Below are 56,753 nucleotides of genomic sequence, written 5' to 3'. Positions count from 1 at the left end.
TATCCCCAGGAAATGCCCGCGCCCGCCGGTGATGAGTCCGCCGCCCAGCACGATGACGGCGATGGACGGCAGCAGATAGTCGTCTCCCATGCCCAGGCTGGCCTGCCCCGAGAAACCGCTCAATAAAATACCGGCAACGGCCGCGCAAGCCCCGGACAGCACATAGACCAGAACCAGGACGCGGCGGGTACTCACCCCCGACAGAAAGGCCGCATGCGCATTGCTGCCGGTGGCGTAGACGCTGCGGCCAAAAGCTGTCTTGGTCAGCAGCACCGTCGCCAGAATGACAAACACCAGCAGCAACGGGATCACGGGCGTCATGCCCAGGAAACGGCCCGTCATGACCCAGCTGATGAACGGAGGCGGGAAAGCACTGGGCGTGCCCTGCGAATACAACAACGCAATGCCCTGCAGAATCCCGTTCATGGCCAGCGTCGCAACGATGGGCGAAAACCCCATGAACGCCACCATGATCCCGTTGCCCAGGCCGATCAGGACGCCCGCGAGAATGGCCAGCATGGCGACGCCCAAAAGCCCTTCGTTCGAGCCCTGCGCCATCCCGGTAAAAAGAAAAGCACACAGAGAGATGGCCCAGGGTAAGGACAAGTCCAGCCCCCCGGTAAAGATGACCGCCCCCTGGCCCAACGCCAGCACGATCAGGAAGGTCGACAGAACGATGAGCGAATTCCAGTAAGACCACTGGCTGATGTCACGGCCCAGGAATATCGCCGTCGCGGCGGCCACCAGCACGAACACCACCCAGGCGGGCAGCGAAATCCGGAGATCCTTGCCATAGCGCTGACGCAGCGTGACCCGAACGGGGCCCGACTGCGCGATATCGGCGCAGACATCGATGCCGGGCTGCGGGGCGGCCTTGCGCGACGGCCTGCCCCGCCCAAGGCGCGTGGCGCGGGCAAGCAGCTGCTCCAGGCTGGCGCGCAGCGGCGAACCCGCCCCAAGAGAGCCCAGCATGATGGCGAGAATCAGCACCATACCCTGGACAATGGTCGAATAGTAGGCCGCGACATTGAAGACCAGCAGCAGATTGACGATGATCATCAGCACGTAGGCGCCGATGACCGACCCGGTCGGGCCGCCCCGCCCACCCCCCAGGCGGGTGCCGCCGATGACCACGGCGGCGAACACCGACAACAGCAGGGAATTGCCGACGAGCGGATCGCCAGAGCCCGTCTGGGCGCTGAGGAACAGGCCCGCCAAACCGTACAGCGCCCCGGCGCCGACATAGGTCAGCAGCAAGGTGCGCCTGACCGGCACCCCGGTCGCCCGTGCGGCGGCGGGATGCCCGCCCACCGCATAAAGATGCAGGCCGTAGGGGGTGCGCTTGCACCACGCCCACAGCGCCATGACGATCAGGATCAAGCTGGCCGCCGACGGCAGCACATCCGTCCAGGTATCGCCCATCAGCACATCGCTGACGACAGGGGGCACCTGCCCGCCCGGCGCATCCATGACGAGCAGCGTCACCCCCTGAATAATGAACATGGTGGACAGGGTCACCACGATGGACTGCAGGCGGCCAAAGGCGATCAACAGCCCGTTGACCAGACCGCACGCGCTGCCCACCGCCACGGAAATCAGCACGCTCAGCCAGAACGCCCACACGCCATCCATACCGGGCAGCGCGATGGCGCCGACAACATTGGTCAAAGAAATCACGGCCCCGACGGACAAATCGAACCCGCCGCTCAGGATCACCAGCGTCGCGCCGATGGCGGCCAGGGCCAGCGTGACGCCGCCTTGCACGAGGAGCTTGGCATCGAAATAATCCAGGCCGCCCCGACTGTAGGCGGCGACCAGCCCCAGCAGGATGACCAGGACGAAGGAAACAGCGACAACGCTGCCGTAGCGATCCAGGAAAAGCGCGGTTTTAGTCATCGTCGCCCTCTGCCGCGCCATCCGCCTGCCCCATGACGTGCCGCATGACCCGCGCTTCGCTGATGTCGTCCTCCTCGATGAGTGCGTTGATCCTGCCCTTGTAAACCGTCAAAACCCGGTGGCTCATGTGGATCACTTCGGGAATCTCCGTGGAGTAGAACAAAATGGCACCCCCCAGCTGCGCATAATCCGCCATGAGTTGGTAGATTTCTTGCTTGGTGCCGACATCGATGCCGCGCGTCGGATCGAACAGCAGCAAGATCCGGCTACGGGCCATCAACCACTTGGCCAGTACGATCTTCTGTTGATTGCCGCCCGAGAAAGCGCCGGCATCCGTCCACAAGGCCCGACGATCCAGCTGCAGACGTTCAAAAGCACGCGCGCCAGCGGAAAGTTCTCTCGCACGACGGAGAATGCCCCACTTCGTCATGGCGTTCAGAACGGGCAGCGCAGCATTCTGGAGGCCTGTCTGGTTGAGCAACAAGCCGCCGTGCTTGCGGTCTTCGGGCACGAAGCCGATCCCCCGCCGAATGGCATCGCGCGGGCCGAGCAGGCGCTGTGGCCACGCATCCAGTTCGAGATGACCCGCGCGCGGCTGCACGAGCCCGAAGCACAGCCGGAACAGATCGAGCTGGCCCATGCCCTGCAAGGCGGCCACCCCCAGAATTTCCCCCTGGTTCAGGGTAAAGCTTGCATCGTGAATGACACTGGTGGACGCCGCCTTCAGCGCCAGGACAGGCTTTGCCTGGGCAGGACGCTTGCGCTCTGGGAAGACCTTGGACAGAGACCTGCCCACGATCAGCTCGACTACTTCATCCCGGGTGAAATCCCGCGCCGGACGGGAAGCCACATGACGGCCATTGCGCAAAACCGTCAAGTCGTCACAAAACGCCTCGACCTCTTCCATGCGATGGGAAATGAAGATGATCGTGACCTGCTGCCGACGCAGTCGGGCGATGAGATGCCCCAGCCATTGCACGTCCGTGGGCGGCAGCGCAGACGTGGGCTCATCGAGCAACAAGATGCGCGGCTGGTGATAGATGGCGCGCGCAATCTCGATCTTCTGCTGCTGCGCAAGATTGAATTCCCGCACGGGTACGTCCAGATCGATGCCAAGCTCGAGTTCGTCGAAATGCCGACCGATGGCGCGCCGCTGTTCACGCCGCCTGATCAGGCCCGAGACATGAATGGGGGGTCGGGGCATCAGCATGTTGTCGAACACCGAGAGATCGGGCAGCAAGGTGAGCTCTTGAAAGGCGGTCTGGATACCCTGGGCCCGCGCCTGCAACGGCGAGCGCAACACCACCGCCCGCCCATCGACTTCGATGCGCCCGTGCGTCGGGCGCATGACGCCCGACAGCAGCTTCACCGTGGTCGATTTGCCCGCCCCGTTTTCCCCCAGCAAGGCATGCACGCTGCCACGCCGAACCTCCAGCGAGACGCCCGACAAGGCCTTGACCGGGCCAAAGTCCATGGACAGGTCAAGGAGTCGCAGCGCGGGCACCGACGGGCCTGGCACGTGCGCTGGCGCAGTAGCGTAAGTCTGGTTCATGGTGTTGGCAGATCAAGGTTTCCAAGAGCATCCGGAACGCGGGATTCAAGCCTTATTGCGGGTCTGGCTCGCCATTGAGCGCCGCGTCCAGGCCAAGCCCCTCTGTCTGGTCGGAATAGATGGATGCAAACCAGCCCGGATTCTTGACGATGGCGGGCACGAACACGTTGCAGCCCTCGTGCATTTCCTTCCATGTGCCGCCCTTGCACAGCTTGACCGTCTCGTTGGTGATCTTGGGCAGCGGCAGTACCGTCAGCTTGGGCACGTCCTTGCCGTCCAGCGCTTCGACGGCCAGCTTGAGGGCCAACGCACCGGAATACGGCGGCGAGGCATAAGAAAACCTCGGGGCGTTCATGGGCGCGTAGGTGCCGCTGGCCCCATCAACCTGCGTTGCGGCCGGAAGCATCTGGATCCGCCCACCGTTCGAGCCCTCGCCTGCGCAAGGCAGCAGCCGGGCGGCATCGTGTCCCGCCTCGATCTGCATGGAATCCGCGGTGTAGCAGCCCACCTGCATCCACAGGCCGTCGATCTTGTCCCAGCCATGTACCGCGACCAGCTTGGACAGCTCTGTGCGCGCAACGGCCTGGCTCCACATGCCCGGCGCCTCGCCGATGATCTTGATGCCCGGGTATTTTGCGAACACGGCCTTGGCGCCTTCAGTGCGCAGCTTGTCCACGGACGTTCCGGGCACCCCCGTAATCATCACGACATTGCCCTTGCCGTCCAGTTTCCTGGCCAGCCATTCACCCATGGCAGTACCCGCTTCGGTCTGATCCATATGCACGTTGTAGGCGCAGGGCTCGGTCACCTCGGCGTCATAGGCAAACACCTTGATGTTCTTGGAACAAGCACGCTTGATCACTTGGTTCAAGGCCGTTGGCGAAATCGGGTACACCACGATGGCGTCCGCCCCGGCCTGGATCATGGCATTGATCTGCTGAATCTGTTTCTGGGCATTGGTGCCCGCAACCTGTATTTCCAGATTGACCCGATCCTTCAACGCCGGTGTCTTGGCCATGGCCTTGACCATATTGGTCGCTTCCGCCTGCCAATCGTTGCCGATATAGCTCATGCTCAGGTAGATTTTGTACTTTTCCCCCTGGGCCTTGTGCGCCTGCTGCGCCATGGCGGGCACCGTCACGGCCAGCATCGGCAGCGCAAGCGCGCCCGCCAGCAACGATCTGCGTATCTGAGTAAGGTTCATGTCAATCTCCGTAACCAACAGTGGGTGAGATCACGTCAAAACTCGACCTTGTCCGCGCCCTTGAGTTGCAGGATTTCGCGGGTTTCATCGGGTGTTGCGATATCGATGTTCAAAGCCTCCAGCACGGTGCGGATGCGCGTCACCTGCTCGGCATTGGACGCTGCGAGCTGGCCCGGGCCGATCCACAGCGAGTCTTCCAGGCCCACACGCACGTTGGAGCCCATGGCCGCGCCGATCGTCGCCAAGGGAATTTGATTACGCCCGGCCCCCAGGATCGACCACCGATATTGATCGCCGAACAGCCGTTCGGCCGTGCGCCGCATGTGCATCAGATCCTCGGGATCGGGCCCGATGCCGCCGAGGATGCCAAAGACGGACTGGACGAACAGAGGCGCCTTGGCCAGGCCCTGATCGAAGAAATATTTCAGGTTATACAGGTGGCTGATGTCGTAGCACTCGAATTCGAAGCGGGTGCCGTTTTTCGTGCCCTGCGTCAGGATGGATTCGATGTCGTTGTACGTGTTCTTGAAAATGAGGTCGCGGCTGTTTTCCAGGTGCTCGCGCTCCCAGTCGTACTTGAACTCTTTGAACCGCTGCAGCATCGGAAACAGGCCGAAATTCATCGAGCCCATGTTCAGCGACGCAAGTTCGGGCTTGAACGTCATGGCCGGACGCATGCGTTCTTGCACCGTCATGTGGGGGCTGCCACCCGTCGTGATGTTGATGATGGCATCCGTGCTCTTGCGGATTTTCTCCAGGAACGGCCGAAAGGCTTCGGGATCCTGCGTAGGACGGCCGTCCTTGGGGTCACGCGCATGCAGGTGCAGCACTGCGGCGCCGGCCTTGGCCGCCGCAATGCCGGCCTCGGCGATCTCGTCGGCCGTCACCGGCAGGTATCTTGACATGCTGGGCGTATGAATGGCGCCCGTCACGGCGCACGTAATGATGGCCTTGCGTTTTTTTGCCATGATTCAACTCCTGAAATAATGATTACGATTGCTGGTGCCGCTGATGCTGCCGCTTTCGACGAGCCGGAAGGCCTCGCGCGACAAGGCACCCTGCCGACGATTGCAATAGCCATGCGACCTCTCAGATCAATGCCTGCGTGTGGCCATCGACAGCCAGGGCCTGCCCATGGACACTCGCCGCCGCACCGCTGGCCAGGAACAAAGCCATGTTTGCGATGTCGCGCGCATGCACCATGCGCCCCAGGGAAGCCTGGTTTTCGTATTCCGCGGCGACCTCCTCGACCGTCCGATGCAGCGTGTCGGCCTTGGCGGCGATCACCGCCCGGATGCGCGGGCCTTCGACCGCCCCCGGCAGGATGGCGTTGACGCGGATGCCGAAATGCCCGAGTTCAATCGCCAGCGTCTTGGTAAAGCCCACCACGGCCCACTTGGATGCGGAATACGGCGCGCGGCCCGCAAACCCGAGATGGCCTGCCGCCGAAGACAGATTGGTCATGACGCCGCCCGCGGATTGCTTGAGCAAAGGGATGGCGCGGCGCGCGCACAGGAACTGGCCGGTGATGTTCACGGCCAGCGTGCGATCCCACTCTTTTTTATCGAGCGTCTCGACGTATCCGGTGGGCCCGGCGACCCCCGCGTTATTGATCAGCACATCCAGGCCCCCAAGGCGTTCCTGCAGCTGATCGAACAGACGTGCCACGCTGTCTTCGTCGGACACGTCAGCCTGTGTCGTCACCAGCCCCGGCATTTCCGTCCCGGCCGCTTTCAACGCCGCATCATCGACGTCGCAGATCATCACCTGGGCGCCTTCGGCCACGAAAACGCGGGCCATCTCAAGCCCCAGCCCGCTGCCCCCCGCCGTGATCAAAACCTTTTTGCCAGCCACTCCACCATCTTTGAACATTGTGTTCTCCTGTACCGGTTGCCTGCGTGCATACGACCGAGAACGGCGACATGTTTGTGCCCAGAGCCCCATCCTGCTAGCCTGTCATTCACTACAACCGCCACATCAAGTGCACTCTGGCTACTATACTAATCCACTGTGATCACAGATCACTAATAGCGTTTTCCCTAAGAAGAACACCATGAATGCTGCCCTTTCACCGCTATCACGTCCCGAAACGCTCAGCGCCGACGCTCTCGCCAAACTGAAAGAGCTATTGATTACCGGGCAAGTCATGCCGGGCGAGACCCTGCCCATCCGCGGCACGGCAGAAGCGCTGGGCGTCAGCATGATGCCGGTACGCCAGGCCATCTATCAGCTGGTTGCGGATCGCGCGCTGGAAATCGGCCCGAGCCGCTCGGTGCACGTGCCCGTCATGACCCAGGAAGAATTCGCGGAAGTCACGAAAATACGGCTCTGCGTCGAAGGGTTCGCCGTCGAGATGGCAGCGCAGTCCGCCACCGCCCAGCTGGTCAGCGAGCTGCGCGAGGTCAACGCCGCGCTGTCCCAGAGGATGGACGAGGGCCTGGACGGCGCAGCGCACGTGATCGTGCTGAACAAGCAACTGCATTTTTCGCTTTATGCCGCAGCGAACATGCCGCTCTTGACCAAGATCATCGAGGCCCTGTGGCTGCGCATCGGCCCGGTGCTGAACTACGACTTGCGCACAGGCTCAGAGCGCACGCGCCACAAGACCGCCGTGACCTATCACGCCCAGCTGCTGGACGCTGTCGCCGCACGCGACGGCACGGCCGCGCGGGCGGCATTGGGCCGAGACATCGAAAGCGCCTTTCAATACATCTGCAGCCGCGTGTATGGTGCGGGCGACACTGGCAAGAAACAGGCGCAGCCAGACGCTCCCGCATGACTGCGGGGGCACCTGGCAAGGCGACGGATACCGAGGGCTGACGCCAACATCGGTCAAGCCCACGAAAACCTGGACGGGCGCTTCCGACGCCACCCGTCCAGCAGCGGGGGCAGCTATTTCGCGGCGCGCTGCGCAGCCACTTGATCAGCCACGACGAGCTTGCCCTGGTTGCCCCAGGACGTGCGCTCGTGATTGACGATGTCGGCAATGTCGGCGTCACTCAGCTGCGTACCGAAGGCCGGCATGGGGCTGGGATACGCCACGCCATCGATGGCCTCGCCCTGCAGGCCGTGCAGCACCACCTGGATATGCTTGGTGGCATCGGCGTCGAGCACGGCGGCATTGCCCTTGAGCGGCGGGAAAGCCCCCGGCAAGCCAGCGCCCGTGGCCTGGTGGCAGGCCGCGCAATTGGCCATGTACAGGGCGTCGCCATGCTTGGCATCGAACACGTAGGGGCCCGCGGGCCGGGCAGGCTGCGCCGCAGCCGCCTGCACCGGGGCTTTCTCTACGGGTGGCGCGGCCAGGGCGGCGCCAGCAGGGCCTTGCACGTCGAGAATGCCTTGCGCGCCGATGATCTCGTGCGCCATGTCGTGATCCACGAACGCGTACTTGCCCGCATTGGGGATGACCAGATCAAACACGGCCCCCGCCCCCGGCCCGACGGTGTAGGTGGACACGCCGCTCAGCGCATGCGCGGCGTCAGCATCGGGATAGACCTTGTCGAAGACCGCGCCGATGACGTGAAATGAGCTCCAGAGGCTGGGGCCGGCGTTGACCATGTACAGCCGCACGCGTTCGTCGACCTTGGCGGGCAGCGGGTGGTCGCGATACTGGAAGGCCGCGCCGTTGAAGACGACCTCGTCGGGCTGTTCTTTGGTCATCTTGGTGAAGTCGCCCGTCATGGTGTTGCCCGAGAGCTGCTGCGTATACCACTCGCCCTGCACCAGCACGTAGCTCTTGTCGGCCGGTGGCAGCGGCGTGGCCGGATCGACGATGATGGCGCCGTACATGCCGTTGCCGATATGCAGCAGCACGGGGGGCGTGCCGCAGTGATACACGAAGGCCCCCGGCACCTTGGCCTCGAACGAGAACTTGATGCTCTCGCCCGGCTGGATATCAACGAAATGCAGGCTGGGCGGCGTCATCGCCGCGTGAAAATCGATGGAGTGGTGCATGGTGCCGCGGTTGGTGAAGACCACGTTGATGGTCTGCCCCTGACGCACGTGGATGACCGGCCCTGGCACGGTGCCGCCAAACGTCCAGGCCTGGTACTGCACGCCGCTGGCGATCTCGACCGAGTGATCGGTGGCGTCGATATTGATGGTGGCCTCGGGGCCCTCTTGCACGGGCGGCAAGGTGGCATCACGCGCCTGGGCCAGCGGCTTGCCCGCCGCCAGCGACAGCGGAGAAACGGCTGCCGCCGCTGCCGCGGGCGATGGGGCCTGCACATTGAGACTACTGTGCAGCCCCGCAATCAGGAAAAACAGCAGCAAGGCAATACCAAACAGCACGGAGCCCTGCACCCGCCAGGACACAGGCTGGGCCACGGCACTGACCTGGGTATCGCTCCATTCGGAGACACACCGCCAGCCGCCCCAGCGGCGCTGCAGGTAGTAATCCAGGCTGTAGGGGCTGGGGCCAAAGCGGTAGTTGATGACGATGAGCGCGATGAAGATGAGCACGTAGCCAATGCCGATACCCATGTTGGTGGCCCCGACGGCATAGGGGCCGCCAAAGCCCTCGGCGGTGCTCCAGACCAACAGGCTGAAGAGGGCGCCCAGTACGTAGACCGTCTTGCGTGCGAGTCCCAGCACCAGGGCCAAAGCCAGGGCGGTCTCGACCAGGCGCGTGAGCCAGACGAAGAGCCCCGCATTGGGCGTGACCAGCGCGATCCAGGCATTGAACCAGAAGGCTGACCAGGCGGGCTGCCCCTGAGCGGCATTGTGCAGGTAGCCGACGTAATGGACGGCGAACTGATTCGTCCAGGTAAAGGCGGCGTTGACCACCCAGACGATGCCAAAAGCCACGCGCAAGGCCGCGCTGGCCATTGCAGGCCAGGCCCGCGCGGCGGAATCGCTGTGCTGAGTATTCGACATATGCTTCCTTTCAACAAAGGTTGTCCCTTTGTCAGGTCGCCGGGTGTCGGCCATGCATGCGTCGGCAGGGCGGCTTGACAAATTTACGATCAGTGACTGATCTTTCTTATCGCACCAAGACGCGCCCAAACAAAGTTTGAGGCTGCGTCTGTGTATGCTTAAACTACCACAAGTCCATCGAACCAAGAGCACCGCTGAAGTCTTTTCATATGCGACGATAGTGCCGCGCATCACCATGAATGCCCCACGTTCTTCGATCCGGACGCTGGCCGCCGGCCTCATCGCGGCACTGCTGACGACGCTGGCCCCCATGTCGTCCATGGGTGCGGGGGGATCGATTGCGTCTCGCAACGCAGGCGCCCTGCCCGACGACGGCAGCCGCCCTTTCGCGATCCAGCGCATCGCCACCTTTGACCATCCCTGGGCGATCGGCTTCCTGCCGGATGGGCGTTTGCTCATCACGGAAAAGTCGGGACGCATCTTCATCACCACGCCAAGCGGCGCCAAGACCCCGGTGCAGGGGGTTCCCCAGGTGTACTACCATGGGCAGAACGGCTTGCTGGACATCGCCGCGTCACCCGGCTTCGGGCAGGACGCGACGGTCTTCTTCACCTACGTCGCGCCCGAGGACGGCGGGGGCGCCCTGACGCTGGCCAGCGCGCAGCTACGCGAATCCGGCCAGCACGCCGCGCTGCGCGATCTGCGCATCCTGTGGCGCCAGCAGCCAGCCAGCCGGGGCGGCCAGCCCGGCGGCATCATCGCCTTCTCGCCGGACGGCCGACATCTTTTCCTGACCGTCGGCGACCGGATGGAGCCCGACCTGGTTCAGGATCCCGACAGCACCCGGGGCAAGATTTTGCGGCTGAACCTGGACGGCACCGCCCCGGCGAACAATCCGATGGCCGGGCAGGCGGGCATCCGCGCGCTGACCTGGACGACGGGCCACCGCAACCCCTATGGCCTGGCCTTCGCGCCAGACGGGCAGTTATGGGAAGACGAGATGGGCCCCAAGGGGGGCGACGAACTGAACCAGATCATCCGCGGCAAGAACTACGGCTGGCCCATTGTGTCCAACGGTGATCAATACAACGGCACCCCGATCCCCAGGCACAACACGCATCCGGAATTCGAGGCGCCCCGCGTCTACTGGACGCCCGTCATTGCCCCCGCCGGGCTGGCGTTCTATCACGGGCAGCAGTTTCCCGCATGGCAGGGCTCGGCGCTGATTGGCGGCCTGGTCTCGCATGGCCTGGTTCGCATCACCTTCGATCCCGACGGCAATGCCCGACAAGCCGATCGCTGGTCTCTGGGGGCCCGCATCCGCGACGTGGCTGTTGCGCCCGATGGGACGGTGTGGGTGATCGAGGATGGCGCCGACGCGGCGCTGCTGCGCCTGGCCGCGCACGGCGAACCGACCAAGTAAGAGTCAAGGGAGGCCGTCGACCAATCTTGTGGCTCGCTTGTTCGAGATTCGCGAACACCTGGCACCCCGTTAATGGGGTAGAGCCCGGCAGCATCGGACGTGTCGCTCTGCCCTGAGTTTTGCCAGCTTTTTGCCAAATGACAAGCTCAAAACTTGGTAAATGAGCCTGTTTTTGCCAGAAAAAGGAAAAGCCCCATTGCTGGAGCTTCTCTTAACTTCTTGACTTAGAAGGGAATTCTTGGTCGGGGTGACATGATTCGAACATGCGACTCCTACGTCCCGAACGTAGTACTCTACCAGGCTGAGCTACACCCCGACGGTGGTGCTTGCCAGATGATGGCGGCTATTTTGAACCTGCCAGACAGATGCCGGATAACGATACCAGGCAGCTATCAGGTAAGCCCAACGCCATGATCAGGCACGGGATACTTTTCAACGATCACGCTCGACCGCGAAAGCACAGAATTTTAGCAGAGTTTCGCGATAAACGGAATCCGGGAAGGCAGACAGGGCTTCGCGGGCCAGATCGGCCTCGTGCAAGGCGGCCTGGCGGGTGTAGTCGAGCGCGTCGGTGGCGTGGATGGCGCGAGCCACGGCCTCGAAGTCGGCGTGGCCGGTTTCGATGGCCTGGCGGATGAGGTGGCGCTGTTCGGGCGTGCCGGTTTCGAGCACGCGGATGAGCGGCAGCGTGGGCTTGCCTTCGCGCAGGTCGTCGCCCACGTTCTTGCCCAGCGCCTGGACGTCACCGCTGTAGTCGAGCACGTCGTCGATCAGCTGGAAAGCCGTGCCGATATGACGCCCGTACGCCGCCGCCGCGGCTTCTTGCGCGGGGCTGGCGCCCGAGATGATGGCGCCCACCTGGGCGGCGGCCTCGAACAGCTTGGCCGTCTTGTAGCGCACCACCTGCAGGTAACGGTCGAGCGAGACGTCGGGGTCGTGCACGTTGAGCAGCTGCAACACCTCGCCTTCGGCGATGATGGTGGTGGCCGACGACAGCACGGCCATGGCGGCCATGGAATCGCTTTCGACCATCATCTCGAACGAACGGGAATACAGGTAGTCGCCCACCAGCACGCTGGCCGCGTTGCCGAACACGGCGTTGGCGGTTTCGCGCCCCCGGCGCATGTCAGATTCGTCCACCACGTCGTCGTGCAGCAGGGTGGCCGTGTGGATGAATTCGACCACGGCGGCCAGACGATGGTGGTTGTCGCCCCGATAGCCCAGGGCCCCGGCCACCAGCAGCACCATGGCCGGGCGCATGCGCTTGCCCCCGGCCCCAACGATGTAATCGCCAATGGTGCGGATGAGGACGACCTCGGAATCAAGACGGGCCCGGATGACGGCGTCGACCGCCTGCATGTCGGACACTATGGGGGCAAACAGTTCGGAGAAGTTCAAGACACACCCGGATGCTGGTGGCGGCGCCGAATACGGCCGCAAAGACCCAGATTATACTTTCCCGATCATATTCAGGAGAATCCAGTGATCGATCCCCAACTGCAGGCACTCGTGGGCCGGGCCATGGGCGTGCTGGCCCAGCTCGAAGCCTGGCTGCCGCCCGCCCCGCCCGCCATCGACTGGGCCGCGCACGCCTACCGCTGGCAGCGCCGGGGGGCGCGCGGCTGGCTCGATGCCGTACGCCAGACGGCGCCCATCCATCTGGGCGACCTGCAGCACGTCGATCGGCAAAAGGCCATCCTCGAACGCAACACGCTGGCGTTCCTGCGCGGCAAGCCCGCCAACAACGTACTCATGACGGGCGCGCGCGGCACGGGGAAAAGCTCGCTGGTGCGCGCCCTGCTCGACGCCCACGCGGGCGAGGGCCTGCGCCTCATCGAGATCGACAAGTCCGACCTCGGCGATCTGGGCCAGATCGTCGAACTGATCCGCGGGCGCGCTGAGCGCTACATCGTCTTTTGCGACGACCTGTCGTTTGAAGAAGGCGAAGCCAGCTACAAGGCACTGAAGTCGGCACTGGATGGCTCGGTTTCGTCGCCGGGCGACAATCTGCTCATCTACGCCACCTCGAACCGGCGCCATCTGATGCCGGAATACATGCACGAAAACCTGGACGCCCAGCACCAGCCCGACGGCGAAATCCACCCAGGCGAAACCGTCGAAGAAAAAATCTCCCTCTCCGAACGCTTTGGCCTGTGGCTTTCGTTCTACCCCTTTGCGCAAGACGACTACCTGGACATCGTGCGCCACTGGCTGGCCTTCCACGGCTGCAATACCGATCAAATCCACGACGCGCGCACCGAGGCCCTGCAATGGGCGCTCGAGCGCGGCTCGCGCTCGGGCCGCGTGGCCCGGCAGTTCGCACGCGACTGGGCGGCCCGCCATGTCTAAGCCTTATGTACGGGTGGCCGCCGGCCTCATCCTGGATAGCCGTGGCCGACTGCTGCTGGGCCAGCGCCCCGACGGCAAAGCCTGGGCCGGCTGGTGGGAATTTCCCGGCGGCAAGATCGAGGTCGGCGAAACCGTCGAACAGGCCCTCATCCGCGAGCTGGACGAAGAACTCGGCATTCAGGCCACCCAGGTCTACCCCTGGGTCGTGTACGTGCACGAATACCCCAAGTCCATCGTCGAGCTGGCGTTTTGCCAGGTAACGGCCTGGCAAGGCGAACCCCATGGGCGCGAAAACCAGGCGCTCGACTGGGTCGATCCCTGGGACATCCGGCTGGACGAATCCGAACACCCCATCGCGCCGGGCGGCGGCTCGCTGCTGCCTGCGGCGGCGCCGCCCCTGCGCTGGCTGCGGCTGCCCACCCGCTACCGCATCAGCAACATCCGCCACCCCGACCACCTCGACGGCTGGCTGGCGCAACTGCGCCACGAACTGCTCTACGGCCTGAAGCTGGTGCAGTTTCGCGAGCCCGCCTGGGCCGGGTCGCTCGACGCGCTACACGCCGCTTTGCAAGACACGCTGGCGCTGTGCCGCCAGCACGGGGCGCGCTGCCTCATCAACAGCTGCCATCCGCACAACTGGTGGTCGCAGGCCGACGGCGTGCAGCTGCGCGCCGCCGACGCCGCGCGCGTGCTGCAGCAAGACACCCGTCCGCCCGGCTGGCTGGGGGTGTCGGCCCATACAGAACACGACATCGACTGCGCGCGCGAACTGCAGGCCGATTTCGTCGTGCTGGGCCACGTGTCCCCCACCGACAGCCACCTGGGCAGCCCGGCGCTGGGCTGGGACGCATTCCGCCAGCTGGCCGTCACGGCGGGGCGCCCGGTGTTCGCCATTGGCGGGCAGTCCAACGACACGCTCGATATGGCGCGCCTGCATGGCGCCCACGGCGTGGCCGCCATGCGCGGCCCGCTGATCGAAACCTGATCCCTTACGGCCTGGTCGCGGCGGCTGCCGCGGCCAGCGGTGCACCGTCCGCCGACGGCTGGACGTACCCGCCGCCCAGGGCCACCACCAGTTGCACGCTGGCGGTCAGCCGCTGCGACTGCAGATCAAGATCGTTCTGCTCGGCGCTCAGGGCGCTGGTCTGCGCCTGCACGACGCTGAGGTAATCCACCAGGCCGGCCTGGTACTGGTTGCTCACCTGCCGCAAGGTCTCGCGGGCCGCCGCCAGGGCGCGGTCTTGCGCCGCCTGCTCGTTGACCAGCGACTGCGACTGCACGAGCGCGTCTTCCACTTCGCGCAGGGCATCGAGCACCGTCTTGCGATAGGCGGCGGCCTGTTCGTCATAGGCCGCCTGTGCCGATTCGACCGCCGCGCTGCGCGCGCCTCCGTCGAACAGCGTCAGCGCCAGCGCGGGCCCCAGCGTCCAGAAGCGCGCTGGCGCCATGATCCACGAGGCGAACTCGCCCGCGCGATAGCCGCCGTCGGCGCTCAGGGTGAGGTCGGGAAACCAGGCGGCCTGGGCGCTGCCGATCTTGGCATTGGCCTGCGCCACCTGCCGCTCGGCAGCCGCCACGTCGGGGCGGTGCTGCAGCAGGGCCGAGGGCACGCCCACCGGCACTGCGGGCACTGCGGGCAGGCCCGCCCCCGCCGGCAGCTGGAAGGCCGCCGGCGGCAGCCCCAGCAACACGGCCAGCGCATGCACCTGCTGCTCGCGCTGCCACTGCAGGCGGATGCGCTGCACGCGCGCCTGATCCAGCTGCGCCGACGCGGCGGCCACGTCCGCCGAAGACGCGATCCCCGCGTCATAGCGGTGCCGCGTCATGTCCAGCGCCCGCTGGTATTCGGCCAGCGTGCGCGCCAGCAGCTCGTCCTGGCGCTGGCTGGCACGGATGCCGAAGTAGGTCTGGGCCAGCGTCGATTGCAGGCTCAGGCGCATGGCGGCCAGCTGCGCGGCGCCAGCCTGGGCCCCGGCCCGGGCGGATTCGACATCGCGGCGCACACGCCCCCAGAGATCGGCCTCCCAGCTGACCGACCCCGACAGGGAATACGTATTGGCCGGGTTGCCGATCCCGGACACCCCCTGCCCGCCCCGGCTGACGGAAGACGACACGCCAAGCGTCGGAAACAGGCCGGATCGGGCGCCATCCAGCGCTGCCCGGGCCTGGCGGTACTGGGCCTCGGCCTGGGCAATATCCAGGTTGCCCGCCGGCAGGCGCGCCATCAACCCGTTCAGGCCCTCATCATCGAAGGCGCGCCACCAGTCCGCCGCCAGGGTGGACGCGGGCTGCGCCCGCTGCCACTGACCCGCGGGCGCATGCGCGTAGGCTGCGCCAACGTCCTGCACGGGCCGGTGGTAATCGGGCCCCACGGCACAGGCGCTCAGGGCGGCGCTCAAGGCCAGCGCCAGTGCCAGGCGCCCCGGCCCCAGCCAGGCGGCGCGCGGCGTTCCTGGCCGGGGGACGCGGCGCGTCTCGATGCCCGCGGGGGGCACGCACCCCGCGTCCGCCACATCCACCACGCCGGTCACATCGTTCAACAAGGCTTCAAGTTCAGGCATCAGGCACCACCATCCGCGTCCGGTCAGACGAGCCATGCCGCTGACGCAGGCGATCAAGGCTGAGATACACCACGGGGGTCGTATACAAGGTCAATAACTGGCTCACCAGCAAGCCGCCAAAAATCGTCAGGCCCAGCGGCTGGCGCATCTCTACCCCCGCCCCCGTGGCCAGCAGCAGAGGCAGCGCCCCCAGCATGGCCGACAAGGTGGTCATCAGGATGGGACGCAGGCGCGCCAGGCACGCCTGATAGATGGCTTCGCGCGGCTCCAGCCCCTCGCGACGCTGCGCCTGCAGGGCAAAGTCCACCATCATGATGGCGTTCTTCTTGACGATGCCGATGAGCAGAAACACCCCGATGAGCGCGATCAGGGTGAATTCCATGTTCACCAGCCGCAGGGCGAGTATGGCGCCCACGCCCGCGGACGGCAGGGTGGACAGAATCGTAATGGGGTGGATGGTGCTTTCATAGAGCATGCCCAGCACCAGGTACATGGCCACCAGCGCGGCCACCAGCATCAGCGGCTGCTGCGCCACGGCATCGCGCATCATGCTTGAACTGTCGTCCAGCCCGGCCTGCAGTTCTTGCGTGGGCAGGCTGATGCGCGCCACGGCCTGGTCGATGGCCGTCAGCGCCTGCGCCAGCGACACCCCGGGGGCCAGACCGAACGACACGGAATCTGCCGCCAGCAGGCCGTCGTGATTCACCGAGCGCGGGGCCGTGCCCTCGGTGATCTGGGTAAAGGCGGTCAGCGGCACGCGCTCACCCTGCGTATTGATGACGTGCAGCGCCTGCAGCGAATGAAGGTCTTGCGCATAGCGCGCCTGTACGCCCATCACCACGTGATATTGGTTCAGGGTGCCGTAGAGCACGGCCACCTGCCGCTGGCTGAAGGCATTGTTGAGCACACCCGCCAGGTCGGCCATCTGCACGCCCAGCCGCTGGGCCGCATCCCGATCGACCACCAGCTCGACCCGCCGCCCCTTGTCATCGACGTCATCGTCCACGTCCACCAATTCGGGCAAGGCAGCCAGCACATTGCGCACTTTGGGCAGCCATTGAGTCAGCAGCGTCAGGTCGCTGCCCATGAGTTCGTAAGAATACGAGCCCTGGCGCGAGGAATGGCCGACGAAAATGTCTTGCTGGGGCACCAGGAACATGCGCGCGCCCGGCGTGTGCTCGAACTTGGAACGCAGGCGATCGACCACCTGGTTTGCGCTGACCGAACGCTCGCTCAGCGGCTTGAGCTGGATCTGGATGAAGCTCGAATTGCTGCCGCCGCGCCCGCCGGCGTAGGCCGTGACGGTATCCACGGCGGGGTCGGCCAGCAGCACCTGGCGAAAGGCGTCCAGGCGCTTTTGCGTCTCGTCGAAAGAGGTGCCGGTATCCACCCGGAAAAACCCCATCAGCTGTCCGGTGTCCTGCTGCGGAAAAAAGCCCTTGGGCACGCTGATGTACAGGTAGACGTTGAGCCCGATGGTGGCCAGCAACAGCAGCAGCACCAGCCGGGAATGATCCAGCGCCCAGCGCAGCGAGACCTGATAGCCGTGCAGGCAGGCTTCTCCCAGGCGGTTCAGGCTGCGCGACAGCATATTGTGACGCACGGGCTGGTCTTCAGGCACCACGCGCAGCAGGCGCGAGGCCATGACCGGCGTGAGCGTGATGGAAATCAGCAGGGACACGCCGATCGCCGCCGACAGCGTCACGGCAAATTCCTTGAAAAGGCGCCCCACCAGCCCGCCCACCAGCCACAAGGGGATGAAGACGGCAATCAGCGAGATGCTCATGGCGAGCACGGTGAAGCCCACTTCGGTCACGCCGCGCAGCGCCGCCCGGGCGGGGCGCATGCCGCGTTCGATGTGGCGCATGATGTTTTCCAGCACCACGATGGCATCGTCCACCACGAAGCCCGTGGCGACGATGAGCGCCATGAGCGAGATGGTGTTGAGGCTGAAGCCGAACCACCACATGAGGCTGGCGGTGCTGATGAGCGAGGCGGGCACCGCGATGGCCGGAATCAGGGCGGCGCGCCAGTTGCCCAGGAAAGCGAACACCACGGCCACCACCAGCACGACCGACAGCACCAGGGTCAGCTCGGCCTCGCTCAGCGAGGCGCGGATGCTGGGCGTGCGGTCCTGGGCGATCGTCAGGCGCACCGGCTCGGGCAGCAGCGACTGAAACATGGGCAGCAGCTGGCGGATTTCATCGACGGTGTCGATGATGTTGGCGTCGGTCTGGCGCCGGATGATGAGCAGCACGGCGGGCTTTTCGTTGAAATAGCCAACCTGGTTGGTGTCCTCGACCGAATCTTCCACCCGCGCCACGTCGCGCAGGTGCACGGGCCGCCCGTCTTTCCAGGCCACGACCAGCGGGGCGTAATCCGCCGCCGCGCGCAGCTGCGCGCCCGATTGAATCTGCCATTGCGTCTGGCTGCGCTGCACCAGGCCGCCCGGGCGCAGCGAGTTGACGTCCTGCAGCACCTCGCGCACACGATCCATGGAGACCCCCATGGATTCCAATGCCCGCGGATCGAGCGACACGCGCACGGCGGGCAGCGCGCTGCCGCCCACGGTGACCTGCCCCACACCGCTCACTTGCGAGAGCTTTTGCGCGAGCACCGTGGAGGCCAGGTCGTAGAGCTCGCCCTGGGTGGCCGTGTCGGACGTCAACGCCAGCGTCATGATGGGCGAGGACGACGAATTGACCTTGCGGTAGACCGGCATGCTGCGCATGCCCGAGGGCAGCATGGGACGCGCCACGTTGATGGCCGCCTGCACGTCGCGCGCCGCGCTGTTGATGTCACGATCCAGCTCGAACATCAGCGAAATATCGGTCTGGCCCTCGCTGTTGCGCGAACTCATGCTGCTCACCCCGGCGATGGCGCCCAGGGATTGTTCGAGCGGCATGGCCACGCTCGAAGCCATGGTCTCGGGACTGGCCCCTGGCAGCGAGGCCGAGACCGAAATCATGGGGAAATCCACCTGCGGCAAGGGGGCCACCGGCAAGAACCGCAAGGCCAGCGCCCCGGCGAGCACCAGGGCCAGGCACAGCAGGCAAGTGCCCACGGGTCGGCGCAAGAACAGGGCAAAGAACCTCATGGCGCGGGCGGCGCGGCGCGGCCATGCGCCAGCCGTTCAAACATCAGGTAGATGACCGGCGTGGTAAAGAGCGTGAGCAGCTGGCTGCACAGCAGCCCGCCCACCATGGCCAGGCCCAGGGGCTGGCGCAGTTCGGCCCCCGAGCCACTGGCCAGCATGAGCGGGATGGCGCTGAAAAAGGCGGCCAGCGTGGTCATCAGAATGGGGCGAAAACGCAGCAGGGCGGCCTCGTGGATGGCCGCCTGCGGCCCCAGGCCGCGTTCGCGCTGCGCATCCAGGGCGAAATCGATCATCAGAATGGCGTTTTTCTTGACGATGCCGATGAGCAGGATGATGCCGATGACGCCAATCATGTCAAGCTCGACGCCCGCCAGCCACAGGGCGAGCAGGGCCCCGATAGCCGCCGAGGGCAGCGTCGAGAGAATGGTGACCGGATGGATGAGGCTTTCATACAGCACGCCCAGCACGATGTACATGGTGACGACGGCGGCCAGCAACAGCCACAGCGTGCTGGACAAAGAGGCCTGGAAGGCGCGCGCCGCGCCCTGAAACTGCACGTCCACGGAATCCGGCACGCCCAGTTGCGTGCGTGCCGCCTCGATGGCCTCGACGGCATCGGACAAGGCGGCGTGCGGCTGCAGGCTGAAGGACACCGTCGTGGCGGGGAACTGATCCAGCCGCTGGACGGCCAGCCGGGTGACCCCCGGCACGAAGCGCGCCACCGTGGACAGCGGCGTGACCCCGCCGCTGCTGGTAGGCACGTAGATGTGCGCCAGCGCCTGCGGCCCGCCGTCCAGTACGGCGGCGTCGGCTTCCAGCACCACGCGATACTGCGCCGACTGGGTGTAGATGGTGGAAATCAGGCGCTGCCCGAAGGCGTCGTACAGGGCGTCATCGATGGCCGCCTGGGTGACGCCCAGGCGCGCCGCCGCGTCCCGATCCACCTGCACGTTGAGCGCCAGGCCGCGATCCTGCAGGTCGCCCGCCACGTCGCGCAGCTGCGGCAAATCCTGCATGGCGGCAATCAGGCGCGGCGTCCACGTGGCCAGCGCGGCATCGTCCGGGCTGGAAATCGTCATCTGGTACTGGGCGCGGCTCACCTGATCTTCCACCGAGAGTTCCTGCACCGGCTGCAGCCAGACCTGCAGGCCCACCACGCCATGCAAGGCCTCGTCGAGCCGGTCGATCACGGCATCGGCGCGGTCGTCACGTTCGGCCAAGGGCTTGAGCGTGATCTGCAGGCGCCCGGTGTTGAGCGTGGTGTTGTCGCCATCGATGCCGATGAACGAAGTGACCGACGCCACGGCGGGGTCGGCCAGCACGCGCCGCACGGCGTCTTGCTGCAGGCGCGACATGACGGGAAACGACGCCGTCTGCGGCCCCTGCGTGATCGCCTGGATGGCGCCGGTGTCCTGCTGGGGAAAGAAGCCCTTGGGAATGCCCAGGTACAGCAAGGCGGTGACCACCAGCGTGCCCAGCGCAAACCACAGGGTGGCGCGCTGGTGCGCCAGTACCCAATGCAGCCCACGGTCGTACCAGGCCAGCAGGCCGTCCATCATGCGCCCGGCCTGCTGCAGGAAGCGCCCGTGGTGCTCTTCGGATTCCGGCCGCAGCATGCGCGCGCACATCATGGGGGTGAGCGTGAGCGAAATCAGCAGCGACAGCAAAATGGCAACCGCCAGCGTGACGGCAAATTCACGAAACAGGCGCCCGACCACGTCAGCCATGAACAAGAGCGGGATCAGCACGGCGATGAGCGAGACCGTGAGCGAGATGAGCGTGAAGCCGATCTGCCGCGCGCCGCGCAGCGCCGCCGTGAGGGCGTTCTCGCCCTCTTCGATGTGGCGCGCGATGTTCTCGATCATGACGATGGCATCGTCCACCACGAAGCCGGTGGCAATGGTGAGCGCCATGAGCGTGAGGTTGTTGATGCTGAAGCCCATGAGAAACATGAGGCCGAAGGTGCCGACCAGCGACAGCGGCACGACAATGCCCGGAATCAGCGTCGCACGCCAGGTGCGCAGAAACACGAACGTGACCGCCACGACCAGCGCGATGGCCAGCAGCATTTCGATCTGCACGTGCTCGACCGAATCGCGGATGGTGTGCGTGCGATCCGCCGCCACCTGCAGATCGACGCCCGTGGGCAGCGTCTGGCGCAGGCCCGGCAGCAGGGCCTCGATCTGGTTGACCACGTCGATGACGTTGGCACCCGGCTGACGCTGCACGTTGAGCAACACGGCGGGCGTGCGGTTGAACCAGGCCGCCTGGTACAGGTTTTCGGCCGCGCGGCGCACCTGCGCCACATCGCCCAGGCGCAGCGGCGCGCCGTTTTCATATTTGAGGATCAGGCGCTCGTATTCGGCCGGGTCTTGCAGCTGGTCGTTGACGCTGATGGTCAGCGAGCGCTGCGGGCCGTCCAGGTTGCCCTTGGGCTGGTTGACGTTGGACTGCGTCACCGCCTTGCGCACGTCGGCCAGCGTGAGCTGGTGGGCGGCCAGTGCGCGGGGATCGACCTGGATGCGTACGGCGGGCCGCTGCCCGCCCGTGACGCTGACCAGCCCCACCCCGCCAATCTGGGCCAGCTTCTGCGCCACGCGCACCTCGATGAGGTCGCGCACCTGATCCAGCGGCAAGGTGGGCGACGTGACGGCCAGCGTCATCACCGGGGTGTCCGCCGGATTCACCTTGCGGTAGACGGGCGGCGACGGCATGTCGCTGGGCAGCAGGTTGGAGGCCGCATTGATGGCCGCCTGTACCTCTTGCTCAGCCACGTCCAGCGGCAGGCCCAGGTCGAAGCGCAAGGTGATGCGCGACGAGCCGCCCGAGCTGGTGGACACCATCTGCGACAAACCCGGCATCTGACCAAACTGGCGCTCCAGGGGCGAGGTGACCAGGGCCGTCATGACGTCCGGCCCGGCACCCGGATACAGGGTGGTGACCTGGATGGTGGGGAAATCGACCTGCGGCAGGGCCGAGACCGGCAGTTCGCGGTACGCCAGCAGGCCGGCCAGCGCCAGCGCCACCATCGCCAGCATCGTGGCGATGGGGCGCAGGATGAAGGGGCGCGACAGGTTCACGAGGCCGCGCCCCTGGCTGCCCGGGCCGATCCGCTCGCGCCAGCGGTGCCATCACTAGCCTCGGGGGTAACGACTTCCACCGGGCTGCCGTCGCGCAGCCGGTCGGTGCCCTCGACCACGACCGTATCGTTTTCTTGCAGGCCGGATTCGATCACCACCTGCTGACCGTCATCCACCCCCGTGGTGACCGGCACCACGTGTGCCTTGCGCTGCGCATCCACCCGGTAGACGTACTCGCCCACCGAGCCGCGCTGCACGGCGCGCAAGGGCAGCACCAGTCCCGATTCCAGCCCCAGGCGCAGGCTGACCTGCACGAACTGGTTGGGAAACAGCAAGGCGTCCGGATTATCAAATCGGGACTTGAGCTGAACGGTGCCCGTGGCCACATCGATCTGATTGTCGACGGCCAGCAGCGTACCCGTGGCCAGCGCTTTGCCGCCCACCTGGCTGAACAATTGGGTCTGCAGCCTCGGGGTGAGGCGGCGGGCCTGTTGCACGTCGAGCAAGCGGGTCTGGGGCACCGTGAACACCACATCGATCGGCTGGCTTTGAGTCAGCACCACCAGGCCATCGGCATCGGAGGCATGCACCATGTTGCCGACGTCCACCTTGTGCAGGCCCAGCTGCCCGGCCACTGGCGCCGTGATCCGGGTATAGCTGAGCTGCAGGCGGGCATCGTCCACCGCGGCCTGATCGACCTTGGCCTGCCCCTGCAATTCACGCACCTGGGCGCGCGCGGCATCCAGCTGCTGGCGTGCCACGGAATCCTGGCGCGCCAGTTGCTCGTAGCGCGCCAGATCGCGCTGTGCGTTTTCCAGCTGCGCGGCGTGCTGCATCTGCTGTCCCTGCGCCTGCTGCAGCTGAATCCGGAAAGGGCGCGGGTCGATCTCGGCCAGCAGCGCTCCGGCCTGGACGGACTGGCCATCCTCGAAATGCAGGGCCTGCAGCGGCCCGTCCACGCGCGAACGGATCGTCACCGTCGCCAGCGACGTCACGGTGCCCAGCGCCCGCAGGGTGCGGTCGATCTGTCCGGCCCGGGCCTGCGTGACCGACACCGGCGTTGCCTGACCCGCGCCGCCGCGAAACCCGCGCCCGCCGCTGGACGCCGCGCTCTGGGGCCAGAAGCGCCAGACGGCAAGCGCCAGCAGCGCGCACACGGCGATCCAAATCCACACTCGTCGGCGGCGACCCGCAGGCTGCGTCGTGGCATGACTCATCATGAGAACCTTGAGATTAGAGATTGCAGCGCGCCAGCCGGAACGCGATGTCGCGCCCGGCGGGCTGTGGCTTGTGCTGGTTGTCCTGAGACGAGAAGCGCACCCAGATGACGTACTTGTTGGCGCTGATCTCGGGGAACACGGCCAGAGCGGCCTCGACCCAGACCCGCAGCAGCTGGAAGGTCTTGCCGCCCAGCATTTCCTGGTACGCCCCCTGGCTGGCCAGCTGCTCGTGGGCGTCGCCGGCATCGCGCAGCAGTTTCAGGATGAGGATGGCGGCCCGGTGCAGGGGCATGAGCGGATCGACCCAGCCTTGCAGGTCGCGCATGCGTTCGGGGGGCGACTTGAGCTGCCAGGCGTAGTACGAGGGCAGATCGACCGGAGACGAGCTGCCCGGCACGGTGATGCGGCCCCGCAGGCCCGCCAGCCATTCGTTATCGCGCAGACACTGCCCGACGCGGCCCTGCCCCACCAAAGCCGCCGAGGCGGCCTGGATGTCGGTCAGCAGGCCATCGAGCGTGACGCGATCGACCCCCGGGTGCTCGCGCAAAGCCGACAGCGCCGTGCGGTGCCGGTCGAGGTCTTGCAAGACGGCGGTGCGCACATCGGCCCGCTCGCAGACGTCGAGCAGGTCGAACAAGGTTGCCATGGCAATCTGGTGGCACCGCGGGTCTTCACCCTGGGTAAAGAAAAACAGACGGTCGAACAGATATTCGACCCTCAGCAGGGTGCGCACACGTTCATTACAGGGGTACTCGTACAGAATCACGCGCCAAAACCCTAATCATGAATGGCTCGCCCGTCGGGCGACCGGGAAGCCTGCCGACACCAGGCCTGATGACAAGCCCAGGTGCGGCCGCGCAGGGCCGCCAGATCGGTGGCGCCATCATTGAGGATGACATCGTCGGCCACGGCCAAGCGGCTTTCCCGGGAAGCCTGAGCGGACATGATACGCTCAATGGTCTCGGGCGTCAGCCCGCTGCGGGCCCGCACCCGCGCCACTTGCGTGGCGGGATCGCAATCCACCACGCAGATGCGATCGACGCGTGCGCGCCAGCGCCCCGACTCGACCAGCAGCGGCACCACGTACACCAGGTAGGCGCCGCGCGCCCGCGCCGCCCGGGCCGTGACCGCGGCATCGATGAGCGGATGCAGGACGGCTTCCAGCCGGTGGCGCACCGCCGGATCGGCAAAGGCGTGTTGGCGCATCCAGGCCCGATCCAGGCGGCCATCCGCCGCGATGGCCGCCTCGCCAAAGGCACGACGCAAGGGCGCAATGGCTTCGCCCGCGGGGGCCGTCAGTTCGTGCGCGATCTGGTCGGTATCAATGAGGGCGGCCCCCCACTGCGCCAGCCAGTCTGCCACCTGGGTTTTGCCCGACCCGATTCCGCCAGTCAAGCCTATCGAAAACATGGCGAAGCCCCCCCACAGCCAAAACACGAATGTAACCTAAGAAGCGGCGGCGCCAGGGTTCCAGGCGGGTTACGAGCCGGCAGGTGGGTTACGAGCCGATGCAGGCGGGCCACGGGCCGATACAGACGGCCCAGACCACCCAGGGCACGGCCGCGGCGGCAAGAAAGGGGCCAAACGGATAGGCCGCGCAAGACCAGCCCGCGTGGCGGCGCCAGGCGCGTACCGCGTGGCAGACGATGCCCAGCACGCAGGCGGCCCATAACACGTGCAGGGTGGCGGACACCCCCAGCCAGCCGGACATGGCGGCCAGGCACTTGACGTCCCCCCCGCCCAGACCGTCCTGCCCGCGCCAGCGGCAATAGAGCGCGGCCAGCCCCGCCAGGCCGCCCCAGACCAGGGCCGACGCCGCGGCGGCCACCCAGGGCCGGGCCTCGAGCCCCAGGCACCACCCGGCCACCATCAAGGGCAGCGTCAGGGCGTCGGGCAGCAGGCCACTGTGCCCGTCGATGCAGGCCAGGGCCAACAGCACAAGACACAGGCAGAACAGGGCCGCGCCCGCCGCGCCACCCCAGATGGCCAACCCCGCGCCCAGGCCGCCGCACAACACGGCCATCGGCGCGTCGCGCCCGAGTCGCAGGGGTGCGCGGTGCGCCAGGCGGATCGCCTGCCAGAGCGTGCGCGCATCGGGCGCAGCCCCGGCGGCCAGCCGCCGGGCATACACCTGGCCGCAGCGCACCATGCCGCTGCCCAGGGCCAGGCCCAGCAGCAACAGCGAACCGGCCAACGAGGCCGTCGACAGCAGGCAGTCGGCCCCCATCAACCGAGCTGCCGCCGCAAGCGCCGAAGACTGCCCAAGCGCCTGGCAAATGCGTAGAATGGCGGTTTCGCCCAACCGCCCCCTACCGTCATGCTGCGAGTCATCTCTACCCCCATTGCCCGTACCCTGGGCCTGAGCCTGTTGCTGGTCGTCTTGAGCGCCTGCGCCCAGCAGCGCGAACCGGGTTACTACGACACGCCGCGCGAAAGCACGATGACCGACGCCCTGCACCGCGCCCAGGGCAGCGCGGACACGACCGCGCCGTCTCAGCTGCAGTTTGGCTTCGGCACGCAAGAGCAAAAAGCCAAGCCGGCCAGCCCCGCGCCAGCCCAGGCGGCCCCCGCCAGCGCCGAAGCGCATCCGGTGCACGCCACGGCATCCGGGGCCGCCGCGCCCACAACCGCGGCCCCCCCCCGGCCCGGCCTGCCGCAGGAACTGGCGGAAACCAAGACCTACCTGGGCACCCTGGCCTGCACGGATGGCGGACAATGCCCGGCCAGCCGCCTGACCCTGACGCTGGCCCCCGACGGCCAGTGGCGCGCCCGCAAAGCCCCCGCCGAAGGCAGCGGCGCCAGCCAGACCGCCCTGGGATGCTGGTTTCTCACCGACACCAACCCCACGCGCATCGTGCTGCAAAGCGGCGAGCACCCCTACGCCAGCCTGGAGTTCGTTCAGTCGAACGTGCTGCAGGTGCTGCGCATCAATGGCCAGCCGCCGCTGCTGGCTGCGCACCTGACCCGACAGGCTGATCTCGACCCGATCGACGAGCTGGCTGCGACACCGGCCCAAGCCTGCCCGGCGCAATAAACCCGGCGTTTTCAGAGGCCCGGCGATGCCGCGCGCCCACGGGTGCGCGCACGGCGCCCGCTGTCGGCACACGCGGGCGCGCGGCCCTTTGTCGGCCTGCTTCGCAGTCGTCGGTGGTGCGGGGCAGCTTCATGTGCCAGCGCACGCAACGCTGGGTGAGTTCGACCGCGTTGCGCACGCCCACCTTGGAGAAGATGCGCGCACGGTGGGCTTCGATGGTGCGTCGCGACACTTGAAGCTCGGCGGCAATGTACTTGTTGGAACGCCCGTGCGTAATGTACTGGGCCACTTCGCGTTCGCGCAGTGTGAGACAGCTGAATGGTGAGCCCCCAGGCGGATTGCCTTCAGGGCCCATGCCGTTGGTGGACATGATGTTTCCCCGACTTTGAATGAATGTCGGGAAATTCTGTCATGCGCATCCAGCCGGGGCAGCTGACAGCATTGCCAGCCGCCCTGGCCGGGCAGGCAGAGGGCCGGAAATCAGCCGACCTGGAATTCGAGGTTGTCGATGAGCCGGGTGCTGCCCAGGCGTGCCGCGGTGAGCACCACCAGGGGTTCGCCCGCACGGATTTCCTGCACCGTGGGAGCCTGCAGATCGCGCTGGCGACGCACGGCGACGTAATCCGGAGCCCAGCCCCGGGTGCGCAGGGTGCGCATGGCGTCGGCCTCGACCGCCTCGCGGTCGTCCCGCCCCGCCCGCAGGGTGTCGCGCACCTGCTGCAGCAGGCCGTACAGCTGGGGTGCCTCGGCGCGCTCGGCCACCGACAGGTAGCGGTTGCGCGACGACAGGGCCAGGCCATCGGCGTCGCGCACGGTTTCGTGGGCGATGATCTCGACCGGCAACTGAAACTGACGGCACATGGCGCGCACGATCATGAGCTGCTGGTAATCTTTCTTGCCGAACACGGCCACGCGCGGCTGCACACAGGAAAAAAGCTTAAGCACGACCGTGCTGACGCCCATGAAGAAGTCGGGGCGGAATTCGCCTTCGAGTATCTTGCCCAGGGCCTCGGCGGGCTGGATGCGGAAGTTTTGCGGCTCGGGGTAGAGTTCGCGTTCGTCGGGCGCAAACAGCACGTAGACATCGCGTTCGCGTTCGAGTTTTTCGATGTCTTCGGCCAGGGTGCGCGGATAGCGGTCGAAGTCTTCATTGGGGCCGAACTGCAGGCGGTTGACGAAGATGCTGGCCACGACCGGGTCGCCATGCTGCCGCGCCAGCCGCATGAGCGACAAGTGGGCCGCATGCAGATTGCCCATGGTGGGCACGAACGCGACGCGCAACTGGCCGCGCAACTGGTCGCGCAAATCTTCGATGGTGTGGACGACTTTCAAGGCGGGCTCCGGCACTCAGCGTCTCAGGCTGAGCGCGTATAGGATAGTCTGACGTACAGCGGCGCATACGGCGCCGCCTGGGTGATTTCCAGCAGGGATTCGCGAGCGAGTTCCAGCAGGGCGAGAAAATGCACCACGATGACGGCGGCGGGGTCGCCCGACTGGATGCGCTCCATGAAGAGTTCCGTGAACTCCAGGAAGCGCACGTCGGACAGGCGCCGCAGGATGTGGCTCATGTGATCGCGCACCGACAGCTGCTCGCGCGTGATGCGGTGGCTGGCGTTCAGGCGCGCGCGCTGCAAGATGGCCGCCCAGGCATCGCGCAGGTCGGCCACGGAAACATCGGGCAGCACGACCTCGACGTCCAGCTCGGCGGCGGCCTGGGCCACCCAGAAGTCGCGCCCCACGCGCGGCAAGGCATCCAGGTGCTGCGCCGCGAGCTTCATGCGTTCATATTCGAGCAGACGGCGCACCAGTTCGGCACGCGGGTCTTCGGCTTCTTCGCCGGTCTCGGAGACGCGTACCGGCAGCAGCATGCGTGACTTGATCTCGATGAGCAAGGCCGCCATCAGCAGGTATTCGCCCGCAAGCTCAAGATTGGTCTGGCGCACCTGATCGACGTAGCTGAGGTACTGGGCCGTGACCTCGGCCATCGGAATGTCGAGCACGTTGAAATTCTGCTTGCGGATGAGATAGAGCAGCAGGTCGAGCGGCCCCTCGAAGGCTTCAAGAAAGACTTCAAGGGCGTCCGGCGGGATGTAGAGGTCTTGCGGGATGGCAAACAAGGGCTCGCCATACAGCCGCGCCAGCGCCACGTGATCGACCACGTCTGGCGTGGTGTCTACGGCGGGCGCCATCAGCGCATCGAACTCGGCAGCCGGTCGGGAGGGCGGCATGAGGCGGCGGGATCAGGCCTTCTGGTAATAGACGTAGGGATCTTGCGCGACCTTGGCCTTGCGAAAGCCTTCTTGCTGTTCGGCATTGAGGTCGTGATCCCAGAGGCGGAAGCGCCCCGCGCGCTGGCGGGCTTCGGTGTCGGGATGATCGACTTTGTACTGATTGATGAATTGCGTCAGTTCGGAAGTGAAGTTGTTTGCCATAATGATGTGCTTACAGATAGCCATGACCAATGCGGCTCAAGTGTACTGCACTCGGGCACTGGTATGCCCCCGATGTCCGATCCGATTCCCAGCCCGCCGCCCGGCCCCGCCCCCCGCTCCCGCGAACAACGGATGATCCCGTTCATCGTGGGCTGCGCCCTGTTCATGCAGATGCTCGACTCCACCGTGGTGGCCACGGCCCTGCCCGCCATGGCGCTGGATTTTCACACCACCGCCGTGCACATGAACATCACGATCACGGCCTACCTGCTCGCCACGGCGGTGTTCGTGCCCATCAGCGGCTGGGCCGCCGACCGCTTCGGCGCCCAGCGGGTGTTCCTGGCCGCGATCCTGCTGTTTGCGCTCAGCTCGGCGGCCTGCGCCGCCTCGGGCACGCTGGCCCAGCTGGTCGCCGCCCGGGTCGCCCAGGGGGCCGCCGGGGCCATGATGGTGCCCGTGGGGCGCATCATCTTGCTGCGGCGCATCCCCAAGTCGGAACTCGTGCAGGCCATGGCGTTTCTCACGCTGCCCGCGCTGCTGGGGCCGGTGATCGGCCCGCCGGTGGGCGGTTTTCTGGTCACCTATGCCTCCTGGCACTGGATTTTCCTCATCAACATCCCGGTGGGCATCCTGGGCATCGCCCTGGTGCTGCACTACATCAGCCGCGACGTGCCCGACACCCGCCCCCGGCTGGACACCCCCGGCTTTCTGCTCAGCGGGATCGCCATGGCGGCGCTCATGACCTGCCTCGAAGCCGCCGGGCACGGCAGCCTGGGCGCGGGGGCCTTGCTGGGGCTGCTGGTGCTGGGGATTCTCTGCGGGGTGCTGTACGTGCGCCACGCGCGCCACGCCACCTACCCGATCATCGACCTCAGCCTGCTGCGCACGCAAACCTTCGCCGTCTCGGTGCTGGGGGGCAATCTGTGCCGCTTCGGCAGCGGCGCCTCGCCCTTCCTGCTGGCCATCCTGCTGCAAGTGGGCTTTGGCCTGTCGGCCTTCTCGGCGGGGCTGATCACCTTCACCTCGGCGGCGGGCGCCCTGCTGATGAAACTCGTGGCCACGCCCATCGTGCACCGTTTCGGCTTTCGCCGCGTGCTGATGTGGAACGCGCTGATTGCGGCCAGCCTCACGGGGGCCTGTGCCCTGTTCCAGGCGACGACCCCGGTCTGGATCATGGTGGCCGTGTTGCTGGTGGGCGGTTTTTTTCGCTCGCTGCAGTTCACGGCGGTCAACGCGCTCACCTACGCCGACCTGGACTCGGCGCAGATGAGCCGCGCCAGCAGCTTTTCGGCCATGGCCCAGCAGCTGGGCATCAGCCTGGGGGTGGCCTGCGCCGCCGTCACGCTGAACCTCAGCATCAGCCTGCGCGGCGGCATCGAAGCCGACCGCATCGACGTCATGTGGGGCTTCATCGTCACGGCGCTGTGCGTGGCGGCATCGGCGTTGTCGTTTCGGCGACTGTCCAACCGCTCGGGCAGCCAGCTGCGCCGACACAAGGCTTGAAAGCCCTCTCGGCACCCCGCGCCCGCACAAGACAGGCAGCCCCTTTGGCGCATGGCCGCAGCGTGGCGGCACCGACATGCATTATGGCCCGGGGGCCTCGGCCAGGTTTTCCAGCAGCATGACCAGCTTGCAGTCGGGTCGGATGGCCAGGCGAAACGTGAACTGGCGAAAGCGCAGGCGCCCCTGCGCCGGGTGCTGAAACTCGCGCACGCCGCCTTCGCGATCGACCACGGTCTGGCGCGTCCAGCAATGGGCAAACAGCGGACTGCCCGCCTGCAGCTCGGCCACCAGCGCGCCGATGGTCTCGTCGCCCGCGAGCGCGGCCACGTCGGCGCGAAACTCGGCCACCACGCGGCTGGCGCGCTCTTCCCAGTCGACCACCAGCGTGCGCGCCGCCGGGTTGAGGAAGATGAACTGCAGCAGGTTGGCGCGCCCCTGGGCGGGCCAGCCATCGAACAGGCGCTCCAGCGCCGCGTTCCAGGCCAGCATGTTCCAGGCCTGATCGAGGATGTAGGCCGGCCCGCGGATGCTGTCCACGCAATCGCCCAGGCCCTCGGGCAAGGCCACGCCCTCCAGGCGCCCGGCCTGGGGGTCGGCGCACTCGGCCAGGCTGAACAGGTAATGGCGCTCGGCGCGCGTGAGGTGCAGCGCCTGCGCCAGGCGATCCCAGACGTCTACCGAAACAGACACCTCGCGGCCCTGCTCGATCCAGGTGTACCAGGTGGTACTGATGTCGCACAGCTGGGCGATTTCTTCGCGCCGCAGGCCCGGCGTGCGCCGCCGCAGGCCGGGCGGCAGACCGTGATCGGCCGGGCTGACGCGCGCGCGGGCGCTGCGCAGAAAAGCACCCAGGCTCTGGCGGCGCACCGCGTCATCGCGCGACATGACGCCCCCCCGCGCGGTGGCCAGACGACGCCATGCCCATCGGGCAATAGGCCGCCAGGACGTGCAGCGGCCCCACGGCCTAGCGCAGCACGCTCGCCAGGGAGCGGCGCACGTCGTCTTCGTCGCGCCCCGTGCGGCGCACGTAATCGGCCACCTGGTCGGCGCCGATGTTGCCCACGTTGAAATACTTGGACGCGGGATGGCTGAAGTAGAAGCCCGACACGCTGGAGGCCGGCATCATGGCGAAGCCCTCGGTGAGCTGCATGTCGATCTCGTGGCACTGCAGGATGTCGAACATGGCGCGCTTGACCAGGTGCTCGGGGCAGGCGGGGTAGCCCGGCGCCGGGCGGATGCCCTGGTATTTTTCGTTGATGATGTCCGCGTTGGGCATGTCTTCGTCAGGCACATAGCCCCAGAGGTCGCGCCGCACGCGGGCATGCAGGGTCTCGGCAAAGCCTTCGGCCAGGCGGTCAGCCAGCGCCTTGAGCATGATGACCGAATAATCGTCGCCCGCATCCTGGAACTGCTGTTCGTATTTTTCGATGCCCAGGCCGCCGGTGACGGCAAACATGCCGATGTAGTCCATCACCCCGGTTTCTTTGGGGGCGATGAAGTCAGCCAGGCATTTGTTGTCGACCCCGTCGCGCTTTTGCGTCTGCTGGCGCACGCCGCGCCAAGTGAGCAGTACCTCGCTGCGGGTTTCGTCGGTGTAGATCTCGATGTCGTCATCGTTGATGCTGTTGGCGGGGTAGAAAGCCACCACGCCATTGGCCGTCAGCCAGCGGCCCTCGACGATGCGCTTCATCATGGCCTGGCCTTCTTCGTAGAGCTTGCTGGCCTGCTCGCCCACCACCTTGTCGGTCAGGATGGCGGGAAACTGCGCCATCAGGCCCCACGACTGGAAAAACGGCGTCCAATCGAGAAACTTGAGGATTTCGTGCAGGTCGTAGTGCTTGAACACCCGGCGGCCAATGAACTTGGGGCGCGGCGGCGTGTAACTGGCCCAGTCGATGGCGGGCTTGGCGGCGCGCGCCTGCTCGATGGTGAGCATGGGCGTGGCCTTGCGGTTGGCATGGCGCTCGCGCACCAGCGTGTATTCGTCGGCCACCTCTTGCAGATAGGCTTTCACCTGGTCGGACATGAGATTGGTGGCCACCCCCACCGAGCGACTGGCATCGGGCACGTAGATGACCGGGCCTTCGTAGTTGGGCGCGATCTTGACGGCGGTGTGCACCTTGCTGGTGGTGGCCCCGCCCACCAGCAGCGGAATGTTGCGCTCGCGGAAATACGCGTCGCGCTGCATCTCGGAGGCGACGTAGGCCATTTCTTCGAGGCTGGGGGTGATGAGGCCCGAGAGGCCCACCATGTCGGCGCCCACCTCTTTGGCCTTGTCGAGAATCTTGGCACAGGGCACCATGACGCCCATATTGATGACTTCAAAGTTGTTGCACTGCAAGACCACCGTGACGATGTTCTTGCCGATGTCGTGCACGTCGCCCTTGACGGTGGCGATCACCACCTTGCCCTTGGAGCGCACGTCGCCACCCGCTTCGGCCAGCAGACGCTTTTCTTCTTCGATGAAGGGCAGCAAGTGGGCCACGGCCTGCTTCATCACGCGCGCCGACTTCACCACCTGCGGCAGGAACATCTTGCCCGCGCCGAACAGGTCGCCCACGACGTTCATGCCGTCCATGAGCGGGCCTTCGATGACCTCGATGGTGCGCCCACCGGCGGCGTCGATCTCGACGCGCACTTCTTCGGTGTCTTCAACGATGAAGGTGGTGATGCCATGCACCAGCGAGTGGGTGAGGCGCTCGCGCACCGTGCCCTCGCGCCAGGTGAGGTCTTCTTCTTTCTTTTTGCCCGCGCCGCGCAGCGTATCGGCCAGTTCGACCAGGCGTTCGGTCGAGGTGCGTTCGTCCGCCGGGTCGGTCTTGCCCAGGGGTTCGGCGCGATTGAAGACGACGTCTTCGATCAGGTCGCGCACCTTAGGGTCGAGTTCGGAATACACGCCCAGCTGACCGGCATTGACGATGCCCATGGTCAGCCCGCGCTGGGTGGCGTAATACAGCACGACGGCGTGGATGGCCTCGCGCATGGCCTCGTTGCCCCGGAACGAAAAGCTGACGTTCGAGATGCCGCCGGAGGTGCGCGCATGCGGCAGGTTGTCCGTGATCCAGCCCACGCCTTCGATGAAGTCCAGGCCGTAGCGGTTGTGTTCTTCGAGGCCGGTGGCAATGGCAAACACATTGGGGTCGAAAATGATGTCTTCCGGCGGAAAGCCCACCTGATTGACCAGAATGTCGTAAGCCTTGGAACAGATATCGATGCGCCGCTGCAGGCTGTCGGCCTGACCATCCGTATCAAAGGCCATCACGACCACAGCCGCCCCATACTTGCGGCACAGCCTGGCCTGTTCGATGAAGGGTTCCGGGCCTTCTTTCATCGAAATGGAGTTGACGATGCACTTGCCCTGCACGCAGCGCAGGCCGGCTTCGATGACCGGCCACTTCGAGCTGTCGATCATCACCGGCACGCGGGAAATGTCTGGTTCGGAGGCCAGCAGGTTCAAAAAGCGCGGCATGAGCGCCAGGGCATCCAGCATGCCCTCGTCCATATTGATGTCGATGATCTGCGCGCCGTTTTCGACCTGCTGGCGCGCCACGGACAACGCCTCGTCGAATTTTTCTTCGCGGATGAGGCGCAGGAACGCCTTGCTGCCCGTGACGTTGGTGCGTTCGCCCACGTTGATGAACAGGGTATCGCGGTCGAAATTGAGTGCCTCGAGCCCCGACAGGCGCGTCTTGACGGGGATGACCGGCGGCTGGCGCATGGGCAGCTTGCGCACCTTGCGGGCGATCTCGCGGATGTGCTCGGGCGTGGTGCCACAGCACCCACCCACCACGTTCACCAGCCCGGCCTGGGCAAACTCTTCGAGCAGGCCGGAGGTGTCGGCGGGGGTTTCGTCAAAGCCGGTTTCGGCCATGGGGTTGGGCAACCCGGCGTTGGGATACACGCAGACGTAGGTGTCGCAAATCTTGGACAGTTCAGCCACGTAGGGGCGCATGAGTGCCGCCCCCAGGGCACAGTTCAGGCCAATGGTGACGGGCCGCGCGTGGCGCACCGAGTTCCAGAAGGCCTCGACCGTCTGGCCCGACAGAATGCGCCCCGAGGCATCGGTCACCGTGCCGGAAATCATCACGGGCAGGCGGATATTGCGTTCTTCGAAGATGGTTTCAATGGCAAAAATGGCCGCCTTGGCGTTGAGCGTATCGAAAATGGTTTCGATCAGCAGCAGGTCGGCCCCGCCGTCGATGAGCCCATTGACCTGCTCGGTATAGGCCACGCGCAGTTCTTCAAAGGTGACATTGCGCGCGCCCGGATCGTTGACGTCCGGAGACAGCGACGCCGTTTTGGGCTGCGGCCCCACCGAGCCCGCCACGAAGCGCGGATGATCGGGGGTGGACACGGCATCACAGGCCTCGCGCGCCAGGCGCGCCGAGGCCACGTTGAGTTCGTAGGCGATGTCCAGCAGGCCGTAGTCGCCCTGGGCCACGCGGGTGGCGCCAAAGGTATTGGTCTCGACCACATCGGCCCCCGCATCGAGGTAGCCCCGGTGGATTTCGCGGATGACGTCCGGGCGCGTGAGCGACAGCAGTTCGTTGTCGCCCTTGAGATCGTGGTCGTGCCCGGCAAAGCGCTCGCCCCGGAAATCGGCCTCGGTGAGCTTGTAGCGCTGGATCATGGTGCCCATGGCCCCATCGAGCACCACGATGCGTTGCCCCAGCAGGCGCACGAACTCGGCGCCACGGGTGTAGGACTCGATGGGATAGGGCAAGACGGGGTAGGACACGGTGAAATCCAGTTGGTAGATATGCGGGAATACAGCGGACAGTTTTTGATTGTATCGTTGCTGTCTAAAGCAAGACCAGCCCGCCGGGGGGCGGGGCCGACAGGGCCAGGGCATGGGCGCAGGCGCGCGACAGGTCGGGCGGCCCAAACGCGCTACCTTCGGGACGCAGGACGCACCAGGCCTGCAACAGGCGGATGACACCACCATGGCAGACCAGAATCGCATCCCGCCCCTGGCCGCGCCAGGCTTCATAAGCGGTGGCCACCCGGCGCATCATGTCCAGGGCAGACTCGCCCCCACCGGGCGCATGGCGCACAGGGTCGGCAGCCCAGGCATCGACGGCGCGTCGGCCGATGGCATCCCAGGCGCGGCCTTCCCAGGCACCGAAGTCCATTTCCTGCCAGGCGGGGCTGGCCTCCAGTGGCAGCGCCAGGCGCGTGGCCAGGGCCTGGGCCAAGACCTGGCACCTGGCCGCCGGGCTGCTGAGCAGGCGCGCGTACCCCCGCCAGGGTTGGTGCGGGTGGCCGGTCGCGTCCCAGACGCGCAGCCACGCGGCCAGCGCGTCTGGCCGGGCGGCGACGTCCAACCGGCCATAGCACAGGCCCGGCGCAATGGCGGGTGCCGTATGGCGAATCAACAACAGACGCGGGGCTGCCAAGGTAGCTTTTCCTGCCTCAATCCATTACACTAGGGTTAACCCTATAGAGGTTTTCACCAATCAATCGCTGATGATTCACAATAACAAGGAGATTCGCATGTTGGTTCCCTTCTCGAACTACCCCGTCAACGAAGCCTTCGAGCGCTTGATGGCCGAAGAACGCGCCGCGCGCGCCAACAAGCCGCACACCAGCCTCATGGCCCGCATTTTGGACGCCCTCTTTGGCGCGCGTCACGCCCCGGCCTGCGCATAAGCCGCCGATTCAGCCCAGCACCGACAGCAGCCCCAGATAGCAGCCCAGTTCGCCCAGCTGCTGGGCGGCCCCCAGGCCGTCTCCGGTATAACCGTCCAGGCGCCGCGCCAGCAGGCGCGCCATCCAGATCGTCCCCGCCAGGCCCAGCAGCAAGGCCATGGCGACGCCAGCCGACGGCACGATGCGCGCTGCGCCCAGCGCGACGGCGGGCAGCAGCCCGCAAACGGACGCAATGACGAGTTCATATCCGCGCATGCGATGCCCCAGCGGCTTGGCCTTGCCCTCTTCACGCGCATAGCGCATGCGCCAGATGATGAGCGCCGAGCCCAGGCGCGAGGCCGGGTGCGCCAGCATGAGGGCCGCCGCCGTCCAGGCGGGCGGCAAGGCGTTCAGCGTTGCAAATTTCAGCGCCAACATCAGGCCCAGGCCCGCCGCGCCATAGGTGCCGATGCGCGAGTCTTTCATGATCTGCAAGGCCCGTTCTTTGCTCACCGCCCCGCCCAGACCATCACAGGTGTCGGCAAAGCCGTCTTCATGAAAAGCCCCGGTGACCACCAAGCTGGCCGCCATGGACAGCAGCACGGCCACCGCCTGCGGCCAGACACTGTTCGCCAGCAGATACACGAACGCGCCAAGCCCGCCCACCACCCAGCCCACCAGCGGGTAGTAGCGCGTGCAGTGCTGCAGCCAGGCGGGCTTGAAACCCACCCACGTCGGAATCGGCAGGCGCGTAAAGAACTGCAGGGCCGTGAAAAACAGCCGACACTCGTGTTGCAGGCGGCAGACACGGCCCTTCTGGGTGCACCAGGCGAAAGCAGAAAAAAGAGACATCAAGAAAGAGACCAAAAAATCATACACGTGCTTGCCGTTCGTTGTCGGGCAAGCTAGCCTACTCTCATCAGCCCAATAGGAAGCGTATCATGCACCATTCAATACGAAACCAGCGTCGTCCACAGCAAAACCAGCTACGCTCGCTTCAACTCTGGGTACCTGACACCCAACTATCTGGCTATGCGCAGGCTATAAAAGAACAATGCATCGCACTCAACAGCGACGCCGAAGAGCAAAGCGTTCTTGCGCTGACTGAAGCGGCTATGCATGATATCGAAGGCTGGCGCTAATGCAACGCGGCGACCTCGTCGTCGTCTCGCTGCCCGGTGCTTACGGCAAGCCACGACCCGCCTTGGTCATTCAGTCCAATCTACTGGCAGAACTCAACAGCGTCATCATCTGCCCCGTCACAAGCGAACTCCGCAATGCGGCATTCAGGGTCACCATCGATCCTGATGCTTCCAACGGCTTGCAGGTTCGCTCGCAAGTCATGGTTGATAAAATCTCCACCTTACCCAGGGCAAGAACGGGGCCTATCTTCGGGCATCTCGACCATGAAGCCATACGGGCCATCGAACGCGCGCTGCTCGTGGTCACCGGAATTGCTTGAAATCGACCGTCACTACCGCTGATTGCTCACGCCTGGTCGCTGACGCCCGCGCCCTCGAAGCTGGCCATCTCGCACAAGAACGCGGCGGCGGCCTGCACCAGGGGCCAGGCCAGTACGCAGCCGGTGCCTTCGCCCAGGCGCAAGCCCAGAGCCAAGAGCGGTTCGCCGCCCAGAATCTGCAGCAGGCGGGCGTGGCCGCGCTCTTGCGACTGGTGACAGAACACACAGTAGTCCAGCACATTGACGTCAAAACGCGAGGCCGCCAGCAAGGCGGCGGTGGCAATGAAGCCGTCGATAAGCAGCACCTTGCGGCGCGAGGCCGCACCCAGCATGGCGCCGGCCATCATGGCGATTTCGAGCCCGCCCAGCGCGGCCAGCGCCTGCAGCGGCACGGACGCCGCCGCATGCAAACGCACGGCCCGCTCGATCACCGACACCTTGTGCCGCACGCCCGCGGCATCCAGGCCCGTGCCCGCCCCCACGCACTCGGCGACGGCCAGGCCGGTGAACCGGTGCATGAGCGCCGCCGCGGGCGTGGTGTTGGCGATGCCCATCTCGCCAAAGCCCACAACGATGCTGTCTTCTTGCGCCATCAAATCCACGCCCGCCTGCAAGGCTTGCGCGCACTCGACCAGCGTCATGGCGGGTTCGCTGGCCAGATTGCCGCTGGCCGCACGAATTTTGCGGTTCAGCAGGCCGTCGCGGACGCCAAAATCGTGCTTCACCCCGGCATCGACGACCTGCAGCCGCACGCCTTGCTGGCGCGCCAGCACGTTGATGGCCGCGCCTCCGGCAAGAAAGTTTTCCACCATCTGCCAGGTGACGTCCTGCGGATAGGCGGACACGCCTTCGTTTGCCACGCCATGATCGGCGGCAAAGACGTACACGACAGGGGCCGACAGCGTTGGCGCCAGCGTACGGCGGATCATGCCGATCTGCTGCGCCAGGGATTCCAGGCGCCCCAGGCTGCCGCGCGGCTTGGTCTTGCCGTCGATGCGCTGCCGCAGGCGCAGCGACAAGGTGTCGTCCCGGGTGGGCGTGATGGGGGGAGAATTGAACGGCATACCAAGCACAGGAAAATGAGGTATGCAGTATACAAACCCCACGAACGCCCATGAATGCTGGGGCCTTCAGAGGCTGGGCAGACGAACCTTATAATACGCATCGAACCAGGTATGCCGGGATGTGCTCGCACGTCCCGGCATTCAAACGGGAAACAGACGGTTTGCCTTGCAACCCCCAGCTGTGCTGCCCCCGCAACGGTGCGCATCGGCCAGGCCACACGCCCGGCCATTGCCAGCCCGATACCGGCCTGCTTCAACCTTCCCTACGTCTGCCCGACAGCCACACCGCCTTACCCTTCCCGGCGGCGGCTGTTCACGGACAGGCCTCAATAACAACGGTGTGCGGGGACGCGCACCACACAGGGCTACTCATGAGCATCCCATTCTCACGGCGCACGCTGGCCGCCGCCATCTGTCTGTTTCCCCTGGCCGCCACGGCCCAATCCCAGAACTCCGCTGACGCGCCATCGACCACCCCGGTCTCCCGCCTGTCCGAGATCGTCGTCACCCCCAGCCGCATGGCCGAGCCGCTGAGTGATGTCGTGGGCGATGTCACCGTGATCGGCCCCGAACAACTGGCCAACGCCCCAGGTGAAAGCCTGGCGCAGATCATCGGCCAGGCACCAGGCGTGCAGTTCACGACCAACGGCGGGCCGCAGACAGCGACCGGCCTGTACCTGCGCGGCGCTAGCACCAACCAGTCACTGATCCTGATCGACGGCATGCGCATCAACGGCTCTACTTCAGGCGGCGCAGCTTTCCCGGCCATCGATCCAGCCATGGTGGAACGCATCGAAATCGTGCGCGGCGCGGCCAGCAGCCTGTATGGCTCTGACGCCATTGGCGGGGTGATCAACATCATCACCAAAAAGGGCGAACAGGATCGCCCGCTGTCGGCCTGGGCCAACGTCGGCTACGGCACATACGAAACCTCGAAATCCAGCCTGGGCCTGTCGGGCGCCAGCGACGGCTGGGACTACAGCCTGTCGGCCAGCGCGAACGACAGCAAGGGGTTTGATGCGACGCGCAAGCGTATGGCAAACAACAGCGATAACCTCGGGCACTACGCCGATAAGGACGGCTATCGCAGCCACGCGGTCTCCGGCACTTTGGGTTACCGCTGGGCTGAAGGCCACCGCATTGGGCTCACCGCTTACAACAGTCAAATACGCGGCGACTACGATGCGGGCTCATCTGTGCCAGACGCTTACGCCTTCTACCGCCAGCAAGCCTATGGAGTCACCAGCACAGACCGAATCACGGATTGGTGGGAAAGCGACTTGAAATTCGGCTTTACGAAAGACGGGTACGATGACCGCACCTACAACACGCTATTCAATTCTCTCAAGCGGCAATATAGCTGGATCAACACCGTCACCCCCATCCAGGATCAGCATCTCTCGCTGCTGCTTGAACGGCAGGAAGAGCGCGTTGAAAGCAGCACACAGTACGATCAAGCAGGACGCAACACCAATGCTGTCGGCCTCATTTACAAGGGCAAATTCGATCGCCTGCATACGCAAGCCAGCGTGCGCAACGATAACTACACGGACTACGGCAACCAGGCGACCGGCAGCCTGGGGCTGGATTTCGATCTAACGAATGCCTGGCAGGTCGGGATTGCTGGAAACACTGGGTTCCGTGCACCAACATTCAATGATATGTACACACCCTTTACCGACTACGGGTATGGAGATATCTTTCAGGGCAACCCGAACCTGAAGCCAGAAAAATCTAAAAACATCGAAGCGCACGTGCAGTACCAAACCGAAGCAACGCTGGTACGAGCCACGATCTATCAAAATCGCATCAGAAATCTGATCAGTGGATACGTCTTTGACCCTGCACTCGGCTATAACACGGCAAAGAACACTAGTAGAGCCACTATCCGCGGTCTCACACTAACAGGTGAACAGAGACTGGGTGACACGACGCTTCGTGCAAGCGCAGATTTCTTGGATCCACGCAATGACACACCACAGGCAGCACAAGGTTACTTCCCTGCAGAAGGCTCAACACTTCTGCGTCGTGCCCGCCAAGTCTTCCACGCCAGCGTCGAACACCGCATCCAGGCGCTGAAGCTGGGGGCCGAATACGAGTACACCGGCAATCGCTACGATGATGCGGCCAACCAAACACGCCTGGGCGGCTTCTCGCTCGTCAACCTGACTGCCGCCTACGACTTCAGCAAGTCGCTGGGGGTGCAAGTGCGCTGGAACAACGTGTTCGACAAGGACTACGTGCTGGTGGACGGCTACAACACGCCGGGTTCCAACGTGTTCGTCAACCTGTCCTGGCGGATGTAAGCATGCCGGACGGCGGGACAAGCTGGGCTGCACGCACACGGCACTGGTTCGCAACGCGAGCCGCCGTCTGGGCACGCCTGCGTCCCGTCGGCACGGCCATGTTGCTGGTCGGCAGCCTGCTCTGCCCGCCAGCAACCGCAGCAACAGTAACAGTAACGACAATAGCAGCCGCCGCTGAGGCAATAGAAGCACCTGCGGCCAGAACAGCATCAGCCACGCAGGCTACAACAGCATCGGCAGCAGTATCTGCACCCGCTTTGGCCGTGCATGTGCCAGCCGCGGTGGCACCCACACAGGCCGCCCCGCGCCCGCGCATCATCACCCTGGCGCCCAGCGCCACAGAGCTGGTCTATGCGGCGGGCGCGGGGGCCGACATCGTCGGCACCGTGCTGCACAGCGACTATCCGCCCACTGCGCGCGCCATCGCCCGCATCGGCGACGGGGTGGAATACAGCCAGGAAGCCATCCTGGCGCTGAAACCCACGCTAGTGGTAGCCTGGTATCCCACCGAGGCCAGCCGGGCGCTGGCGGCGCGGCTGCAGCCGCTGGACATTCCGCTGATCTACGCCAACCCGCAGACGCTGGAAGGCATCCCGGCCCTGGTGCGCGATCTGGGCAACAAACTGGGCACACGAACCCAAGCCGAAGCCCAGGCCGCCCAGCTGGAACGACGCATTGCCGCCCTGCGCCCCGCCCCGCCCCCCGCACAGAGCGTCTTCATTGAAGTCAGTACCGACCCGCTGTTCACGCTGGGTAAAGACCCGCTCATCAACGATCTGCTGGCGCGCTGTGGTGGCGTCAACCCCTATGCGAACAGCCAGGCGGCCGCGCCCCAGGTGAGCCTGGAAGCGGTGCTGCACCTGAACCCGCAGGTGCTGATCGTGTCGCCCTACGGCGGCGAAACGCTGCAGGCCCGCACACGCTGGTGGGCCGCACACGGGCTGCGCGCCGCCCGCGCAGGCCGCCTGTATGCCGTCAACCCCGACTGGCTGCACCGCCCAGGACCCCGGCTGATCGACGCCGCCGAGGCCATCTGCCGCGACTTGCGCGCAGCCCGAGGCCTGGAAGCGACGCGGCACTGACTCACCGAGTTGTTCGAACTCGTCTGCCCCCAGCTCGTAGGTATCCGGGCAGGGGATGGCTCAATACATGGCTTTGCCGTCGTTGAGGTACAGCCAGCCCTTGACGGCGCGATAGATCGTCCAGACCGTATTGGCCACCAAGACCAGCCAGCCGACCACCACGAACATCAGCACGAAACCCACGACCGTCCAGAGCAGCGAAAACCAGAACGTGCGAATCTGCCAGCGAAAGTGCGATTCCCAGAGCGTGCCCCTGACGTCGTCGCGTTTGACGTAGTTGATGATGATGCCCACCAGGATAGGCAAGCCACCCAGAAACATGCCTACGGCCTGCAGGATGTAGACCAGCTGGGTCACTTTTTTGCCAGCATCCTCGCGGTTGGCATCAGCGGCCCCTGGGGCGGGGGTGTACTCACTCATGGATGACTCCAAGATCGTCTGTTTACGGAACAGGCGATTGTAATGTGCCCATTCCGAACCGGGCTTGCGCCATCGGCCAGGATGAAATGGATTATCCTTGAGGGCGGCCAACGGGGCACACCGACAGCCACCCTCTCCGACGATCGAGCACACGATACGCACACCATGAGCACCGCAGATACCCTCACCATCGCCCAGCGCACCTTCCAATCCCGCCTGCTGGTCGGCACCGGCAAATACCGCGACTTCGACGAAACCCGCCAGGCCATTGAAGCCAGTGGCGCTGAAATCGTCACCGTGGCGATCCGCCGCACCAATATCGGCCAGAATCCGGGCGAACCCAATCTGCTGGATTTCCTCTCGCCCGAGCGCTATACCATCCTGCCCAACACGGCGGGCTGCTACACCGCCGACGACGCCGTGCGCACGCTGCGCCTGGCGCGCGAGCTGCTCGACGGCCATAATCTGTGCAAGCTCGAAGTGCTGGGCGACGCGGGCAACCTGTTCCCCAACATGCCCGAAACCCTGGCCGCCGCGCGTACGCTGGTGGCCGACGGCTTCGACGTCATGGTCTACTGCAGCGACGACCCCATCCAGGCCCGCATGCTCGAAGACATCGGCGTGGCGGCGGTGATGCCGCTGGCCTCGCTCATCGGCTCGGGCATGGGCATCATCAACCCCTGGAACCTGCGCCTCATCATCGATCAGGTCAAAGTGCCCGTGCTGGTGGATGCCGGCGTGGGCACGGCTTCCGACGCCGCCATCGCCATGGAACTGGGCTGCGACGCCATTCTCATGAACACCGCCATCGCCGGGGCGCGCGAACCCATCCGTATGGCGCGCGCCATGCGCCTGGCCGTCGAGGCCGGTCGCGAGGCCTATCTGGCGGGCCGTGTCAAGCGCAAATATTACGACGCCGACCCCAGCTCGCCCACCGAGGGCCTGCTGCCGTCTCGCAAGACGGCCTGAGGCCCGCACGCACTGTGGATGAACAGGCAAGCTGGCCTGCAGCGCCAGCTTGCCCGCCGAGTCGCGGCACCAAACACTCCGACACCAGAACGAGGTCTGCCATGATCCCGAACACCCTTTCCATTGCCGGGGTCGACCCCTCCGGCGGCGCCGGCGTGCTGGCCGACGTCAAGACCATGAGCGCCCTGGGCGCCTACGGCATGGCGGTCATTGCCGCCCTCACCGCACAGAACACGCAGGCCGTCACGCGAATCGCGCCCGTGGCGCCCGACTTCGTGGCCGCACAGATCGACACGCTGTTTGCCGACGTGCGCGTGGACGCCGTGAAGATCGGCATGCTGGGCCAAGTGGGCGTCACCCGCACCGTGGCTGACCGGCTGGCCCACTGGAAACCCACGCACTTGGTGCTCGACCCCGTCATGGTGGCCAAGAGCGGCGACCACCTGCTCGAACGCCAGGCTGTCGAGGCGCTGCGCGAAGGGCTGGTGCCGCTGGCCACCATCATCACGCCCAATCTGCCCGAGGCGGGTGTGCTGCTGGAACAAAGCCCGGCGGACAATCTGAAGGACATGCGCCGCGCCGCTGAACGCCTGCGCCGCCTGCTGCCCGACGACGAGCGGCGCTGGGTGTTTCTCAAGGGCGGCCACCTGCCAGGCAACGACACGATCGACCTGCTGCACAACGGCGACCGCATGATCGAGCTGCCGGGTCGCCGCATCGAAACGCCCAATACGCACGGCACGGGCTGCACCTTGTCGGCCGCGCTGGCCGCGCTGCTGCCGCGCGTCAACGACGTGCCCGAAGCCGCCCGCCAGGCCAAGGCCTATCTCGAACGCGCCATCGCCGCCTCGGGCCAGTTGCAGGTGGGCTCGGGCCACGGCCCAGTGCAGCACTTTCATGCCTGGTGGCCCGCCCAGGCATGAATGCCACGCCACCGCGCGCGCCAGCCCCCGGCACAACCCGCCCGGGAAACGGCCGTCCCGCTGCGCGGATCAGGCACCCTTTGCAAATGCCCCAGACGGGGGGTGCCTGGCCTATAATCGATCCACGTTAACCCTTAGGCCACCGCGACAATGAACGTCAACGACATCACCGACGCCGACCGTGCCCGCTTCAATATGGTCGAGCAACAGATTCGCCCCTGGAACGTCCAGGATGAACGCCTGCTGCAAGCCGTCTTTGATCTGCCGCGCGAACGCTTCGTGCCGCCCCAGCTAAGCGCCCTGGCTTTCACCGACACCGAACTGCCGCTCATCATCGACGGCGTCGATACGCGCGAATGCATGCTCTCGCCCAAGGTCGAGGCCAAGCTGGCCGAAGACCTGCTGCTCACGGCCACCGACTGCGTGCTGGAAATCGGCACCGGCTCGGGCTACCAGGCCGCCATCCTGTCGCGCCTGTGCCAGCAGGTCACCAGCATCGAGATCGACAGCCGCCTGGCCGCCTTTGCTCAGGCCAACCTGGCGCGCAACCAGATCACCAACATCGTGCTCGAAACCGGTGATGCCCACGCGGGCTGGGGCACGGCTGAATACGACGCCATCCTGCTCACCGGCTCGGTGCCGGTGGTGCCCGACGCCCTCAAGTACCAGCTGGCCGTGGGCGGCCGCCTGGTGGCCATCGTGGGGCACAGCCCCATCATGACGGCCTGCCGCATCACGCGCACCAGTGCCGCCAACTTTGAAACCGTGCAAATCTTCGACACCTGGGCCAAGCCCCTGCGCGGCGCCGCGCGGTCGCGCTTCCAGTTCTGATCACGGCAGCGCCCGGCCCGCGACTATTGCCGAATTTTCTTCAGCAACGCGGTGGTCGAGCGCTGGTGCTCGAACGGAATCGCCACAGCCCGCCCACCCCAGCTGCGCACTGCGGCGGTTTCAGGCAGGGTTTCCATGTCGTAATCGCCGCCCTTGACGATGACGTCGGGGCGTAGAGCGGTGATGAGTTCGAGCGGCGTGTCTTCGGCAAACCAGGTGACGGCAGCCACGCAGGCAAGCGACGCCAGCAGCGCGGCCCGGTCGGCGCAGGCATTGAGCGGGCGGTCGGCCCCCTTGCCCAGGCGGCGCACGGAATCATCGGTATTGACGGCCACCACCAGGGTGGCCCCCAGCTGCGCGGCCTGGTCGAGATACGTGACGTGGCCCCGGTGCAGGATGTCGAAAACGCCGTTGGTGAAGACCAGTGGGCGCGCCAGGCGGCCCTGGCGCACGGCCCGCAGGCAATCGGCGGGGCTGAGAACCTTGGATTCGAAGCGGGCCGCGGGCACGGCGGGATGTTGCGGCGCCACAGGCGTCAGATGCGTCATAGCCCCCCCCCGCGCGTCAGCGCCCAGACGGCCACCACCAGGCCCACGGCCAGAATGCCGCACAGCACGCTCAGCAGGCGGTTGTTCGTCTCTTGCGCCCGGCGCAGGCGTTCGAGTTCGCTGCGCATGGCCGGGCCGGGGTCTGGATGGTTGAGCCGGGTATACACCAGGCGGGGGATCTGCGGCACGATCTGCGCCCACTGGCTGGCTTCCTGTTCCAGCCGCTGGCGCAAACCCTTGATGCCCACCCGCTGATGCATCCACTTTTCGAGGAAAGGCTTGGCCGTCTGCCAGAGATCGAGATTGGGGTCGAGTTCGCGCCCCATCCCTTCGACGTTGAGCAGCGTCTTTTGCAAGAGCACCAGCTGGGGCTGGATTTCGACGTTGAAGCGGCGCGAGGTCTGGAAAAGGCGCAACAGCACCTGGCCCAGTGAAATCTCGGCCAGGGGGCGGTCGAAATAGGGCTCGCACACCGCCCGCACGGCCCCTTCGAGCTCTTCTTCACGGGTAGTGGGCGGCACCCAACCGGATTCAATGTGCAGCTGGGCCACGCGCCGGTAGTCGCGGCGGAAAAAGGCCAGGAAATTTTGCGCCAGATAATTTTTGTCGAACTCGGACAGTGAGCCCACAATGCCGAAGTCGAGCGCGATGTAGCGCCCCAGGGTTTCGGGCTCGTCGGACACATAGATGTTGCCCGGGTGCATGTCGGCGTGAAAAAAGCCGTCGGTGAACACCTGCATGAAGAAAATCTCGACCCCCTGGCGGGCGAGCAAGGGGATGTCCACCCCCAGGGCGCGCAGCTGCGCCACGCGGCTGACCGGCACCCCGTGCATGCGCTGCATGGTGAAGACCTGGCTGGTGCAGAATTCCCAGACCACCTCGGGCACCAGCAGCAGGTTGGCGCGATCGGTGTCGGGGCCAAAATTGCGCCGCAGCTGGCTGCAGTTGGCGGCCTCGCGAATGAGGTCGAGTTCGTCGTGCAGGTATTTGTCGAATTCGGCCACCACTTCGCGAGGCTTGAGGCGACGGCCATCGGGGGCGATGCGTTCGACCAGCCCGGCCAGTGCGCGCAACAGGGTGAGGTCGCGCTCGATGGCTTCGCGCATGGCCGGGCGCAGCACCTTGACGGCCACTTCGCGGCCATCGTGCAGCACGGCGAAGTGCACCTGCGCGATCGAGGCCGAGGCCACGGGATCGCGCTCGAACTGCGCAAACAAGGTTTGCGGCGCAGCCCCCAGTGATTCTTCGATGATGGCGGCGGCCTGATCCGACGGAAACGGCGGCACGCGATCTTGCAGCAGGGCGAGTTCGTCGGCAATGTCGGCGGGCACGAGATCGCGGCGCGTGGACAGCACCTGGCCGAATTTGACGTAGATGGGCCCCAGGGTTTCCAAGGCCAGGCGCAGGCGCTCGCCACGCGCGCGCCGCGGCTTGTGTCCCAACGACACCAGCCGCAACAGCGCATGCGCCCAGGGATGCTGCAGGCTGGAGAGCACCAGCTCGTCGAGCCTGTAACGCAGCCCGACCCAAAGAATGTATGTCAGGCGCCAGAACGTCAGCATGCCGCCTCCGGCAAGCGCCGCACCCGGGCTTCAAGCTGGTCGAGACGCGTCTCGAGCGCCTGCAACCGCGCGCGCCAGGCCCGGAAATCCCCCCCCGGCACCACCAGGCCGGACTCTTCAGCCAGGTATTCGGCCACGTTGTCCTGCGCCCGGCCAGCGGCCTTGCGCGCCCCGGCGGCCAGGGCCCGTGCCCCATCGACCAGGCGCACGGCGGCCACGTCGCCCACGACGCGCGACAGGTCGTCTTCGACATCCCAGCGCAGGGTGTGCGCGAGATCCGAGATCAGGTGCGCCAGCCCGGCGTCGCCATGGATGTGCGCCAGCCCGGTGACGCCCGCCATACCCTGTTCGCGCCAGGCCGCGGGCAGGTCGCGGATGCGGTCTTGCGCAATGGACAGCGTGACGGCGGGCACGATGGCCGGATCGCACGTCTGTACGCCGCCATCCGACGTGATGGACAGCTGTGCCGCCCAGCGCGTGCCGATCGCGATGCGCACCGCCTTGCCCGCATGCGGGGCCAGGCGCTCGCGCGCCCAGGGCTCGCGGCGCAACAAGGCATTGAAGCCGCGCACGAAAAGGTCCGTGGGGCGTGGCAAAAAGGGGGGAAAAGGTAGGTTCATGCGCAGAGAACCAAGCGGGGCCAGGCAAGCCAAAGCAGCGCGCCACCGCCCGGAGATCCAAAAAAACACTGGGGCCGATACAGGCCCCAGTGTACTGGTTTTGGACGGCCCGCAGGCGCGCGGGCCTGTGCGGCGCTACTGCGGATCGAGCTGCTGGATACCGGCCAGCAGCCAGCCCGCGCCCTCGGCTTTGTAGAGGTTCCAGACTTCTTCGAAGCGGAAGGCCTCGGCCCCCGCGGCCTCGCGCAGCATGCCCGAATAGCGCACGCTGGCCAGATGGCCGCCCGCCACCGTTTCGATGCCCAGCAGCTCGGCATTGAGCAGCACGATGTCGGTGCGGTTGCCCTCGCCCGGCGCGGGCAGGCGCGGCGTGATCTCGGCCAGCAGGTCGTCGGTGAGGAATTCTTGCAGGCTGGCGCGGTCACCCGCGTCCCAGAGCCCCTGCACCTGGGTGAATTGCTGCTTGGCCTGCGCCAGGAAGGCGGGCACGTCGAAATCGGCCGGAATGAACCAGGACGGGTCGTACGCGGCCACCGACGGCACGGCTTCGATGACGGGCGCGGCAGCCGGGGCCGGGCCTGCGGACGCCGGGGCCGGGTTCCAGCTGCGCACCGGCTCGGGCCGGGCCTGGCGGTAGCTGTTGCCCGCGCCGCCGGCCCCGGTGGCCCCGGTGGCCCCGGCAGCCGCCATGGGCCGCTGGGCCCCGCGCAGGCGGCGCACCAGGAACATCACCGCGAACACCACCAGGCCGATCAGCAGCGCGCTGGAGAGGAATTCAAGAAAGGCGCCCGACAGCCCCAGGCTGGACAAGAGCGCGGCAATACCCAGGCCCGCGGCGATACCGGCCAGCGGGCCCAGCCAGCGCGACATGCCGGACTTGGCGGCGCCCGCGGCCGCCGTACCCGCTGCAGCCCCGGCGGCGGGCGCTGCCGCGCGCTGCGTGGTGGAGGCGGTGGGCGGGGGAACGGCCTGGCGCTGTTTGGCAATATTGGTGGACTGGCGCCCGAAGCTCATGCCGCCCCCCATGCGGCGCGCCTGGGCGTCTGAGGTGACGGACAGCATCACCAGTGCCGCCACGAGCATGAGCGTGGCCAGCATCCAACGAGGCAAGGATAAGGTCATGAGGTCTCCTGAATGAGTGCGTCGCGCTTGATGGGGAAATGGTTTTTTCAACAACCTGACATCAAGCTGAATAGCTGTAAATTACCATAGATCACCCTGATTCGCAGGCTCGTCGGCGAAAAAACAGGCGGCAAAAAGTAAAAAATGACAAGGGGCCGCATCAGGCGGCCCCTTGAAGGCATGGCGCACAGGCCAGCGGCAAACGCGGAACCCGGCTGTCAGTTCAGGCGCACCCCTTCGTGCAGGGCAACGACCCCCGCCGTCATGTTGAAGTACTGCACGCGCCCCAGGCCCACCGTGCGCAGCATGCCGGCCAGGGTTTCCTGGTCGGGGTGCATGCGGATGGATTCGGCCAGATAGCGGTAGCTGGATTCGTCGGCAGCAACGACGCGGCCGATCTTGGGCAGCACATTGAAGGAATACCAGTCGTACACTGGGGCCAGGGCGGGCGCGACCCGCGAGAATTCGAGCACCAGCAGCTTGCCGCCCGGCTTGAGCACCCGGTGCATCTCGGCCAGCGCGCGGTCTTTGTGCGTCATGTTGCGCAGCCCGAAAGCCACCGACACGCGATCGAAATAGCGGTCGGGGAAAGGCAGGCATTCGGCGTCGCACACGGCCACCGGCGTGACCAGGCCGCGATCGAGCAGGCGGTCGCGCCCCACGCGCAGCATGGAATCGTTGATGTCGGTGAGCCACACCTGGCCGCTGGGCCCGGCCTTGCGGGCGAAGGCGCGTGCCAGATCGCCCGTGCCGCCCGCGATGTCGAGCACGCGCATGCCCGGGCGCACCTGGGCGCGCCCGATGGTGAAGGCCTTCCAGGCGCGATGCAGGCCGCCAGACATGAGGTCGTTCATCAGGTCGTAGCGCGAGGCCACCGAATGGAAGACCTCGGCCACGCGATGCGCCTTGTCGGACTCGCGTACCGTCTCGAAACCGAAATGTGTCTCTGGCCCCTGGCCAGCGTCGTGGGATGTATCGCTCATGATCCGCGTATCGTACCGCATCCCCCGACCCATCGGGCCACGGCGCCGGGCCCGGCGGTGTCATATGAATGAAATAATGTGACTCTAAGATGACACCGGTCAAAAACCCCGCCACCTTCCGCATTCAAGCTTCCGCGCCATGTCCGCCACCATCCTGATCATCGAAGACGAACCCGCCATCCAGGAATTGTTGTGCCTGAACCTGCGGCACGCGGGCTATGCCGTCCAGCAGGCCCAGAACTGCCAGGAGGCCCTGGCCCTGATCCAGCAGGCGCTGCCCGACCTGATCCTGCTCGACTGGATGCTGCCCGACCAGCCCGGCGTGCGCCTGGCCCGGCAGCTGCGTGGCGCCGCGCGCACGCGCGACATCCCGCTCATCATGCTGACGGCGCGCAGCGCCGAGCAAGACAAGGTGGACGGGCTGGAAGCCGGGGCGGACGACTATCTCACCAAGCCCTTCTCGCTGCGCGAGCTGCAGGCCCGCATCAAGTCGCTGCTGCGGCGCCGCGCGCCCCAGCTGACCCACGACCTCATCGAGGTCGGCGGCCTCACGCTCGACCCCGGCACACGCCAGGTCAGCGGCGGCGGCATCGCACTGCCCATGGGGCCCACCGAATTTCGCCTGCTACACTTTCTCATGACGCACGCACGGCGCGTCTACAGCCGCACACAGCTGCTCGATCAAATCTGGGGCGATCACGTCTTCGTCGAAGAGCGGACAGTCGATGTGCACATCCGCCGCCTGCGCAAGGCGCTGTCCCCCGCCGCCCTGGATCACCTGATCCAGACCGTGCGCGGGGCCGGCTACTGTTTCAGCATGGCACGCATCGAATGAACAAGACACTGGTTTCCATCGCACTCTGGGCCTTGGGCGGGTGGCTGCTGGGCGCCTGGCTGGGCGCCGCCACCGGCTGGGCCCTGCTGGCCCTGGGCCTGCTGGCTATGGTGCTGGTCAGCGGCCTGCAGCTGTCGCGCATCGCCCGCTGGGTGCGCAACATCGACGACCCACCGCCGCCTTCGGTGGGCCCCTGGGATGAAATCCTGGCGCCGATCTACCGCAAGCTGAAGCAGAACCGGCTCGAACTGCAAGAACGCGCGCGCAATTTCCAGCGCGCCTTGCTGGCCGCCGAAGCCCTGCCCGACGGGGCGCTCACCCTGTCGCCCGACAAGACCCTGCTGTGGTGCAACCAGACCGCCGCCGAGCACCTGGGGCTCAACCCGCACCAGGATCGCGGCCACAGCATCCTCAACGTGCTGCGCGCGCCCGAGTTCGCCCACTACGCCCGCCAGGATCACTGGGACAAGCCGCTCGTCCTGCACCTGGGCCACGCCGACCACACGCGCACCCTGATGCTGCATCTGGCCCCCTACGGCGCCGGGCAGTTCCTGATGGTGACCCGCGACATCACGCAAATCGAACGCCTGGAGAACACGCGCAAGGATTTCGTCGCCAACGTCTCGCACGAAATGCGCACGCCGCTGACCGTGCTGTCGGGTTTCATCGAAACCCTGCACGACATGCCCGACGACGCCCTCACGCCCGAACAGCGGCAGCACTACCTGCAGCTCATGGCGCACCAGGCGCACAACATGCAGGCCCTGGTCGCCGACCTGCTGACGCTGTCTTCACTGGAAACCACACCCAACCAGCCCGGCGCACCGGTGGCGCTGGCCGCCCTGATCCAGACGGCGCTCACGCAAAGCCAGGCGCTCTCGAACGGGCAGCACCATTTCGCGCTGCAGGTGGACGATACCTTGCAGATTCTGGGTCAGGAAAGCGAGCTGGCCTCGGCGGTCGGCAATCTCATGACCAACGCCGTGCGCTACACCCCCGCCGGCGGCACCATCACGATCCGCTGGGCGCGGCAGGCCGACGCCAGCGCCTGCTACCAGGTGCAGGACACCGGCATCGGCATTGCCAGCGGCGACATCCCGCGCCTGACCGAGCGCTTCTTTCGCGTGAACCGCGGGCGCTCACGCGCCACGGGCGGCACCGGCCTGGGGCTGGCCATCACCAAGCACGTGGCCCTGCGCCACGAAGCCACGCTGGACATCGAAAGCACGCCGGGCGCGGGCAGCACGTTTTCGCTTCACTTCCCGGCAGACCGGGTGTGCGCTCACAAGAACAGCTGATATGCCGGGTTGTCGGTTTCGTTCCAGTAGGGATAGCCCAACGTGTCGAGAAATTCTTTGAAGCTCTTTTTGTCTTCGGGGGGAACCTGGATGCCCACCAGGATGCGCCCGTAATCATCGCCCTGGTTGCGGTAGTGGAACAGACTGATGTTCCAGTCGGGATTCATGGTGCCGAGAAACTTCATCAAGGCGCCGGGCCGCTCGGGAAACTCGAAACGGTACAGCACTTCGTGCTGGGCCAGGCCCGAGTGCCCGCCCACCATGTAACGCAGGTGGGTCTTGGCCATCTCGTTGCTGGTGAGATCGAGCGTGGGGAAATCCAGCTTGCGGAAATGCGCGGCCAATTTCTCGATCTCGGGCTCTGAGCGGATTTGCAGGCCCACGTAGACGTGCGCCTTCTCGGCATCGGAGATGCGGTAGTTGAATTCGGTCACGGCGCGCTGCCCCACGGCCTGGCACAGGCGCTTGAAGCTGCCGCGCTGCTCGGGCAGGGTGATGGCGAACAAGGCCTCGCGGGCCTCGCCCACGTCGGCGCGTTCGGCCACGAAACGCAGGCGGTCGAAGTTCATGTTGGCGCCGCAGGTGATGGCCACCAGCGTCTTGCCCTTCCATTTCTGCTGGGCCGCGTAGCGCTTGGCGCCGGCCAGGGCCAGGGCGCCGGCGGGTTCGAGCACGCTGCGGGTGTCCTGAAAGACGTCTTTGATGCCGGCGCAGATGGCGTCGGTGTCCACCGTGACGAAATCGTCCACGTATTCGCGCACCAGGCGCAGGGTTTCCTGGCCCACCTGCTTGACGGCCGTGCCGTCGGAAAACAGGCCCACGTCGTTCAGCTTGATGCGCCGCCCGGCCCGCACGCTGCGCACCATGGCGTCGGAATCCTCGGTTTGCACCCCGATGATCCGGATGTCCGGACGCAACTGCTTGATGTAGCTGGCCACCCCCGAAATGAGACCGCCGCCGCCGATAGCCACGAAGACGGCATCGATGGGGCCAGGGTGCTGGCGCAGGATTTCCATCCCGATCGTGCCCTGCCCGGCGATGACGTCAGGGTCGTCGAAGGGATGGACGAAGGTAAGGCCATCGCGCTTTTGCAGCTCGACCGCGTGCTCGGCGGCATCGGTGAAGCTGTCGCCAAAGAGCACGACCTCGCCGCCCAGCGCTTTGACGGCGTCGATTTTCACCTGCGGCGTGGTGATCGGCATGACGATCACGGCGCGGCATTTCAGGCGGCTGGCGGACAGCGCCACGCCCTGGGCATGGTTGCCGGCCGACGCGGCGATGACGCCGCGCTTGAGTTCTTCAGCGCTGAGATGCGCCATCTTGTTGTAGGCGCCACGCAGCTTGAAACTGAAGACGGGCTGGGTGTCTTCGCGCTTCAAAAGCACCGTGTTGCCAATGCGCTTGCTAATTCGAGGGGCCAGGTCCAGGGCGGTTTCGTGAGCGACGTCATAAACTTTGGACGTCAAGATACGTTTCAGATAATCAACGGACATGGCACGCAAGCGCTGTGATGAAAGGAACTGAAAAGAATATCACAGCGCGCACAAGGCCAAGATCACCGTCATCACAGCCCCCGGCACACTGACGCACGCCAACCGGCCGCCGCCCAGCTGACAACTGCCTGGCTGCATTGCAACGCCCAAAAAAATGGCTGCCACAACGTGACAGCCACTTTTTCTGCGGGCCAGACACCGTGCAGGGCCGACCTGGCTCGCCCAAGGGGGCGTATTACAACGACTCGATGGCGGCGTCGTACGCCGCGCGCAGGCGTGCGTACACGGCGCCGGGCTTGCCCGACCCCACCGGCTTGCCGTCGAACCGCGTGATGGGCAGCACTTCTTTGGTGGCCGAAGACAGCATCAGCTCGTCGGCCTGGGCGACTTCTTCCTGGCTGATGGCGCGGGCCTCGAAGGGGATGCCGAGCCGTTCGGCCAGGGACACCAGGAAGCCGTAGCGGATGCCTTCGAGAATGTGGTGGTCGCGCACCGGCGCGCGCAGGACGCCGTCCTTGACCACCCAGATGTTGCACGACGAACCCTCGGACAGGTTTCCGTCGCGAAACTGCAGCACCTCGTCCACCCCGGCGTCGGTGGCGTATTGCTTGGACAGCACGTTGCCCAGCAGGGACACCGATTTGATCTCGCAGTGCAGCCAGCGTTCATCGACCATGCTGACCGCGCTCATGCCGTCGTCGCGCTTGTGGGCGTCGGGCCGCTTGAGCGGCGAAACCATGCAGAACACCGTGGCCTGGCTGTGTGCGGGAAAGCCGTGCTCGCGCTTGGCCACCCCGCGCGTGACCTGCAGGTAGATGATGCAGTCGCCCCGCTGGCCCGAACGCTGCAAGGTGTCGAGCATGAGCCGCTGCCAGGCCTGGGCGTCGCGCCCGGCATCCAGCCGGATGGCGGCCAGGCTGCGCGTCAGGCGCGCCAGGTGCTTGTCCATGAGAAAGGGCTTGCCGTGGTAACACGGCACCACTTCGTAGATGCCATCGCCGAAGATGAAGCCCCGATCGAGCACGGAAACCCTGGCATCACCAAGACGCACGTACTCACCATTCAGATAGACGACGCTATCGTTATCAACACCCGGAATCATGCTCTGTACCTATCAACTAACAACTAACAACTAACGATCAACAATCAGTGGTGCAAGATTTTGGACAAGAAGTGCTTGGCCCGATCTGAGCGCGCATCGGGATTGCCGAAGAACTCGTCCTTGGTGCAATCTTCGATGATCTGGCCCTGATCCATGAAAATGACGCGATCGGCCACGCTGCGGGCAAAGCCCATTTCGTGGGTGACGACCATCATGGTCATCCCCTCTTTGGCCAGGTCGACCATCACGTCGAGCACCTCGTTGACCATTTCGGGGTCGAGGGCCGAGGTGGGTTCGTCAAACAGCATGGCCATGGGGTCCATTGCCAGGGCACGGGCGATGGCCACGCGCTGCTGCTGGCCGCCCGACAATTGCCCCGGGTATTTGTCGATGTGCGCCTTCAGGCCCACGCGCTCGAGCAGGGCCCGGCCCCGTTCGTTGGCTTCGGCCTCGGAGCGGCCCAGCACTTTGATCTGGGCAAGCGACAGGTTGCGCATGACGGACAGGTGCGGGAAAAGCTCGAAGTGCTGAAACACCATGCCGATGCGCGAACGCAGCTTGGGCAGATTGGTGTCGGGCGCCCCCACCGACACGCCGTCGATGAAGATTTCACCCTTCTGGAAGGGTTCGAGCGCATTGGCGGTCTTGATGAGCGTGGACTTGCCGGAACCCGACGGCCCGCAAATGACGACGACCTCGCCCTTGGAAACATTGGTGGTGCAATCGGTGAGCACCTGGAAGGACCCATACCACTTGCTGACGTTCTTGAATTCAATCATGAGTGACTCCTGGCCTTAGCGAACGATGGCCATACGGCGCTCAAGCCGCTTGACTGCGCGGGAAGCCGCGTAAGAAATGACGAAATAGACAACGGCGGCAAAGACGAACATCTCGACCATGCGGCCATCGCGTTGGGCGATGTTGTTGGCGGCCCCGAGGAAATCGGTGAGCGACAGGACGTACACCAGCGACGTATCCTGAAACAGCACGATCATCTGCGTGAGCAGCACCGGCATCATGTTGCGGAAGGCCTGCGGCAAGACGATTTGCCCCATCACCTGCCAGTAGTTGAGACCCAGGGCATAGCCCGCCCCCACCTGCCCGAAAGGCACCGACTGGATGCCGGCGCGCATGATCTCGCAAAAGTACGCCGCCTCGAAGAGCACGAAGGTGATGAGCGCCGACGTGAAGCCGCCCACGGCGATGGGCCGACCGGCCCCCGTGACCCAGCCGATGACGTAGGGCACCAGGAAATAGAACCAGAAGATGATGAGGATGAGGGGCAGCGCCCGCATCAGGTTGACGTAGAACCCCGACACCCCCGACATCACCTTGCTGGAGGACAGGCGCATCATGGCCATGAGCGTGCCCAGGATGATGGCCCCGACCGTGGCCAGCACCGTAAGCTTGATGGTGAAGACCAGGCCCGTGCCCAGGACGTAGGGCAAGGTGCGCCAAATGACGTCAAAATCGAATCCGTGCATGGTTTGCCTCCTTAGCGCTTAGTACCGGCAAACCCGGGCACACTGAGCCATTTTTCCACCAGCCGCATCAGCACGACCACCACCAGGTTGATGATGAGGTACAGGATGGTGGCCGCGGTGAAGCTCTCGAAAATCTGGAACGAGAATTCTTGCATCGAGCGCGCGGCGCCCGTGATTTCGAGCAGGCCGATGGTGAAGGCAATGGATGAGTTCTTGATGAGGTTGAGGGCCTCGGAGGTGAGCGGCGGCATGATGATGCGCACCGTCATGGGCAGAAGCAGGTAGCGGTACACCTGTACCCGTGTCAGCCCCAGCGCCGTGCCCGCCATGCTTTGACCACGCGGCATGGCGCTGATGCCCGCGCGAAACTGTTCGGCGATCCGCGACGAGGTGAACAGGCCCAGGCACACCGTGGCCGTCCAGAACGTGCTCCAGACAGGATCGGCCTGCTTGATGAAGTCGCCCAGGCTTTGCGGCACCACCTCGGGAAAGACGAAATACCACAAGAACATCTGCACCAGCAGCGGCACGTTGCGGAACAGTTCGACATAAGCGGTGCACACCCGCTCGACCCAGCGGATGCCGCTGGTGCGCAAGACGCCGACCACGACCCCGACGACCAGGGCGATGACCCAGGCCAGGATGGAGACCGAAATAGTCCAATACATCCCCCGGATGAGGGTATCCAGGTAGGTTCCGGTGCCATCAGGGGCTTCCGCCCAGAAAATCAGCCAGTTCCAGTGGTAATTCATAAAAATATCCTCTGCGGCACCCGCGCGTGGGCCAGTGCCGATG

Annotated in this window: 50 protein-coding genes, 1 tRNA gene and 1 riboswitch (1 of these 52 running past the window's edge); of the genes, 16 read left to right on the top strand and 35 right to left on the bottom strand. The window is 65.6% G+C overall.

The window, feature by feature from the left end; all coding sequences use genetic code 11:
• From CCA01S_RS08385 to CCA01S_RS08365, 5 genes are all read right to left on the bottom strand, one after another.
• Positions 1–1,896: the 5' portion of an ABC transporter permease gene (locus CCA01S_RS08385; protein WP_084386611.1), read on the bottom strand. The gene continues 132 nt to the left of window position 1, outside the view; the window shows 1,896 of its 2,028 coding nt (coding positions 1–1,896); its start codon is at positions 1,894–1,896; its stop codon lies off the left edge, out of view.
• Positions 1,889–3,448 (bottom strand): sugar ABC transporter ATP-binding protein, encoded by a 1,560-nt coding sequence (locus CCA01S_RS08380; RefSeq protein ID WP_066456824.1) that lies wholly within the window; start codon positions 3,446–3,448, stop codon positions 1,889–1,891. Before CCA01S_RS08380 ends, CCA01S_RS08385 begins: the two co-directional genes overlap by 8 nt.
• Positions 3,449–3,500: 52 nt before the next feature.
• Entirely contained in the window at positions 3,501–4,652 is a 1,152-nt protein-coding gene (locus CCA01S_RS08375) for a sugar ABC transporter substrate-binding protein (protein WP_157076521.1), read from the bottom strand.
• A gap of 35 nt (positions 4,653–4,687) precedes the next feature.
• Entirely contained in the window at positions 4,688–5,620 is a 933-nt protein-coding gene (kce, locus tag CCA01S_RS08370; protein WP_066456822.1) for a 3,5-dioxohexanoate:acetyl-CoA acetone transferase, read from the bottom strand.
• 121 nt (positions 5,621–5,741) lie between these two features.
• Positions 5,742–6,524: an SDR family oxidoreductase gene (locus tag CCA01S_RS08365; protein WP_066456820.1), complete on the bottom strand. Its 783-nt coding sequence runs from the start codon at positions 6,522–6,524 to the stop codon at positions 5,742–5,744.
• Positions 6,525–6,705: 181 nt separating this feature from the next.
• Between CCA01S_RS08365 and CCA01S_RS08360 the strand changes: the two genes are divergently transcribed.
• Positions 6,706–7,431: a GntR family transcriptional regulator gene (locus CCA01S_RS08360; protein WP_066456817.1), complete on the top strand. Its 726-nt coding sequence runs from the start codon at positions 6,706–6,708 to the stop codon at positions 7,429–7,431.
• 113 nt (positions 7,432–7,544) lie between these two features.
• Here the strand turns inward: CCA01S_RS08360 and CCA01S_RS08355 are convergent, their stop codons facing one another.
• A complete protein-coding gene (locus CCA01S_RS08355) occupies positions 7,545–9,527 on the bottom strand; it encodes a multicopper oxidase domain-containing protein (protein WP_066456814.1) in 1,983 nt (660 codons plus the stop codon).
• Positions 9,528–9,762: 235 nt separating this feature from the next.
• Here CCA01S_RS08355 and CCA01S_RS08350 point away from each other — a divergent pair, with 235 nt between their 5' ends.
• Positions 9,763–10,950 (top strand): PQQ-dependent sugar dehydrogenase, encoded by a 1,188-nt coding sequence (locus tag CCA01S_RS08350; protein WP_232305012.1) that lies wholly within the window; start codon positions 9,763–9,765, stop codon positions 10,948–10,950.
• Positions 10,951–11,189: 239 nt separating this feature from the next.
• Here the strand turns inward: CCA01S_RS08350 and CCA01S_RS08345 are convergent.
• Together CCA01S_RS08345 and ispB are read right to left on the bottom strand one after the other, a co-directional pair.
• Positions 11,190–11,266, bottom strand: a tRNA-Pro gene (locus CCA01S_RS08345).
• Positions 11,267–11,382: 116 nt separating this feature from the next.
• The gene (gene ispB, locus CCA01S_RS08340) at positions 11,383–12,348 is read right to left on the bottom strand and encodes an octaprenyl diphosphate synthase (RefSeq protein WP_066456811.1); all 966 of its coding nucleotides are present in this window, start codon (positions 12,346–12,348) and stop codon (positions 11,383–11,385) included.
• Between the two features lie 123 nt (positions 12,349–12,471).
• On the opposite strand from ispB, the gene CCA01S_RS08335 reads away from it, so the two are divergent.
• Together CCA01S_RS08335 and CCA01S_RS08330 are read left to right on the top strand one after the other, a co-directional pair.
• Entirely contained in the window at positions 12,472–13,299 is an 828-nt protein-coding gene (locus CCA01S_RS08335; RefSeq protein ID WP_066456849.1) for an ATP-binding protein, read from the top strand.
• The gene (locus CCA01S_RS08330; protein WP_066456810.1) at positions 13,292–14,284 is read left to right on the top strand and encodes a Nudix family hydrolase; all 993 of its coding nucleotides are present in this window, start codon (positions 13,292–13,294) and stop codon (positions 14,282–14,284) included. The genes CCA01S_RS08335 and CCA01S_RS08330 overlap by 8 nt, the downstream gene beginning before the upstream one ends.
• 4 nt (positions 14,285–14,288) lie before the next feature.
• Here CCA01S_RS08330 and CCA01S_RS08325 read toward each other — a convergent pair whose 3' ends face one another.
• The 7 genes from CCA01S_RS08325 to CCA01S_RS08295 all read right to left on the bottom strand — a co-directional run bounded on the left by CCA01S_RS08325 (position 14,289) and on the right by CCA01S_RS08295 (position 25,484).
• On the bottom strand, positions 14,289–15,860 hold the full coding sequence (locus tag CCA01S_RS08325; RefSeq protein WP_084386610.1) for an efflux transporter outer membrane subunit: 1,572 nt from the start codon (positions 15,858–15,860) through the stop codon (positions 14,289–14,291).
• Positions 15,853–18,957, bottom strand: a complete 3,105-nt coding sequence (locus CCA01S_RS08320; protein WP_066456809.1) for an efflux RND transporter permease subunit — start codon at positions 18,955–18,957, stop codon at positions 15,853–15,855. The genes CCA01S_RS08325 and CCA01S_RS08320 overlap by 8 nt, the downstream gene beginning before the upstream one ends.
• Positions 18,954–22,037, bottom strand: a complete 3,084-nt coding sequence (locus CCA01S_RS08315) for a multidrug efflux RND transporter permease subunit (protein ID WP_066456808.1) — start codon at positions 22,035–22,037, stop codon at positions 18,954–18,956. The genes CCA01S_RS08320 and CCA01S_RS08315 overlap by 4 nt, the downstream gene beginning before the upstream one ends.
• The gene (locus CCA01S_RS08310; protein ID WP_232305011.1) at positions 22,034–23,212 is read right to left on the bottom strand and encodes an MdtA/MuxA family multidrug efflux RND transporter periplasmic adaptor subunit; all 1,179 of its coding nucleotides are present in this window, start codon (positions 23,210–23,212) and stop codon (positions 22,034–22,036) included. Before CCA01S_RS08310 ends, CCA01S_RS08315 begins: the two co-directional genes overlap by 4 nt.
• A gap of 58 nt (positions 23,213–23,270) precedes the next feature.
• Positions 23,271–24,023 (bottom strand): cell division protein ZapD, encoded by a 753-nt coding sequence (gene zapD, locus CCA01S_RS08305; protein ID WP_066456804.1) that lies wholly within the window; start codon positions 24,021–24,023, stop codon positions 23,271–23,273.
• Positions 24,024–24,034: 11 nt separating this feature from the next.
• Positions 24,035–24,667 carry a dephospho-CoA kinase gene (coaE, locus tag CCA01S_RS08300; protein WP_066456845.1) on the bottom strand — a complete coding sequence of 211 codons (633 nt, stop codon included), beginning with the start codon at positions 24,665–24,667 and terminating at the stop codon, positions 24,035–24,037.
• 88 nt (positions 24,668–24,755) lie between these two features.
• Positions 24,756–25,484, bottom strand: coding sequence for a prepilin peptidase (locus tag CCA01S_RS08295; RefSeq protein WP_066456802.1), 729 nt, complete (start codon positions 25,482–25,484; stop codon positions 24,756–24,758).
• 90 nt (positions 25,485–25,574) lie between these two features.
• Between CCA01S_RS08295 and CCA01S_RS08290 the strand changes: the two genes are divergently transcribed.
• Complete coding sequence (locus tag CCA01S_RS08290; RefSeq protein ID WP_066456797.1) at positions 25,575–26,291, top strand: hypothetical protein; 717 nt, start codon at positions 25,575–25,577, stop codon at positions 26,289–26,291.
• Here CCA01S_RS08290 and CCA01S_RS15270 read toward each other — a convergent pair.
• The 4 genes from CCA01S_RS15270 to CCA01S_RS08275 all read right to left on the bottom strand — a co-directional run bounded on the left by CCA01S_RS15270 (position 26,185) and on the right by CCA01S_RS08275 (position 28,723).
• A complete protein-coding gene (locus CCA01S_RS15270; protein ID WP_103035191.1) occupies positions 26,185–26,646 on the bottom strand; it encodes a response regulator transcription factor in 462 nt (153 codons plus the stop codon). The genes CCA01S_RS08290 and CCA01S_RS15270 overlap by 107 nt on opposite strands.
• A gap of 125 nt (positions 26,647–26,771) precedes the next feature.
• Positions 26,772–27,623, bottom strand: coding sequence for a pantoate--beta-alanine ligase (gene panC, locus CCA01S_RS08285; protein WP_066456796.1), 852 nt, complete (start codon positions 27,621–27,623; stop codon positions 26,772–26,774).
• A 23-nt stretch (positions 27,624–27,646) separates the two neighbouring features.
• The gene (locus CCA01S_RS08280) at positions 27,647–28,519 is read right to left on the bottom strand and encodes a segregation and condensation protein A (RefSeq protein ID WP_066456793.1); all 873 of its coding nucleotides are present in this window, start codon (positions 28,517–28,519) and stop codon (positions 27,647–27,649) included.
• A gap of 12 nt (positions 28,520–28,531) precedes the next feature.
• The gene (locus CCA01S_RS08275; RefSeq protein WP_066456844.1) at positions 28,532–28,723 is read right to left on the bottom strand and encodes a DUF3460 family protein; all 192 of its coding nucleotides are present in this window, start codon (positions 28,721–28,723) and stop codon (positions 28,532–28,534) included.
• Positions 28,724–28,855: 132 nt separating this feature from the next.
• On the opposite strand from CCA01S_RS08275, the gene CCA01S_RS08270 reads away from it, so the two are divergent.
• Entirely contained in the window at positions 28,856–30,226 is a 1,371-nt protein-coding gene (locus tag CCA01S_RS08270) for a DHA2 family efflux MFS transporter permease subunit (protein WP_066456792.1), read from the top strand.
• An 81-nt stretch (positions 30,227–30,307) separates the two neighbouring features.
• Here the strand turns inward: CCA01S_RS08270 and CCA01S_RS08265 are convergent, their stop codons facing one another.
• The 3 genes from CCA01S_RS08265 to CCA01S_RS08255 all read right to left on the bottom strand — a co-directional run bounded on the left by CCA01S_RS08265 (position 30,308) and on the right by CCA01S_RS08255 (position 35,622).
• On the bottom strand, positions 30,308–31,111 hold the full coding sequence (locus CCA01S_RS08265) for a helix-turn-helix transcriptional regulator (protein WP_066456789.1): 804 nt from the start codon (positions 31,109–31,111) through the stop codon (positions 30,308–30,310).
• Between the two features lie 79 nt (positions 31,112–31,190).
• Positions 31,191–34,964 carry a methionine synthase gene (gene metH / locus CCA01S_RS08260; RefSeq protein WP_066456788.1) on the bottom strand — a complete coding sequence of 1,258 codons (3,774 nt, stop codon included), beginning with the start codon at positions 34,962–34,964 and terminating at the stop codon, positions 31,191–31,193.
• A gap of 64 nt (positions 34,965–35,028) precedes the next feature.
• A complete protein-coding gene (locus CCA01S_RS08255) occupies positions 35,029–35,622 on the bottom strand; it encodes a histidine phosphatase family protein (RefSeq protein ID WP_146030564.1) in 594 nt (197 codons plus the stop codon).
• Positions 35,623–35,719: 97 nt separating this feature from the next.
• Here CCA01S_RS08255 and CCA01S_RS08250 point away from each other — a divergent pair, with 97 nt between their 5' ends.
• Positions 35,720–35,875 (top strand): hypothetical protein, encoded by a 156-nt coding sequence (locus CCA01S_RS08250; protein WP_157076520.1) that lies wholly within the window; start codon positions 35,720–35,722, stop codon positions 35,873–35,875.
• A gap of 9 nt (positions 35,876–35,884) precedes the next feature.
• Here the strand turns inward: CCA01S_RS08250 and CCA01S_RS08245 are convergent, their stop codons facing one another.
• Positions 35,885–36,706 (bottom strand): adenosylcobinamide-GDP ribazoletransferase, encoded by an 822-nt coding sequence (locus CCA01S_RS08245; protein WP_066456838.1) that lies wholly within the window; start codon positions 36,704–36,706, stop codon positions 35,885–35,887.
• A gap of 89 nt (positions 36,707–36,795) precedes the next feature.
• Between CCA01S_RS08245 and CCA01S_RS15265 the strand changes: the two genes are divergently transcribed.
• Complete coding sequence (locus tag CCA01S_RS15265; RefSeq protein ID WP_084386607.1) at positions 36,796–36,996, top strand: antitoxin MazE-like protein; 201 nt, start codon at positions 36,796–36,798, stop codon at positions 36,994–36,996.
• Positions 36,996–37,316: a type II toxin-antitoxin system PemK/MazF family toxin gene (locus CCA01S_RS08240; protein WP_066456780.1), complete on the top strand. Its 321-nt coding sequence runs from the start codon at positions 36,996–36,998 to the stop codon at positions 37,314–37,316. Before CCA01S_RS15265 ends, CCA01S_RS08240 begins: the two co-directional genes overlap by 1 nt.
• Positions 37,317–37,342: 26 nt before the next feature.
• Here CCA01S_RS08240 and cobT read toward each other — a convergent pair whose 3' ends face one another.
• On the bottom strand, positions 37,343–38,380 hold the full coding sequence (cobT, locus tag CCA01S_RS08235) for a nicotinate-nucleotide--dimethylbenzimidazole phosphoribosyltransferase (protein WP_066456779.1): 1,038 nt from the start codon (positions 38,378–38,380) through the stop codon (positions 37,343–37,345).
• Positions 38,381–38,470: 90 nt separating this feature from the next.
• A riboswitch (cobalamin riboswitch) is annotated at positions 38,471–38,646 on the top strand.
• 105 nt (positions 38,647–38,751) lie between these two features.
• Between cobT and CCA01S_RS08230 the strand changes: the two genes are divergently transcribed.
• Both CCA01S_RS08230 and CCA01S_RS08225 read left to right on the top strand, forming a co-directional pair.
• Positions 38,752–40,686, top strand: coding sequence for a TonB-dependent receptor domain-containing protein (locus CCA01S_RS08230; RefSeq protein WP_066456778.1), 1,935 nt, complete (start codon positions 38,752–38,754; stop codon positions 40,684–40,686).
• 281 nt (positions 40,687–40,967) lie between these two features.
• A complete protein-coding gene (locus tag CCA01S_RS08225; RefSeq protein ID WP_180984138.1) occupies positions 40,968–41,768 on the top strand; it encodes a cobalamin-binding protein in 801 nt (266 codons plus the stop codon).
• Between the two features lie 60 nt (positions 41,769–41,828).
• Here the strand turns inward: CCA01S_RS08225 and CCA01S_RS08220 are convergent, their stop codons facing one another.
• Positions 41,829–42,188: a DUF4870 family protein gene (locus tag CCA01S_RS08220; protein ID WP_066456772.1), complete on the bottom strand. Its 360-nt coding sequence runs from the start codon at positions 42,186–42,188 to the stop codon at positions 41,829–41,831.
• Between the two features lie 165 nt (positions 42,189–42,353).
• Here CCA01S_RS08220 and CCA01S_RS08215 point away from each other — a divergent pair, with 165 nt between their 5' ends.
• The 3 genes from CCA01S_RS08215 to CCA01S_RS08205 all read left to right on the top strand — a co-directional run bounded on the left by CCA01S_RS08215 (position 42,354) and on the right by CCA01S_RS08205 (position 44,911).
• Positions 42,354–43,157 carry a thiazole synthase gene (locus CCA01S_RS08215; protein WP_066456769.1) on the top strand — a complete coding sequence of 268 codons (804 nt, stop codon included), beginning with the start codon at positions 42,354–42,356 and terminating at the stop codon, positions 43,155–43,157.
• A 101-nt stretch (positions 43,158–43,258) separates the two neighbouring features.
• Entirely contained in the window at positions 43,259–44,080 is an 822-nt protein-coding gene (thiD, locus tag CCA01S_RS08210) for a bifunctional hydroxymethylpyrimidine kinase/phosphomethylpyrimidine kinase (RefSeq protein ID WP_066456766.1), read from the top strand.
• 150 nt (positions 44,081–44,230) lie between these two features.
• Positions 44,231–44,911 carry a protein-L-isoaspartate O-methyltransferase family protein gene (locus CCA01S_RS08205; RefSeq protein ID WP_066456764.1) on the top strand — a complete coding sequence of 227 codons (681 nt, stop codon included), beginning with the start codon at positions 44,231–44,233 and terminating at the stop codon, positions 44,909–44,911.
• A gap of 23 nt (positions 44,912–44,934) precedes the next feature.
• Here the strand turns inward: CCA01S_RS08205 and rfaE2 are convergent, their stop codons facing one another.
• The 5 genes from rfaE2 to ubiE all read right to left on the bottom strand — a co-directional run bounded on the left by rfaE2 (position 44,935) and on the right by ubiE (position 49,746).
• The gene (rfaE2, locus tag CCA01S_RS08200) at positions 44,935–45,420 is read right to left on the bottom strand and encodes a D-glycero-beta-D-manno-heptose 1-phosphate adenylyltransferase (protein ID WP_066456835.1); all 486 of its coding nucleotides are present in this window, start codon (positions 45,418–45,420) and stop codon (positions 44,935–44,937) included.
• 35 nt (positions 45,421–45,455) lie between these two features.
• Complete coding sequence (ubiB, locus tag CCA01S_RS08195) at positions 45,456–47,021, bottom strand: ubiquinone biosynthesis regulatory protein kinase UbiB (protein ID WP_066456758.1); 1,566 nt, start codon at positions 47,019–47,021, stop codon at positions 45,456–45,458.
• Positions 47,015–47,641, bottom strand: coding sequence for a ubiquinone biosynthesis accessory factor UbiJ (locus tag CCA01S_RS08190; protein WP_066456756.1), 627 nt, complete (start codon positions 47,639–47,641; stop codon positions 47,015–47,017). Before CCA01S_RS08190 ends, ubiB begins: the two co-directional genes overlap by 7 nt.
• A gap of 135 nt (positions 47,642–47,776) precedes the next feature.
• On the bottom strand, positions 47,777–48,763 hold the full coding sequence (locus tag CCA01S_RS08185) for a Tim44 domain-containing protein (RefSeq protein ID WP_066456754.1): 987 nt from the start codon (positions 48,761–48,763) through the stop codon (positions 47,777–47,779).
• A 218-nt stretch (positions 48,764–48,981) separates the two neighbouring features.
• Positions 48,982–49,746 carry a bifunctional demethylmenaquinone methyltransferase/2-methoxy-6-polyprenyl-1,4-benzoquinol methylase UbiE gene (ubiE, locus tag CCA01S_RS08180; protein ID WP_066456832.1) on the bottom strand — a complete coding sequence of 255 codons (765 nt, stop codon included), beginning with the start codon at positions 49,744–49,746 and terminating at the stop codon, positions 48,982–48,984.
• Positions 49,747–49,885: 139 nt separating this feature from the next.
• On the opposite strand from ubiE, the gene phoB reads away from it, so the two are divergent.
• Entirely contained in the window at positions 49,886–50,581 is a 696-nt protein-coding gene (gene phoB, locus CCA01S_RS08175; RefSeq protein WP_066456751.1) for a phosphate regulon transcriptional regulator PhoB, read from the top strand.
• Complete coding sequence (gene phoR, locus CCA01S_RS08170; RefSeq protein WP_066456748.1) at positions 50,578–51,879, top strand: phosphate regulon sensor histidine kinase PhoR; 1,302 nt, start codon at positions 50,578–50,580, stop codon at positions 51,877–51,879. The genes phoB and phoR overlap by 4 nt, the downstream gene beginning before the upstream one ends.
• Here the strand turns inward: phoR and ilvA are convergent.
• From ilvA to CCA01S_RS08145, 5 genes are all read right to left on the bottom strand, one after another.
• The gene (gene ilvA, locus CCA01S_RS08165) at positions 51,864–53,372 is read right to left on the bottom strand and encodes a threonine ammonia-lyase, biosynthetic (RefSeq protein ID WP_066456745.1); all 1,509 of its coding nucleotides are present in this window, start codon (positions 53,370–53,372) and stop codon (positions 51,864–51,866) included. The two genes, phoR and ilvA, sit on opposite strands and share 16 nt — an antisense overlap.
• A 235-nt stretch (positions 53,373–53,607) precedes the next feature.
• Positions 53,608–54,474 (bottom strand): D-amino acid aminotransferase, encoded by an 867-nt coding sequence (locus CCA01S_RS08160; RefSeq protein ID WP_066456741.1) that lies wholly within the window; start codon positions 54,472–54,474, stop codon positions 53,608–53,610.
• Between the two features lie 44 nt (positions 54,475–54,518).
• Positions 54,519–55,253: an amino acid ABC transporter ATP-binding protein gene (locus CCA01S_RS08155; protein WP_066456738.1), complete on the bottom strand. Its 735-nt coding sequence runs from the start codon at positions 55,251–55,253 to the stop codon at positions 54,519–54,521.
• Between the two features lie 15 nt (positions 55,254–55,268).
• Complete coding sequence (locus CCA01S_RS08150; protein WP_066456737.1) at positions 55,269–55,958, bottom strand: amino acid ABC transporter permease; 690 nt, start codon at positions 55,956–55,958, stop codon at positions 55,269–55,271.
• A gap of 11 nt (positions 55,959–55,969) precedes the next feature.
• On the bottom strand, positions 55,970–56,710 hold the full coding sequence (locus tag CCA01S_RS08145; protein ID WP_066456736.1) for an amino acid ABC transporter permease: 741 nt from the start codon (positions 56,708–56,710) through the stop codon (positions 55,970–55,972).
• Positions 56,711–56,753: the final 43 nt, after the last annotated feature.

Source organism: Castellaniella caeni NBRC 101664 (assembly GCF_001592225.1).
GTDB classification, from domain to species: domain Bacteria; phylum Pseudomonadota; class Gammaproteobacteria; order Burkholderiales; family Burkholderiaceae_B; genus Castellaniella; species Castellaniella caeni.
This window is presented reverse-complemented; position numbering and strand designations above follow the sequence as displayed.

What these genes read in the sequence shown, in the direction of transcription:
- CCA01S_RS08380 (WP_066456824.1), bottom strand. Translation starts at nt 3,448, where the DNA reads ATGAACCAGACTTACGCTACTGCGCCAGCGCACGTGCCAGGCCCGTCG.
- CCA01S_RS08375 (WP_157076521.1), bottom strand. Translation starts at nt 4,652, where the DNA reads ATGAACCTTACTCAGATACGCAGATCGTTGCTGGCGGGCGCGCTTGCG.
- kce (WP_066456822.1), bottom strand. Translation starts at nt 5,620, where the DNA reads ATGGCAAAAAAACGCAAGGCCATCATTACGTGCGCCGTGACGGGCGCC.
- CCA01S_RS08365 (WP_066456820.1), bottom strand. Translation starts at nt 6,524, where the DNA reads ATGTTCAAAGATGGTGGAGTGGCTGGCAAAAAGGTTTTGATCACGGCG.
- CCA01S_RS08360 (WP_066456817.1), top strand. Translation starts at nt 6,706, where the DNA reads ATGAATGCTGCCCTTTCACCGCTATCACGTCCCGAAACGCTCAGCGCC.
- CCA01S_RS08355 (WP_066456814.1), bottom strand. Translation starts at nt 9,527, where the DNA reads ATGTCGAATACTCAGCACAGCGATTCCGCCGCGCGGGCCTGGCCTGCA.
- CCA01S_RS08350 (WP_232305012.1), top strand. Translation starts at nt 9,763, where the DNA reads ATGAATGCCCCACGTTCTTCGATCCGGACGCTGGCCGCCGGCCTCATC.
- CCA01S_RS08335 (WP_066456849.1), top strand. Translation starts at nt 12,472, where the DNA reads ATGGGCGTGCTGGCCCAGCTCGAAGCCTGGCTGCCGCCCGCCCCGCCC.
- CCA01S_RS08330 (WP_066456810.1), top strand. Translation starts at nt 13,292, where the DNA reads ATGTCTAAGCCTTATGTACGGGTGGCCGCCGGCCTCATCCTGGATAGC.
- CCA01S_RS08325 (WP_084386610.1), bottom strand. Translation starts at nt 15,860, where the DNA reads ATGCCTGAACTTGAAGCCTTGTTGAACGATGTGACCGGCGTGGTGGAT.
- CCA01S_RS08320 (WP_066456809.1), bottom strand. Translation starts at nt 18,957, where the DNA reads ATGAGGTTCTTTGCCCTGTTCTTGCGCCGACCCGTGGGCACTTGCCTG.
- coaE (WP_066456845.1), bottom strand. Translation starts at nt 24,667, where the DNA reads ATGTTTTCGATAGGCTTGACTGGCGGAATCGGGTCGGGCAAAACCCAG.
- CCA01S_RS08295 (WP_066456802.1), bottom strand. Translation starts at nt 25,484, where the DNA reads ATGGGGGCCGACTGCCTGCTGTCGACGGCCTCGTTGGCCGGTTCGCTG.
- CCA01S_RS08290 (WP_066456797.1), top strand. Translation starts at nt 25,575, where the DNA reads ATGCTGCGAGTCATCTCTACCCCCATTGCCCGTACCCTGGGCCTGAGC.
- CCA01S_RS15270 (WP_103035191.1), bottom strand. Translation starts at nt 26,646, where the DNA reads ATGGGCCCTGAAGGCAATCCGCCTGGGGGCTCACCATTCAGCTGTCTC.
- CCA01S_RS08280 (WP_066456793.1), bottom strand. Translation starts at nt 28,519, where the DNA reads ATGCCGCCCTCCCGACCGGCTGCCGAGTTCGATGCGCTGATGGCGCCC.
- CCA01S_RS08275 (WP_066456844.1), bottom strand. Translation starts at nt 28,723, where the DNA reads ATGGCAAACAACTTCACTTCCGAACTGACGCAATTCATCAATCAGTAC.
- CCA01S_RS08270 (WP_066456792.1), top strand. Translation starts at nt 28,856, where the DNA reads ATGATCCCGTTCATCGTGGGCTGCGCCCTGTTCATGCAGATGCTCGAC.
- CCA01S_RS08265 (WP_066456789.1), bottom strand. Translation starts at nt 31,111, where the DNA reads ATGTCGCGCGATGACGCGGTGCGCCGCCAGAGCCTGGGTGCTTTTCTG.
- CCA01S_RS08250 (WP_157076520.1), top strand. Translation starts at nt 35,720, where the DNA reads ATGTTGGTTCCCTTCTCGAACTACCCCGTCAACGAAGCCTTCGAGCGC.
- CCA01S_RS08245 (WP_066456838.1), bottom strand. Translation starts at nt 36,706, where the DNA reads ATGTCTCTTTTTTCTGCTTTCGCCTGGTGCACCCAGAAGGGCCGTGTC.
- CCA01S_RS15265 (WP_084386607.1), top strand. Translation starts at nt 36,796, where the DNA reads ATGCACCATTCAATACGAAACCAGCGTCGTCCACAGCAAAACCAGCTA.
- CCA01S_RS08240 (WP_066456780.1), top strand. Translation starts at nt 36,996, where the DNA reads ATGCAACGCGGCGACCTCGTCGTCGTCTCGCTGCCCGGTGCTTACGGC.
- cobT (WP_066456779.1), bottom strand. Translation starts at nt 38,380, where the DNA reads ATGCCGTTCAATTCTCCCCCCATCACGCCCACCCGGGACGACACCTTG.
- CCA01S_RS08230 (WP_066456778.1), top strand. Translation starts at nt 38,752, where the DNA reads ATGAGCATCCCATTCTCACGGCGCACGCTGGCCGCCGCCATCTGTCTG.
- CCA01S_RS08220 (WP_066456772.1), bottom strand. Translation starts at nt 42,188, where the DNA reads ATGAGTGAGTACACCCCCGCCCCAGGGGCCGCTGATGCCAACCGCGAG.
- CCA01S_RS08215 (WP_066456769.1), top strand. Translation starts at nt 42,354, where the DNA reads ATGAGCACCGCAGATACCCTCACCATCGCCCAGCGCACCTTCCAATCC.
- thiD (WP_066456766.1), top strand. Translation starts at nt 43,259, where the DNA reads ATGATCCCGAACACCCTTTCCATTGCCGGGGTCGACCCCTCCGGCGGC.
- CCA01S_RS08205 (WP_066456764.1), top strand. Translation starts at nt 44,231, where the DNA reads ATGAACGTCAACGACATCACCGACGCCGACCGTGCCCGCTTCAATATG.
- ubiB (WP_066456758.1), bottom strand. Translation starts at nt 47,021, where the DNA reads ATGCTGACGTTCTGGCGCCTGACATACATTCTTTGGGTCGGGCTGCGT.
- CCA01S_RS08190 (WP_066456756.1), bottom strand. Translation starts at nt 47,641, where the DNA reads ATGAACCTACCTTTTCCCCCCTTTTTGCCACGCCCCACGGACCTTTTC.
- CCA01S_RS08185 (WP_066456754.1), bottom strand. Translation starts at nt 48,763, where the DNA reads ATGACCTTATCCTTGCCTCGTTGGATGCTGGCCACGCTCATGCTCGTG.
- ubiE (WP_066456832.1), bottom strand. Translation starts at nt 49,746, where the DNA reads ATGAGCGATACATCCCACGACGCTGGCCAGGGGCCAGAGACACATTTC.
- phoB (WP_066456751.1), top strand. Translation starts at nt 49,886, where the DNA reads ATGTCCGCCACCATCCTGATCATCGAAGACGAACCCGCCATCCAGGAA.
- phoR (WP_066456748.1), top strand. Translation starts at nt 50,578, where the DNA reads ATGAACAAGACACTGGTTTCCATCGCACTCTGGGCCTTGGGCGGGTGG.
- ilvA (WP_066456745.1), bottom strand. Translation starts at nt 53,372, where the DNA reads ATGTCCGTTGATTATCTGAAACGTATCTTGACGTCCAAAGTTTATGAC.
- CCA01S_RS08160 (WP_066456741.1), bottom strand. Translation starts at nt 54,474, where the DNA reads ATGATTCCGGGTGTTGATAACGATAGCGTCGTCTATCTGAATGGTGAG.
- CCA01S_RS08155 (WP_066456738.1), bottom strand. Translation starts at nt 55,253, where the DNA reads ATGATTGAATTCAAGAACGTCAGCAAGTGGTATGGGTCCTTCCAGGTG.
- CCA01S_RS08150 (WP_066456737.1), bottom strand. Translation starts at nt 55,958, where the DNA reads ATGCACGGATTCGATTTTGACGTCATTTGGCGCACCTTGCCCTACGTC.
- CCA01S_RS08145 (WP_066456736.1), bottom strand. Translation starts at nt 56,710, where the DNA reads ATGAATTACCACTGGAACTGGCTGATTTTCTGGGCGGAAGCCCCTGAT.